Raw genomic sequence first — 44,858 nt, 5'->3', positions numbered from 1 at the left:
CATTCATTTTTGCGGCGATAAGTGAGCAGATTGGTAATCCTAGCCCATCTCCTGTAGTGAGGTCTTTCACTTCCGTGAAAGGCTTGAAGATATTTTCCTGTTGCTCTGCCGGAATACCGATTCCCGTATCCGTCACGATAAACTGATGAGTGTGTGCACCACGTTTCTTGAACTCAAGGCTGATACGTCCTTGTTCGGTGTAGAAGGCTGCATTTTTCAGTAAATAGAGAAGGATACGTTCCAGTTGCTCTTTGTTTGTCTTTACCTGAAGTTTGGGAGCATTAACTGAAGGAGTAACATCTATTTTTATATGCTCCTTAACCTTGTCCATTACATTTTCGCAGAAAGTACCTACGTTGATTTCACCCAATTCATAGAGTTCGGTTAATGAATTCTCTAATGAAGACAGCTCCTGGATATCATCGCTGAATTTCTTTAGAGCAGCGACCTGGCTCTGCATTTGGCTCGCTTCTTGAGGGGCTTTCTGTAAAAGTTCATTCGCAGAAGTAGCTAACGTATTCAAAGTCGGCTCCATCTGTGAAGATATGTTCTGTATGAATTTGGTTTTTAATTCATTATGTTCATTGGCAATCTTCACACTTTTCTTTAATTTGCGGTTGCCGGCGATAAATTTCAGTAATATAGCGGCCAGTATTGCCAGTCCGGCTACGAGGATGACTACAAGAACACACAGGCCTATAATGATGTATTGTTTGGCTGATAGCGTGTCGTCTTTTTCTTGTATAGTCAGTTGGCTTTCGTCATATTTCCTTTTCAGTACATTCAGTTCGTCTTGAGCTGTCAGCGCTTTCACGGAGTCTGTCCAAACGATGTAACTTTCATAGGTGCGTTCCATTAAAGGGGCGTTATTGGCTTTACGGGCAATTCCGATAAGGTTTTTGTAGCAATCACTCACTTTGGCGTAGTCTTTCTTTTCCTTGTATTGATTAATTAGTTTGCGGAAACAGGCATCACCTTGTGTGTTTTGGTTAAATGTATAGTAATAGTTGGCTTTTGTGTACAGTAAAACCTCTGTCAGTGAGTCATTCTTGGCAAGGTTAGCAGTTTCCTCCAGTTTATTCAGCTGTGTTTTTGCCTGAGCTGGATTTTTAAGTGCCGTGTACATCTGCAACCGCTCCTTGTTCACGAGGAAGCGGAGGTCATAAAAGACTTTCTTTTGATTTTGCTCTCCGGCCCATATAAGTTGGTCCATGTCACGACAAAGTTCGAATCCTTCTTTGTAAAAGTTCTCTCTGACGTATAAAGCGTTGGCCTGAACACCACATTCTATTGCCTGTGGATAGTTTTCGCGGGTTGCAAATGCTTCGTATGCCTTTTTGAATAAGTAACGTGCTTTGATGTAATCTTTTTGATTGAGGCTACTTTGTGCTTGTTCTTTTAATTCTGTGGCTCTGTCACGGGGAGTTTGAGCATAAGTCATTATACTCAAACAAAATGTCATTAAAATAGCTATTATCGATTTTCTCATATTAGAATTTATTTATTTGTTACAAATGTAAAACAAATATATGAAAAAAGATAGTGCTGATGATGAAATAATTCTCTTCTGTTTGTATTCATTGTTATTATCCTGCCCAGTTCTCTCTGTCGAGATTCCGATAACTGATAGCCTCTGCCAAATGATTGGGGAGTATTTGTTCTGCTCCTTCCAAATCGGCGATTGTACGGGCAACTTTTAAAATCCGGTCATAGGCTCGGGCAGACAGATTGAGCCGTTCCATAGCATTTTTCAGTAATGCGAGCCCTTTGGCATCCGGTTGAGCATACATTGCAAGCAGTTTGCTGTTCATTTGTGCATTGCAATAAATTCCGGTATATTCGGTGTATCGTTTTTCTTGCATTTGACGGGCTTTTATCACTCGTTGCCTGATGATATTGCTCGATTCTCCCTGTCTTTGATCGGAAATCTTATCAAAGGGTACAGGTACAATCTCTATCTGAATGTCGATGCGATCTAATAATGGACCGGATATCTTATTCAAGTACTTTTGAACCTGTCCGGGGCTGCATACGCATGCTTTTGTCGGATGGTTGTAATATCCACAGGGGCATGGGTTCATGGATGCAATCAGCATCAGATTGGCCGGATAGCTGATAGTACTTTTGATGCGGGAAATACTGATCTGGCGGTCTTCCAATGGTTGACGCAACACTTCCAGCACTCCTCGGTTGAATTCCGGCAATTCGCTATTCTTAAAATACTTGCACCATTGTAGAAACTTTCTTATCTTTGCGAGAGGTAAAGACTATTATCTATGCTATTATATTGCATTATAGATAGTTAGCTAATAGTCTTGATTGCAATAATATTAAATGTAACAGATATGAGAGCTGCATTTTTGATTAGGTGCTCAACTAAGAAGCAAGACTATGAGCGACAGGTAAATGACCTAACTAGACTGGCTAAGAAGTTTGGTTATACGTCAAGTGATAATATGATATTTGGTGAGCATATCACTGGTAAAGATGATGCAAGTAAGAGAGATAGGCAGTCTATTCAACGTCTAAAAGATGCTGCTATTAATAAGGAATTTGATGTCGTTTTAGTGTCGGAAGTTAGCCGAATGAGTCGTGACCCTATGTCGGGTCGGTTATATGTTAGACAGCTTATCAACATGGATATTCCTGTGTATTTTAGGGATATTGATACTTGGACTATAGACCCTGTAACTGGCAAGAAAGTTAGAGATGCTGAAACTATTATAGGTGCTGCCTTTGATGCTGCTTGGAAATACATAAAGAGTATGAAAACACAAATAGCATCTGGTAGACGTGATGAACTGGATAACAATCAAATGAGTATAGGACAGCCCTTCTTTGGTTATAAAAGATATGGTGGTAGAGATAAGGGTAAGAAGAATAGTTGGGTGATAAATGATGATGCCGCTAAAGTTGTGGTAGATGTATTTGAAGAATATGTTAAAGACGGTGCAACACTGAAATCTACAGCTTTGGCTATTACTGCCAAGTATGGTGAACAATTTAATAAGAAATTCAGCATAGGGACTATAGAGCATATTTTAACCTTTGAACCTTATTGTACTGGTATAAAGGTTGTATCTCTTACTGACCCAGATACAGAAGATGTAGATGAGTTTGAAGTCGAGATACCTACTATCATAACTAGGGCTATGTTCGATAAAGCCACCACTAAGAGAGCTACAAATAGAACTGCTAGAACTCCTTATCCAAAACAGGCTACTTATATATTGAGTAAACTTCTTAAATGTCCTATCTGTGAACACTCATTAACTCCACAGAAACGTGGTGGAGATAAGGGGGATAAATATAGATTGATGAATGGGAAGGTAGCTATTAGGTGGTCATGTATGTCGGGTATCAATAATGCTACAGATTGTAGTAGTCGCATTACAATTAGTAATGAGAAATTAGAAGCTATTATTTGGGGCTTAGTTAAACAGGAGCTAATAGGATTTGCCAATTTGAATGATGAAGATAGAGTAGCTAAGGTGGAGGAACTTACCGATAAAATAACCAATTTGGAAATGAATATAGCCAACTTTACATCTCATATATCCAACATGGATAGATTGATAGAAAGAGCTTATAGTGCTTATATGGATGCTCCGGATTCTGTAATGGATATAGCTAAAGATAAGTACTATAAAACCCTAACTAAGTGTGAGAATGAGAGAGCGGAGTGCAAGGATAAGATAGAAGCTTTAAGTGCAGAGAAGTTAAGATTGGAGAATATGAGAACGTTCTTCAACCAACCTACTTTACCAAAGGATGCCATTGAGAAGGCAGAATCAGACCCTATTAAAATGAGGAACTTAGTAATGGAACTAATAGACAAGATATATCCTTATAGGATTACAACCTATGTATCATCAGCTACTAATAGGATAATGAGGAATGGTATAGTTTTATTGGAAGTATATACTATAAATGGAATTTATAACGTACTATATGACGGTAATCAGAGGAATAACAAGGTAGCCTATTATATTAGTGGTGTTTATGCTACATTTCAAAATGGAAGGAATAAGTTTGATGCTTATGATACTGGAGAGTACTTTGTTATCTCTCATGCTACATTGGTGACTGAAACAGAAGATGTAGATATGTTAGTAACCTTTAATGAACTGATAAAGATATGTATGCAGAATGGTTGGGAAATAGATTATACTTACAAGATGTAATATTTCACTGAATATAATTATTAACTAGTAAATGTGGTTGATTATTGAAAATGAGGTTGTGCCAATGTCTTGACACAACCTCACGAAAGATGCTATTGGGCGTTTAATGCAGCTAAAGCTGCTTCTAAAGCTTCTTTAGACATGCCACTCAATAACTGTGCTTGACTTGAATGTTTCAGTTCTGTACAGTTCTTAATCCATTCACTGTAAACTGCTATTCTTGCATCACACCAAGAAACAAGGTCGGAAGCTGTTGCTCCCTCTTTATACCACATTCCATAAGTTCTATGCATTTCTGCACGTTTACGTTCTTCAGCACTCTTTGCATTTGCATTTTCCAAATTTGACATAGTTTTAATTATTAAGTTAATAATACATTTATTACCAGCAAACCTTACTGGATATTCAGATTATAAGCTAGTAAATTAACTATTATCTGGAAATGCGTTACAAATGTAGTATGAAATTTAATAACCTCAAAGGAATAATAAGGATTTCTTGTATGATAATTAATTCTTATATAATAATTGATTTATACGTAATATTGTATCTAGCCTATCAAGTATTATCTAAACAAGTTATTTGAATGGCTAGGTAATAATACTACTAGTCCATACTAATAGAGCTATTAGAAGCAAGTATATAGGAATTTACTAAAGTAAGGTAGGATATATGGTTATACAAAGACTTTATATCCTACGTTTCTCATCATATCCCAGATTATAGAACTTCTTAAACATCTCCCAAATGTAGCCAATAAATCCAATTACGATAAATGGTAGGAAAGGCAGAAGAAGGCTACTCCAACCATAGCCCAAACACAACCCTACAATTACGCCAATGACATATAAGGCTGTTATAATTCCACAACCTATCATTACTCCTCTTCCTCCTGCCATTACGTATTTAATTGGAGCATTAGGAGTGAAGAAGTCTGGTTCTTTATTCTCTGATTGATTATTATTCATATTAGTTTATTTATAGTTACGAGATATTAGTTTAATTCTTATCTTTGTAGTAGAATTTCATAAAAGTTGCTAGTTATGGGTGTTCTATTGGTTACAGGTATTTTGAAGGAGATAACATGTTTACAAGCTGTTGCTGATGATGAAGCGTGTAAATATGGTTACGAGTCGTGGATAGCCTACTGTTATAAAACCAATATATTTACAAGATTCATTACTATATGCCCTTGCTGTAAGAAGTCATTTACTAATGACAACCCTGCTGTTGGTGAGCATGTACTTGCTGAATATGGACGACTAGATACAGAAGGTCGACTTATTTATACCAAGTGTATTACTCCTATCTGTAAGAAGTGTAATGACCGTTTTAAGAACAATCAAGCTTGGAAAGTATTTAAAGTCCGTGGTTATCATTTATGTCGAGTACCTAATAAGCCACCTAAACGGTAAACTTTAACATCAAAGAATATATCTTAATGATTAAATCTAATAGAACAAGAATATAGCTCGATTTCTTGTAAAGTTACTGATTATTAATCTATTAAACCAATGAATCATGTTAAAGTAAGTTACCGTTACATTTCTTGAATATCTCTTCAATCAGCTTCATAGATTCTTCTGACCTCATAGGGTCAGGAATTACTTCTCTAGAGTCTTTAATACGTTGCAATTCCGCCCTGTACTCTAACTTCTGCTTCTTAATATTAAGATAGCTCCATTTTACTCTTTTAATGTTCATAATTTACCTCCATTCTTATATCCTAGTCTACCTAGCTCATTTAATAACTCTCATAAATTCTTCTTATTAATATCAGAAAGCCATTGGACCGTGAGGCATATTTCTAAGCTCCTCTAAGCTATTAACTCCAAACATTCTACATAGTTCCTCTAAAGTGGGTATGTATATATCATCAGTGAAGCTATCTACACAAATACCCAACTCTTCCATGATGTCCATTATCTCACTTACTGTCATTGTTTCCATACATCCAATACTCTGCTGTTATCATATTCATTCATAGTTATTCATCTGCCTGTTCATCTAGCATATCATCATCTAACTCCTCATGTATAAAAGCTAATATTTCACCTGTTATAGCGTTCTTAATATATTTGAATCCGGGTGCAATTTCTTCAACTATCTTCTCACATTCAATAGTGCACCACTCGGGTATTGTTTTATCCTCACTTTCCATTGTCATAATTATTAATAGTAGCCGCAGTAGGAACTCCAACTGCTGTACCAAATCCCATTCATGTTAGTAATTCCACCACTCTTCATATATAGGATATCCTAAGTTGTGGAACTCTGTGTTCTCATCTGGAATAACTTCCGAATACTCATCTAATTTAATATCAGTCCCAATTACTTTAAGTCCCATTATACGTAGATTACCATTAATGTATTCATAATTCTCTACTTTACTAAGTAGATTAAAGAACTCTTCTGATTCAACAATTGCCTTATGTGCTTTCAAAGAACAATATAGAAACGGTAAAGGATTACTACACCATTTATCAACATCTGCCCTAAGAGAAGTGAGAGATTCAGGACATTTGTTGTCCCAGTAATCCAGTAGAATACTTGCTAATATCAATAAATCTTCCCTGTTTATACTTGGAAACTTCTGTAAAACTAAATCAATTTCATTCATATCCATTACGCTCCTTATCTATAATTTCATACATATCTTCAAATGACATTCCAGTTGCAGACATATCATAGCTCTTAATAACTCCTTCATTAGAAATTACTTTCACTTGTAATGTGTCTTTGTCTGACTTATGAGATGTTATGTGGTGAGTACGCTTCTTATCAAATTCTGGAGTAAATATATCTAATTCGTTTCTGAAATGGGAATTATTAATATAATCTACTATGTAGTCATAATCGTTAATGATTTGGCATAGTTCTATAAAGTCTTGGCAACAATAGATAGATTTCTTATAATCTTCAAACATTAACTTAAAGCTATCCACTGTATATTCCTTATTGGCATTATAAAACTTTATTCTTGCTATAACTCCTCCGTCTGATAAATCAGATAATTTAGTTATTCGTCTTTGTGGTCTGCTTATCCACATTTCTTCCATTAAATCCATAAGTCGTCCCTTCTAATAATCTCTATATATAATATCATCAATTTGAGGTAAGCAATTATTGAGATATGCATCTGCCATTTGCAGTAGTACTTCCTCTCGGCTTATAGATACAGCCTTTATTTGACCTGTATTGTATAGATGCAGTAAATGGTCTAACAGTTGCCTATCTACCTTAGATACTTCTGCCAATCCTAATTTATTTATCAATTCTTCAATAGTCATCAATTAATCCTCATATATAATACCGTCAATCTCTGGTAAATATCCATGTATAATACCTTCTGCTTCTTTTATGAGTACCTCTTCATAGCTAAAGTAGATAGACCTACGCATATAACCATGATTGTATCTCTCTACTAAGCTAGTGAGTAGTATTAGTTCAGCTTTAGATATTTCTTTAGGATTTACACCTAACTTTATTATTAAAGTCTCTACTGTCATCATATTAACAATTACTACTAGGTGGTATATAATCATCTGGTACATCATGCGGTTCACGTGGGTCTTCAAACCAAACTCTATCTACCTTGTCCAGTTCTGCACATACTTCCTCTGCTGTCATTTCTCCTGCATTGAATTTGGCAAATAAGTCTCTGGTAAATTCACTGTACTCTCTATTACTCATTTCTATCATAATTCATTCCTCCTATTAATGCTGTACCTACTGCTGTAGGATATATAAAATATCTACCTGTTCATATTAATCCCACTCTGCTATAAGGAAATTCCTTCCCCAGTCTCCACCCCATACCATTTCTTCACCACATTTAGGACAATGCTTTTCATCCCAAACTTCTAACTGATTATTACCACAATGAATACATTTGATATTAAAATCATCCATAAAACTATTATACTTCACATCATAGTGACAATCATTACAATGAATAATTCGCTTCTTGCCTTTTCTTACCATTTTAACTATATCTTTAAAAGTTAAATAGTATTTCATGTGTGGTAATCTCTTATCAATATCTGTCAAATTCTGAAAGTCTATTTCTATTTGATATGGAATTTCAGAAATAACCTGTGATGAATAGTGATTGCACTTTTTAGCTTTCTCTCTTTTGCTATATTCTACCAATTCCTTATTGTTGTAATCCTCACCATAGACTGTTACTAGGTTAACATTATCAAGTTCACTTTCTTCATCAAACTCAGACATACAATCCTCTGTTGCAACCAAAGAACTCTGTATTGTTTGACAAGCCTTACAAATATAGACCTCATAATAATCTCTAAATCCACAACCAAAATGCAGTACTGGTGTTGTGTAGCCGCATTTAGGACATTCATATTGTTTTACTTCTCCCATGTCTCTTGTGTATAATTGTGCTATAAAGATAATGATTATTCTTCAATGATATTATCAGCTATCTTCTTAAATACATCACCTGCCATTAGTCCACCACTTGCAGGTAATCCAGCCTTATTAATAGATACAATGATACTATACTTGGGATTATCAGTAGGGAAGTAACCACAGAACTCTACCGCATACATATCCTTAGTACTATCCTCATTAGTAGATAATGAACTAGTTCCCTGCATACCTGCAACTAGTACCTTATCAGACTTGGCAGGTTGACATAATCCGTTAGTAACATTAAATACTAGAGCTTTCTTCAAACTATCAATACTAGCCCTACTTGCTATTTGTGGATTAATAACTACTACACTGTCCTTGTATAGTTGAGGCTGTATCATCTTCCCATTATTGGCGATAGCATTATAGAAGGTAAGGACTTGAATAGGTGAAATAAGCTGTTCATATCCTATACAGTTCCAAGTGATATTTTTTTCTGTAATCTTGTAAGGTTGCAGACTGGCAATTCCATTGATACTATCTGGCTTACCATAGCTCATATTAGTAAGTAAATCAAAAAAGGTTTGAGGATTATCACCAAAAGCCTTCTCCATTGTCTTATAAATGGCAATATTGGAACTAGCTGCCAATCCTTCTTGTACTGTAAGCTCACCATATCCACCTCTATGCCAATTATGGTCTTTAAGCTCTCTGCCATGAATTTGGTAGATACCATTTCCAGTATCAACCTTATCACTCAACTTCACCTTACCAGTTTCTAAAGCTGCCAATAGCGATATTGGGTGCATCAGACCAGTAGACTGCCATACAGAGAAGTTCTCACATGATTGGTAGTTCGCACTGTCTTTCCTAGTAAGTCCAACCAGAGCTTTTATTTGACCTGATTGAACTTCCATTACTATAACTTGCCCAGATTGGGCATTTATCTCTGATAACTTGCTTTCCAATATGGCAGTAGCATTAGTTTGTAATGTACTATCTATAGTGGAGATAGGTGCTGTTACTTGCTGTCTGGATTGGCAAGAACAAAGTACAACGATTAATATGGTGCACTTTAATAATATCTTTTTCATACGAGCATACCGTGTAAATTTATATACAAATCATAGTAATGGATGCAGGCGAATATTGATTATTCAAGGCACTAACAATAACGGGAATGCCACAAAATACATTCGTACTCTGTATCTCCTTTGCAATCATAGAGATGTGAGGTTCAATTCCCAATAGGTGAATTGCTTTTAGATTATCCTCATAATCAATTAATAAGTGCACATCATAGTACCCTAATTTATAATTGCTTAAAACAAATCCCATTTTATAAAAATTATCAAATTCCTTTTTATCTCTTGGTTTATATTCAACGCCATGCTCCAAACATTTCTGCTTGAAATTGATAATAAATGTTTGTAAACGATTCATACTCTCATTCATTTACGATTATAGTTACTTCAAATCAGTTAATTTTACTAATTCGTCACCAGTATTAAGCCATAAGGCATAAGAAAATCTATTAATAGTTTGGGAAGCACAGAATTGATAATATTCTTGCATTTGTTTCTCATTAAAGAAGTGACAAGCATCCATAATGTGCATAGCGGCATCAATATAGGTGTACATATCCGTATCTATAAGCCTATAATATTGCCTTATATGCTTTTGGCATGAATTAAATATTGCATCCAAAATAGTCATGGCAGTTACATCTCCTTGCTTCTCATTTAAGAAAGTAACTTGCTGACTAATATCTGTTATAAATTCTTGGGTATTGGTATGCGGTATGCCAATTAATATATTTTGTTGTGGCAGAAAGTCTGGATGTCTGAAACGTGATGTTATGACACTGTCTATTACATTTCCCTCTTCCAGATTGATTATTATGTCACTTCCTTTTAAAGTTACCATTAATTTGCGATACATAATTCCATTTATTTATGTTTGTCCTATTTATTCTTTATGTAGGCATATAAGAAGAAACCTGCAATAACAAGTATGACTATTATATGTAATGCCACACTACCGTTACTGTTAAAATCTGCATAGTCTGACATCCTACCTCTGCTTAATAAAATTATCAATGAATACATAATCTTAAATTTTAATAGTTCTGTATGTTAGTTGCTATTCAACCTATCATAGTGAAGGGTATATAATCTAAATAATCCTTGTTAAAAGGTTGAATATAATTCTGTGGATTCATTCTACTATCTGATAATAGAACTGAATAGGTAAATAAGTAGTATGTCTGCTTCTTATAGATATTGATTTATACTTCCCAATTCTCCCCAAGAAAGTGGTTAATCATAGTATTTAAAGTATTAGAGAACCGATAGCATATAATTGACTGCTATAATACTTTATCTTGTCACAAATATAATAATTACTTAGTTTATTTACCCAAAGATTTTAATATAAAAATGCCTAATCTCTGGATTTAGTAAAGATTTTAACAGTCTACATACTGTTTGGGAGGTAGGAGCTAGTTGTAAATATGCCTGTTCCATAGTCGATTAATTGTTATATCTAGTTCCCAATAGATATAGTTCTACATACAAATAGGTGCGGGAACTGCCAATGTATATGTCTCCAAGCATCGCCAAACGCTCCAATCACAAATACACAACAGTAACCCGCACCAGACGATATATGAACTATCATTAGATAGGCATATAGCACTAGTGCGGTGTTGTGCACGTTCCTGTGATTGTATAAATTTTGGCGAATTTAGAGACAAGAACTATGCAAAACACCTTTCGTTAATATGTCCTCCTATTTCTAGGATTGGCACAAAGATAATGAAAGGTATTTTATTCTGCAATTAAATGTATCTGTTAAAATGAGAGTTGAGAGCTATTTCTACTCTGAATATCCATAAAATGAGACAGAACTATTCAGAGTATAAATAAGTAAACTCCGATTCATTCTGTCTCAAATCTCAATTATCAGAAACTAAGACAATCATAAGTATTAAGTAGTTCCTCTTGTCTTAATCCCAAGTATCTTTTAGTAATTGATACACTGGAATGATTGAATAGCTCCATGAGCTTAACAAGTGCAAGCTCTGAATTATCGTTATTCATGTTGTAGACCTGTCTGCCAAAGGTCTTTCTAAGAGAATGGCAACTGAAATTGCCTATATGCAACTTGTATTTCTTTTTAATCTCCTTCAACATGACATTGATTCTCTGAACTGTGTACACTGTCCCCTTCTGACTTATCAATACAGGTGCATTTATGCCAACTGGATTTATATGCTCATAACAATCTCTGATATGCTGCTGTAGCTGCATATTAATCCTAATTGTCCTTTGCTTTCCTGTCTTAATCTCTATAATGGTAAATTCTTCTGCATCTAATATCTGATTCCACCTTAAAGCAAGAATATCAGAAATTCTTAGACCTGTGAAGCAACCCAAAGCGATAAGAAGTGACATCTTATAATTACTATCTCTTGCCAACTTTCTTACTAAGTTCATTGCTTCACTCCATTGCAGATAATCTGCTGTTGTACTTGAATATTTAAGTGACATAACGTTCTGTTTTATAGTGAAACTAATAAAAGTGAATATTAATTTTAAACTGGAATATCTAACTTACTGATTACTAGCTAAACATTCACTAATATAGAAAGTGAATATTATACTACTGGCTAATAATAGAGAAAGAGTACCTATATATAGTATATAGATACCCTTATTAGTACTTCATGTACTACTTCATTGTAATAATCTTGTATATAGTCCAAATAATCATCAAGAAGAATACAACAGGTGAAATTGCACACATAACAAGTAACAAGATAATCCAAGATATAACGATTAATAACGCTTGTAACATAATCTTTTGAGTATTAATAGGTAATGAATAATCAAGGGACACCCTTATTATATGGATGCCCCTTTTAAGTACTCTGTAATACCACTAACTAAGAAACCACTGGTATTTGTCATCACCATGTAAAGCGGAACATATACCCGTTGCAAGTTCTGTAGCATTATAGGCTCTATCCAAGAATGAATCTATATAGCTACTCTTATTTGCACCTGTGAGCAAGTTGTAAAGTTTCCACATAGACAAATCATTTCCTAAGCTGCCAAAGTTCTCGTCATTGATATAAGCCCTAGCCACATTGTTAACCTGTGTATCAGTAAGCAACATTTTAGGTATATCTTTCTGATAGCCTTGCGGTAATGATTGATAAAGTCTCATTCTTCCAAGTAGTTGGCAGAACTGATGCTCTGTCATACTGGTATTGCCTAAAGACTGCATCAAGTGTATGTGTTTGGCTGCATCGTATTTGTGGAACATCTCCAATACCGCTTGGTATAAATCCCTTGTATTGGTAACTTCCAAGCAACTAAGATAACCGTCCGTAGATACACATAGATTTGTGCAAACCTTACAAGTAAAGCCAATAAACACTTTAAAGCGTTCCGCACCTTTCTTTGAATAAAGATTGGTATGGTTATAAGCTCTGACACCACCAATAGTAAGTGTTAGCCTGTTACCGTGTACTGTCTCATAGATTGTAGGAACTTCAATAACAAAAGCGCATCTTTCGTAGTAGATAGTCTTGTCACTTTCTAATAACTGATTGGCTGGCTTATGTATCGCTTCGGGAATCCTACCTTTGATTACATGAGAAACACGAATATCTGGCGATTCAATCTGTTCACCGCTAAAGAATGTATTGGTTGCATCCTGTACCGCTTCAATGAAAGCCACATGAGATAATGTAGCTTCGTTGTCCTTTGCGAATACGGGTATAATACAATCATTCCTTAGATGTTCCAAACTGGCTTCAATCGTATTAGCTTCAATGAATAGAGGTCGTTTCTGCTTAATAACAGGCTCTTCAATTATTACCGCTTCTTCTGCATATTCACCAAAGTTTCTACTAGTTCTCTGTACTGGCATAATCTGTAATGTTGATTCCATAATCTGTAATTTATTAAGTTAATATTAGAAATTCCTCTGTCTGAAAGCTAAGCAAGCCACAATCAGTATTAATAATCCAATAAAGAACTGTGGCATTAAGACTACTGGCACAATTAGAATTATTCCAAACGTCAATAAAATCTTTAAATTCTCCATACGCATAATAATAGATTAGTAAATAGTGTATTTAAGGACAAAATGAGGGCTTAACATGAAGTTCTTTCTTATCACTTTCCTTTGTGCATCTTTATATGTAGACATATACAAATCGTTGATAAGTCCGCACATTTCAGAAGTTCAAAAGGTTTGTGGGCTGAATGGCAATTCATGTAATCCTTTCTTTTTCCTAATGATTTGGTATGGGGTGTTTTAGGGTAACAATAAAGCTTAGCGCACAATATACATCTGATGCGCTCACTGACAAATCAAATATTTCACTCTATCAAAGCATAAAGTCTAAATAAAAAACACTTCCTCAATAAAAGGGGCGGGGTATGATTTTAAGTACCTATATTCTTGGGTGGGGGATATACATAAAAAGCCCCAAACCCGTTTAACGGTCTGGAGCTTTATTGTTTACAAACTAACTACAGAATAATCTCATAAGGTATATCTTCCTTAACAGGTCGCTTTCTTCCTACTGTACCTGCTTGTATTGACTTCATAAAAGCGTGGATATTCCTGACATCTTTAAATCCATTCTCCTTATACTTCTTATAAATCATACATTCTCTGGATAATGGTTTGTTATTGCCTTCGTTGAAGTCTATCATGTGGTCGAACATGGCAATTAGTTTCTTTACTTGCTTATCTTTAGGCTGGTCTATTATTAAGCCTTTGACCTTTAGAATCAGACAGTCACCAATTTCATCCAATAAATCCAAATCCTTTAACTGTCCTATGTACCGACTAATAGTATCATGTCCCATGTGAATACGCTTCTCCAATTTCCTTATGGGTGATAATTTGATAACATGGCTATGCGGCTCTGTTACACTGAATAGCTTTAATATGAATCCTCTTAGCTTCAAATCTAAAGTATTGTAAGTATCGTAGAACTCTCTGCCAATTCTTCTATAATTGCCTGGCTCTACTTGGTTGAATCTGTACATAGTCCAATGTCTGTCCTTCTGTTTGGAATCTATATCACGTATAACAACCTCGCCTGTAGCCCTTAATTTGTCATTGAAGGATAATGTACTCTTACTCTTCTTGTAATTATCCAGTTCTTCCCCTACAAACCCTGCAAGCTGTTTTAATGTAGTATTAGTTTCCAAAGAATCTTTATCTGCTGTCAGTAGCAAGGTATAAGTCCTGTACACATCTGAACAGTTTAGATTCTGAATCAGATTATTACTCATTACTGTGTACTCCTTGAATGGAAGTTTCGTGTCTTTCATAAGGCAAACGCTCAATATGGTTAATCAAGATAATCTGATTGGTCTTTAACAAGAATCTCATTTTAGTGGAACTTAGTCTGTTCACTTTCCTTAGTTCGCTTAGTTTCTCATATAAATTATTATTATAATGCCACATATATTATTGATTTATATATCCTACTTATCCCACCTACTGAAAGTTCGTCAGAACTTTACAGTATGGCTGTATGGAGTGTAGTATCTAGGAGTGTAGACAGGGGGTGAATAAGCACGCTCCAAAAGGGGATTAAGCACACCGCTAAAGGGGGGAATAAGCACACCTTTATAATCTGGTAATATCAATACTTCTGCACATAACTTTGCTGTATTAGTAAGCACATTAGTAGATAGTGATACTAATTAGATGATTAGTTGCAAATACATTCCCTGTCTAGTATGCTCACTTATTAACGGTAAAAGGGAGAACCATTTATACTGTCCTCCCTTCATTAGAAACTATTCATGTATCATTATTCATCTTGATGTAAACGGTGTAAACCTTGTTATCTCTCTGCTTGCGTTTCTTGAAATATCCATTGAGCTTAGCCCATATTCCAATCACTGTTTTGCTGTCCTTTACGTGGTGAGCCAATGCAAGCCTGCGTAGTTCTTCAAAACTAAATTCTTGTTTGGTGTTCATAATTGGAAATTCATAAAATTGTTGATTCAATCATGCTCAAAACATAAAACGATGTGCACTATGCCATTCACGTTATTGGCGACAAGTCTTGGGTTGTAGATTGTCGTATTGGCAATGGATAGTATGAGATGCGGGAACAGCAAGTGCGATGCAAGTGCGTCCAGTTGCTCTGATACATATTCATCTGTCATGTAGTCTGGTAGTATAAAACTGTAGAGGTAAACCTTTACGTCCTTGTACCGCTGCATTTTGAGTTTGATAATCTCTCTCTTGTTTAAAATTGCTACTGGAATGTTTCTTAGGAAGTAGCTTGAACTAACAAATAGAATGTTCATTGCCATAAATTCATAAAATTAGGTACATAAAGAATGAATCTGTGTGCGGTGAGTGTCGTAAATTCAAATAGTGGTTTTCAGATATACTTCAAGTAGGTAATTCAGTAGTTTCAGTGATACCACCCTTATCTCATGTTGGTAGTGCAAAGATACTGCACTTCGGTAAGGCTACATAACAGTTGGGTCGCTTATTTTAAAACTTCGTGTTGGGAGCTTCGTGAAGTGAAGATATGCCCTTGCCTGCTTAACTTAGAAACTGATTCGGAACTCGTAAACGAATCTTGCTCTGATTTACGGTGTGCAGGTGAACAGTGCACGCCTTGCCTTGAATTATTTTTCACTTCTGGGCGTATCAGTCGGCAGTTCAAAGCCCGATGTAAATTATTGTGTCTCTGATATGTCACAGTCTCAAATTCCAAGTGCCGGATAGGTTAGCCCACTCATTTGAAACGAATTAGATTTATGGTGGCAAGTCTGGAAGATAAACGGAGCGGTCATTTCAAGATTGACAAGCCGTAGGGAATGTTAGCGTTGCGTATTCACCTCTCCGCCCTCGTCCGCATGGATAAACACACGTGAGAGTGCTTGCAGCCATGAATCTCCGAAAAATGAGACAGAACCGTTCGGAGTGTAATAAGTCAAACTCTCAACAGTTTTGTCCCACTTGCGTTCACCTTATTGGATATTTACAGTATGACAACAGGCAAATTCTAGTTATAAAGACATTGATAGAATGTATATAGATTACTACAGTCTATTAGTATGCTGTATTACTATAAGATACTGTAGTATTATAAAGTATTATAACTACTATGAATATATACCTAGTTCCATACTATCATTCAAGACCATTATGATATATATCTACAATAACACATTAATTTATAGCATAAATTATATTAGACTTGATTGCTTATTTAAAATATATTTGTACATTTGTGGCGTTTCATTTAGAGATACCATAATGGCTTAATTGCGCTTTATGTTCGTTTACTTGTAAACAACTTATGGACTAATACCGTAAGGAACGGCAAGCCTTTGAGTAGATTTAAAGGTTAATTTATTTACCCTAATTAATTTATCATTATGGAGAATCAGAATGAAGCAACTTGTGTAGTGTTAAGTCGTGAAGAATTATTTGATTTGTATGGCTCTTGGTTTGGTAATACTGCAACACCGGCTGATATGGTTTGTTGGTGTGACAGGCAAATCGAGAAGTACGAGGAATGGATTAAGAACTGCAAGGAACTCAAATTAGAGAACCAGAAGAAGCTTCTTAAAGATATTCCAACAGACATACTACAAGCTATTTTAGATTCTTCTACTAATTAATACTACTAAGTAAACACTTTAGGGTATCCATTTGGATACCCTTTCTAGTTAATAGTAATAGGTTATGCTGTACACAAAAGTCCTTGATGAATATAAGATAGATTATGAAGAATATCTCCGAGAAAGGGAAGTAGACTTCTTCGGAATGAAGGATAGATACCTAAAGTATATACAGACCAAAGGAATAGACCATTTCACTTTTAAACCTATAAAAATTACTACCAACACAGGTCATATATATATTATCAGATATAGCTTTAATGCATACTGGAAGCATAAGTTTATACCATTAATTGCAAGATGTTACCGCCAACCGGAAGGCATATATGTAGTGACCTGTCCTAGCACCATTATTAAAATAGGTAAGAACGGTGCATATATACCACATTTCTTTGATAGATATAGAGATAGGATTCTTAAACGTAAACATGGCAATAAACTAGATGTTATAATGAAATTCTTCGAGAATGAAGCGCGTTTCAGTGTAGGAGCAATGATACGGTATGACAAATATCCCGATAACTACATATTCGTTTTTGATAAATTCATAACACTAGGTAGTCCACTAGAGGATGTTAATATATTTGAGATGAGAACTTTAATCAGCTTAGATATGCTAAAGGAAGTGCAGAAGGATATATGTAATGAACTTGTAGAATCCAATATTAAAGGATTAGAAGAACATATTAAAGATGAGGATAGGAATAAAGATGAACTTCTTCGCACTTTATTAGAGCTACCCAATTATAAAGAAGTATAGCATACATAATCAGAATCAAACATAATCTTGCTATATTATCTCACATAATATAAGACATATATGGGGAACTTAGATTTCGTTGCTATTGATTTGGAAACAGCTACTTCTCATAGAAACTCTATCTGTGAAATTGGTATTGTAAAGAACTCTATAGTAATTGAGAGTAAACTAATACTAGGTTGAAATTGTGAATATTGGAGTTGAGAGGGTGCTCTAGGTCGGAATTTACTTTTCTTCTTCAAAGGAGACAGCAGGAATTGAGATGAGAGGCTGACCGATTGTGAGGCTTTGTTGGGCTTGCATCGGTGCGGAAACTGAATTTTACTGGATTGAATGGTTGTTCTGTCTGATTAAATAGTTGATATATAACAATATACAATGGTTAAATAGCTTTGAGAATAGTTCGTCTAAGAAAAGTACCCCATTATGTGCCAGACTGATTTCTCCGGGTTGTGGAAAACTACCTCCGCCAACCATCGCCACCTGGGAAATTGTGTGGTGAGGGTCGCGGAATGGGCGTTGGGAAATCAATGAGGACCCGCGTTTCAATTGTCCGGTAACTGAATGTATCTTGGTGGTTTCCAGACTTTCCCCCAGTGAAAGAGGAGGAAGAATGGAAGGAAGGCGTTTGGCCATCATCGATTTACCGCTACCCGGAGCACCTACCATTATTAAATTATGTCCTCCGGCTGCTGCAACTTCTAGTGCCCTTTTTACATTCTCTTGCCCTTTAACGTCTGCAAAGTCCAAGTCACAGTTCGTCTGTTGTTGATAGAATTCTTCCCGTGTATTAACAACAGTCGGCTCTAATTCGCGTTCATTATTGAAGAACTCGACGACCTCCTTGATATTACTGACTCCGTATACTTTTAATTGATTGACAACGGCCGCTTCCCGTGCGTTTTGTTGGGGGATGATTAGTCCTTCGAAACCATCTTCGCGCGCTTTGATAGCAATGGGAAGCGCACCTTTGATAGGTTGTATACTTCCGTCCAGACTTAGTTCGCCCATTAACAAATAGCGGGAAAACTTCTCGGAAGAGATTGTTTCGTTAGCTCCTAACAATCCGATGGCAAGAGGCAAGTCATAAGCTGAACCCTCTTTACGGATGTCCGCTGGTGCCATGTTGACCACTATATTGCTAGTGGGCATTTTATAACCATTCACCAGCAATGCGGAGATAATACGTTGATGGCTTTCTTTGACCGCAGAATCCGGAAGGCCGACGAGATAGAACATACAGCCGCGCGAGCTGTTGACTTCGATTGTGATGAGTGTTGCATCAATCCCTTGAACAGCCGCTCCGAATACTTTAATTAACACGTTTGATTATTGATTATTTTTTCTTCTTATTGTCTTGTTTTTCCTTTTCTTCAGCAGCAGTGACTACTTCCTCAATTTTCTTCTTTAATTGTTCTCCTTTGAGGTTTTTCGCGAGAATCTTACCGTCTGCCGACAGAAGAATGTTGCTGGGAACTTGCTTGATGGCGTATTGTTTGGCTACTTCGGAATTTAGTCCGCCAAAATCACAGACTTGCTCCCAATTGAGCGTATCACGTTTTATAGCATCTTGCCATTCTTGTTTATCTATATCAAGGGAGATACCGAGCATGGCTATATGTTTGTTCTTCTTATATTTCTGATAGATCTCTTTTAACTCGGTATTGCTTTGGTGATTGGAAATGCTATCTCCCCATGAAGCCCAAAAGTTGATTAACAGGTTCTTTTTCTTGAAATCTTCTGATGACCGGGTAATTTTCTCTCCTTTTATATTAGATAGACTGAAAAAGGGGGCATATTTGCCTGTCTCTGTTTTCTCTGACAGAGAGATGGCTTCGTTGAGCTGTTCAATATACAGCTTGTCTTGCAATATTCCTGTCATGATTTCAATTAGCTTCTTTATTTTGTTGAAATCGGGCGAATCTTTCTGAACAAAGTATTTATCCAACAAGTAGAGGCTGACAAAAGAAGAATGATGCTTCATGATGAATTCTTCTGCTTTTTGCTCTAAATCTTTCTCGGATGGGGTAGGCAGGCTATTTAGTTCTTTCTGAAAGTTTGTAAACTCTTCATTATATATATTACCATTGATATCCAGATATTCCGGGTGATTGACATCTCCTTTTATTTTGATTTGATTTCCTTTGTCAAGGAAGATTGGATATTCTGTCTGATTGTCAATAAGTAAAAAGGCAGAAGTAATGGTGTCTATTGAAGCTGTATAAGAGAATTTATCGTTCTTCGCGAAAATGGTATCTATCCGGTCGAATGATTCGTCCATTCCATACAGATAAAGCGTATCTGTGCCCAGACCTTTGATTTCCCCGGTTATGCTAACCTTCTTTGAAGATTTACCACAACTGCATAGACAAATGATTATGAGGATTAAAATGCTACTCTTTTTCATTGCTTTGATTTCTTTTCTGCGAAAGTACGGTTTTTACAGATAAAAAAAAAGAATTGCCCGTCATTTATAATGACAGGCAATTCTTAATATTTAAAATAGAGTGTAATTCTCTTATTTAATGATGTTCATGAAATCTGCATTTGTGAAGAATTTAGCAAATTCCAAGTCAGTAGCTGCTTTCTTAGCTAATGAAGAATCTTTAGCAACTGCGCTCTTCAAGCTGCTTGTTACCATAGAAGAATTATTAGTTCTAGCACCTAAAACTGCCATCAGGTAGTCAGTGTAAGCATCAGGTCTTTCTACGTTAGCCAACGTGTTTTTAGCTTTGTTATAGTCCTTAGCAAGGATTTGAGCCAAAGCAGCACTGTTAGTCTTAGAGTCACCGAATGAGTTTACTGCTCTTTCATATTGACCTTGAGCGATGTACAGGTTACCCATAGATTCGCCAAGTTCTTTTGTGCCGGCAGCTTTACCGAAGTATGCTTCTGCAGCAGCTTTGTCACCCTTCATCAAAGAGATCAAACCTAAGTTCATGTTAACTTCAGGAGTAGCATTAACGCTGGCAGCTTTCTTGAAGTAAGATTCTGCTTTGTCAATGTTACCGGCTTGGTAAGCTAATTTACCTAAGTTGTTATAACCACGGTAATCGTTCGGGAACTGTTTGGTAGCTTGAGTGTAGATAACTTCTTGCTTAGCAGGATCGCTAGTCAGTGTAGCAGCATACAGCAATTCTTCTACGTTCAGTTCAGAAGGATTAGAAGAAGCCAACTTAGCGATTTCTTCGTCAGACTTACCGATGATTTCATAGTTCAAAGTCAAACGAGAACGACGCAATTGAGGAAGAATAGTGTTAGCCAATTCTTTGTATACAGCAGAGATGTTCTTGATTTCGCTTTCTCTTTGAGCAGGATCTTGGTACATTGCAATAACGCGGAGAATCAACTCTTTGTCTTGGATGTTAGATTTAGAAACCAGTTCTTGGAAACCTTCCCAGTCCTGTGCAGTATATTTAGCATCGATTGGAGCATCGATTTTTGCTTTCTTCAGGTCTTTGCTCAACATCTTAGTTGTGTTGCCTTCACGGTTTTCAGCAAGAGTAGTATTCAAGCTTACACCACCATCAGGAGAAGCGTATGCAGAAACTTCGATGTTGCTGATCTTCTTGTTAGCAGCTTCGTTAACGTTAGCTACTTCTTTGTTGAATTCTTTAGCAGTCTTCAATTCGCTGGAACGAATGTTAGCTTGTTGGATCAAGAACATGATGTTGGCATCGTGTTTTTCTTTGATGATACGTTGGAAAGCGTCTTCGCCCAATGCAGGGTTAGCGTTACCTAATGTATTGTTTACTAATTCAGAAGTAGAGATTACACCATCAGCTATTTTCACAGCAGGAATAGTCACCACTTTCTTTCCGATAGTAGCTTTGAATTCCAGATACAATTCTGACTTAGCCATTTCAGGAACATAGTCAAAAGAAGTTTTCATCGTGTAGCTACCGCCCATCTTGTAAGAGATAGTCTGGTCGTTACCTTCCACTTTTTCACCTTGGAAAGTAGCTGGTTGGCCTTTAGCTTCGCCGCCATTCCATTTCAAAACCGGAGTAACTTCTACAACCGCTTTTTTGTTGAAATACTTTTCAGGAAATTTACCATTGATGGTCGCAGGAACTTTACCACCTACTGCCTCCAGCACTTGCGGAGTAACAGTGAAGTAATCAGCTGACAATTCACCCATTTTTTTGCTGCAAGAAGAGAATAATGCAACAACCATTGCCATGAGTAAAGGCAAGTACAACTTCTTAGTCATTTTAGGTATAAATTAAATGTTTGTAATTGAAATATCGTCTATTTGCCAACCTCCTTCTGCTCACACAGAAAAAGTAACGCAAAGATATTAATTCTTAATATAATTATATAGATAAGGGGGCGATTTTATCATAATTTAATGAAATAACTCCTCTTTTTCTTTCCTATACTTGATATTTCGTGGGTGATGCTCGATAATCTCACTACGAAGCATATTGCGGTCGATGTGGGTATAGATTTCCGTTGTCGCAATGGATTCATGTCCGAGCATACATTGAATGGCTCTCAAATTGGCTCCACCTTCCAGTAAATGAGTGGCAAAGGAGTGCCGGAAGGTGTGCGGACTGATGTTTTTGGTAATACCCGCTTTTTGTGCTAATTCTTTTATCATATGAAAGATCATAATCCGGGAAAGACCTTTGCCTCTCCGCTGACTGACGAAAACGAAATCCTCATGCCCTTTTTTCACTTCAATCTGGTTACGGTCTGTGATGTAAAGCTTTATTTCATTAATAGCCCGGGGGGAGATTGGTACGAGTCGTTGTTTGCTTCCTTTTCCTTCTACTTTGATAAAGCCTTCATCAAAATAGAGGTCGGATAGTTTAAGGGTGATAAGTTCTGATACCCGAAGTCCGCAGCTGTATAGTGTTTCTAAAATAGCTCTGTTTCGCTGTCCTTCAGCTTTGCTGCGGTCGACGGCGGAGATAATCCGGTCAATTTCCTCCACAGTCAGTACTTCGGGAAGTTTGAAACCTATTTTAGGGCCTTCTAATAGTTCACTGGGATCTGCTTCCAGATAGTTTTCGAGGATGAGGAAACGGAAAAATGATTTGATTCCTGATAAGATGCGGGCTTGTGAACGGGGATGAATGCCGATGTCATGTAATCCGGCCGCAAAACGTTGAAGATCGGACAGGCATACGTCCAATACGTAAATCCCTTCCAATGTCAGAAAGCTCATCAGTTTGTCCAGATCCGTCAGATAGGCATCCAGAGTATTAAGAGATAAGGACTTTTCCAGTTTGAGATACTGCTGATACTTCCTGATTATCAGCTCTTGTTGTTCCTTCTTATGCTTTTTTTCGTTGATTTCCATTTCTTTTTTCTACCTTTGCACATTCTTTCAGATACAAAGGTATAAAAAAACAGGATTGCGCGATGAAGATACAAATTATTAATGGCCCGAATATTAATCTGTTGGGTAAGCGTGAACCTTCCATTTACGGAAGCGTTACATTTGAAGATTACTTGGCTGATCTTCGCAAAAGATACGTTGACGTGGAGATCGACTATTTTCAATCGAACATCGAGGGAGAAATGATAGACTGCATACAGCAGGTGGGATTTGATGTGGATGGTATAATCTTGAATGCAGGTGCGTATACACATACTTCCATAGCTTTGCAGGATGCTATTCGTTCTGTGACATCTCCGGTGATTGAGGTGCATATTTCCAATGTGCATAGTCGCGAGTCTTTTCGGCACGTATCGATGATTGCTTGTGCTTGTAAAGGAGTGATTTGTGGCTTTGGGCTAAATTCGTACCGTTTGGCTTTGGAGGCTTTATTGGATAGATAATAAATAAGGTAATAATATATAATAGGTAGAAAGACTATGTTATTGAAACAGACTAAGATTGTGGCTTCCATCTCGGATAGACGTTGTGATGTGGATTTTATAAAACAGTTGTTTGAAGCTGGGATGAATGTAGTGCGTATGAATACAGCGCACGCTAGCCGTGAAGGTTTTGAAGCTTTGATTGCAAATGTACGTGCTGTGTCCAACCGTATTGCGATTTTGATGGATACAAAAGGTCCGGAAGTTCGTACGACGGCTAATGCAGAGCCGATTCCATATAAAATAGGAGAGAAAGTAAAGATTGTAGGTAATCCGGATTTGGAAACAACTCGTGAGTGTATTGCTGTTTCATATCCGAACTTTGTGTCTGACCTGAATATCGGCGGTACGATTCTGATTGATGATGGCGATTTGGAACTGGAAGTTATTGATAAGACGAATGGTTATTTGCTGTGTGAAGTTAAGAACGATGCTACTTTGGGAAGCCGTAAAAGCGTAAATGTCCCGGGTGTTCGCATCAATCTTCCTTCATTAACGGAAAAAGACCGTAACAATATTCTTTATGCTATCGAAAAGGATATTGATTTTATCGCTCACTCTTTTGTGCGCAACCGTCAGGATGTACTTGACATACGTGAAATTCTGGATGCACATAATAGTGATATTAAGATTATTGCTAAGATTGAGAATCAGGAAGGGGTGGATAATATCGATGAAATCCTGGAAGTGGCAGATGGCGTAATGGTTGCCCGTGGTGACTTGGGTATCGAAGTGCCTCAAGAACGTATTCCGGGAATCCAGCGTGTATTGATTCGCAAGTGTATTCTGGCAAAGAAGCCGGTAATCGTTGCTACTCAAATGCTCCATACAATGATAAATAATCCTCGTCCGACTCGTGCGGAAGTGACTGATATTGCCAATGCAATCTACTATCGTACAGATGCTTTGATGTTGAGCGGAGAAACCGCTTATGGTAAGTATCCGGTAGAGGCGGTGAAAACGATGACTAAAATTGCGGCTCAGGCAGAAAAAGATAAACTGGAAGAAAATGATATCCGTATTCCGTTAGATGAGAATAGTAATGATGTTACGGCGTTCCTTGCTAAACAAGCAGTAAAAGCTACTTCTAAGTTAAAAATACGTGCTATTATTACTGATAGTTATAGCGGACGCACTGCTCGTAATCTGGCTGCTTTCCGTGGAAAGTATCCAGTGCTGGCTATCTGCTATAAAGAAAAGACAATGCGTCATTTGGCTTTGTCTTATGGTGTGGAAGCTATCTATATGCCGGAATTGGCTAACGGACAGCAATATTACTTTGCGGCATTGCGTCGTCTGTTGAAAGAAGGTCGTTTGCAGCCTTCCGATATGGTCGGTTATTTAAGTAGTGGTAAGGCAGGAACAAAGACCTCATTCCTCGAAATCAATGTAGTGGAAGATGCTTTGAAGCATGCAGAGGAGACTGTATTACCTAACAACAACCGTTATCTTTAATTTTTAAAGAGGTAAGTTTTATGCAGGAAACCGAATCGATAGACGAATATATTTTGCAGCATATTGATCCCGAGAGCGATTACTTGAAATCGCTCTATCGGGATACGCATGTAAAGCTCCTTCGTCCTCGTATGGCTTCCGGGCATTTGCAGGGACGGATGCTGAAGATGTTTGTAGAAATGATTCAGCCTCGTCAGATATTGGAAATCGGAACGTATAGCGGCTACTCCGCCCTTTGTTTGGCGGAAGGTCTGCCGGAAGGTGGACTGTTGCATACGTTTGAGATCAATGATGAACAAGAGGACTTTACCCGTCCATGGCTGGAGAAATCACCGTTTGCTGATAAAATTCGTTTTTATATAGGTGATGCTTTAGAACTTGTTCCGCGTTTAGGTGTTACTTTTGATATGGCTTTTATTGATGGTGATAAACGTAAGTATATTGAATACTACGAGATGACATTGGCGTATCTTTCCGAAGGCGGATATATCATTGCTGATAATACTTTGTGGGACGGGCATGTGCTTGAACAGCCTCGCAATACGGACGCTCAAACAATTGGTATTAAAGCCTTTAATGATTTGGTAGCACAAGATGTGCGAGTGGAAAAAGTAATACTTCCTTTGCGTGACGGATTAACGATCATAAGGAAGAAAATAGTAAGTAGTAAATCGTAAAACAGTAAATAACTTTATGGAAACAACCAGACAGAATAAGATATCTCGCCTGTTGCAGAAAGAGCTAAGTGAGATATTCCTGCTTCAAACAAAGTCCATGCCGGGTACATTGGTCTCTGTTAGCGCAGTTCGTATCAGTCCTGATATGAGTATTGCCCGTGTCTACCTTAGTGTTTTTCCTTCAGAGAAAGCAGAAGAGATGGTGAAGAATATCAATAACAATATGAAATCCATTCGTTATGAGCTTGGGACTCGTGTACGTCACCAGCTACGTATCATTCCTGAACTGAAATTCTTCGTGGATGATTCATTGGATTATATTGAGAAAATAGATTCATTGCTGAAGTGAAATAATTCATTGCAGAGGTGAACTTCCCTTTTTATATAGCCAGGCGTTATCTTTTTTCAAAGAAAAAGCATAATGCTATTAATATCATATCCGGCATTTCCGTATGTGGAGTGGCTCTTGCTACGCTTGCTTTGGTTTGCACTCTTTCTGTTTTTAATGGTTTTCAGGATATGGTGGCCAGCTTTTTTACGGCTTTTGATCCGCAGTTGAAAATTACGGTCCGTGAAGGAAAGGTTTTTGATGCACAAGATGAACGGATTCGTGCCGTTTGTGCGCTTCCTGAAGTGGAGGTGTTTACAGAGACGCTCGAAGAGAATGCAATGGTGCAATACAAGGACCGTCAGGCTATGGTTGTACTAAAAGGGGTGGAGGATAATTTTGAAGAACTGACGGCCATAGACAGCATACTTTATGGCGCGGGAGAATTCGTTCTTCATGATTCGATCGTGAATTATGGCGTCATGGGAGTGGAATTGGTTGCGACTTTGGGAACTGGTTTGGAGTTTGTCGATCCTCTTCAGATATATCTTCCCAAACGAAATGCCAAAGTGAATATGGCAAATCCCGGCGCTTCTTTTAACCGCGATTATCTGTATTCTCCAGGTGTCGTATTTGTGGTGAATCAGCAAGAATATGATGGAAAATATATTTTGACTTCTCTTGATTTTCTTCGTCAGCTTCTGGATTATACAACAGAAGTCTCTGCGATGGAATTGAAATTGAAACCTAATGTAAATACTTCATCGGTACAATCTAAAATAGAAAACATACTAGGTGATGATTTTGTTGTTCAGAATCGTTATCAGCAACAGGCAGATATTTTCCGTATTATGGAGATAGAGAAACTAATCTCTTATTTGTTCCTCACTTTTATTTTAATGATAGCCTGTTTTAATGTGATAGGCTCTCTTTCTATGTTGATCTTGGATAAGAAGGATGATGTAGTAACTTTGCGGAGTCTTGGAGCTAGTGATAAACTCATCTCCCGAATATTCCTCTTTGAAGGACGTCTCATTTCTCTTTCTGGCGCTATTTCCGGTATTGTCCTGGGCTTAATCCTATGTTTTATACAACAGAAATTCGGTATAATTTCATTGGGGGGCGGTGGTGGTACTTTTGTTGTAGATGCCTATCCTGTCAGCGTTCACGCTTGGGATGTCGTATTAATCTTTATCACAGTTTTAGCCGTTGGTTTTCTCTCCGTATGGTATCCTGTACGTTATCTAAGTAAGAGACTTTTATAGCTAAATGGTAATGTTTTTATTATAGCCATTTTTCTATAATTGATAACTTTTAATTCCTTTTTATGGTGTTTTATTTTCGTAATTGATACGATACTGCTATATTTGGCTCAATTTTGTTAATTGGAAATAATCTATAAATACTTCTGTGAAACTTGAGAATAATGAAATATGTAGAATAGTAGACGGCGATGAAATTGCTTTCAATCGTTTTATGGAGCATTATTCTTCGCGTTTATATCACTATACATTTGCGCTACTTGGCCAGAAGGAGTCAGCTGAAGAGATTGTGAGTGATGTTTTTTTTGAAGTTTGGAAAAATAGAAAAAGTCTGGCTGAAATTGGCAATATGAATGCTTGGATCCAGACAATCACCTATCGAAAAGCGATTTCTTTTTTGCGGAAGGAAACTGGAAAGTATGAATTGTCATTTGATGATATCGAAGATTTTATTTTTGAGCCGGTTCAATCTCCAGCCGAGGAGATGATTAGTAAGGAAGAAATGGCTAAAATTAATGACGCCATTCAACAACTTCCTCCCAAGTGTAAACATGTCTTTTTCTTAGCAAAAATAGACGGGCTTCCTTATAAAGATATTGCAGATATGTTGAACATATCAGTGAAGACTATCAATAACCATATTGCTTTTGCGTTAGATGAAATTGCTAAAAGATTGAATATGAAATCTCGCAAGAGCTAAGTTTTTTACTCTCCTGCTTATTAATGCCTTATTTTTTCACATAGCTAACTCCACTTTTATTCTTTTTACCCGAAAAATGAAAAAAAATCATTTTTGACTGGGAGATTTTTTTTTTAGTTGCGTCTTTATCTATAGAACAACATTAAAATAGGATTATGAGCTTGAAAGAATACCATCGTCTCGCAGATTTATTTAGTAAATTGAATTCTCAAGAAAATATTGAGGATGATTTTACTTCTATGCCTGATGCTGAGAAGTTGAAATTCTTTTGGGAAAATTGTGTGCAGGAAAAGATTGATTCATCTTCTATCATAGAGAAGACTCAACGAAAGATGCGAAAAGATGCTATGAAGCGCAGAAAGAAATATTTCTTAGTTGCTTCAGCTTCTATTGCTGCTTCCTTTTTGATTTGCATTTCAACTATTTATTTTTTTAATCAGAATGGAAGTGTTAATTTAGACTTCCAGGCTATTGCTGAAGAAATGGATAGCCAATCTGTTGAGGAAGTGACTCTTATTACTTCCAAGGAACAGCTTAATTTGGATGAAGATGTTTTCATTAAGTATTCGAAAGAGGGGAAAGTTGCTGTCAATTCACAAGTGATAAAAGAGAAAGAAGAGAAAACCAAAGAGGAACAAGAATATAATCAGTTGCTTGTTCCTGCGGGGAAAAGGGCTAGAGTAGAATTGTCTGATGGGACTCGGCTGGTCGTTAATTCCCAGTCAAAAGTGATTTATCCTCGTTGTTTTAAAGGAGACATTCGTAAAATCTATGCCCAAGGAGAAGTTTTCCTGGAAGTTGCGCATGATAAGAAACATCCTTTTATAGTGGAGTCTGATGATTTTAAACTGCAAGTGTTAGGAACGAAGTTCAATATCTCGAATTATAAAGGAGGAACAACTAATATTGTATTGGTGGAAGGTGCGGTAGAAGTTACTGATAAGAATGAAAAGAAAGCACGTTTGAATCCTAATGATCTGTTGAATATAGCAAATGGTACAATTGCTTATCAGAAGCAAGTTGATGTAGCAGAGTATATTAGTTGGGTAGAGGGGATCATGTTATTGAATGGTAATGATTTGTCGCAGATCATTCAAAGACTAAGCATCTACTATGGTATATCTATTCAATGTGAGCCAATTATTGGTAAAGAAAAAGTGTATGGGAAATTAGATTTGAAAGATGATATAGACGAGGTGATTGAATGTATTCAGCAAACCCTGCCATTCACGATCGAAAAAAGTGATACTAGTATATATTTAAATAAATAATTTTTTTAATTAATCTTTTAATATGTTTGCCTATGAAGAACAGACTGCCATTATGACAAAAAAAATCGGATAAATATTGCCGTATTTACCCGATAGTAATTCCCTAGTTAAATCAATAAATCCAAAATTGTTAACCTAAAAAGAAATTTTTATGGTAAAGAAAACTATTTTTTTACACTTAAAGAAAAGACTTAAGCTTTTTTGCATTATAAACGTCTTTTTTATGATTCCATTCTCTTCATTCGGTACTAATTCTATTAGTTGGAATTCCGAAGAAGATTTATTCTCAGTACAGTATGAGAATGTTACAGTTAAAGATATTTTAGATTATATCGAAAAACATAGTAAGTATATTTTTATTTACTCTGCTAATGTTCAGAAAAATCTGAATAACAAAGTCTCCATTTCAGTTTCCAATAAGAAAATAGATGCTGTATTAAAAGAGTTGTTCTCAGAGACAGGACTGAATTATAAGATGTCGGGAAGACAAATTACTATTTCGGTGCCAGAAGCTCCTAAAGTACAGCAAACTATACAACAAAAGGGTATTAAGGTAACAGGTAACGTTTCAGATGAAAAAGGTGAGCCTTTGATTGGTGTAACAATCATTTTGAAAAATGATTCCACAGTGCATGCATTGACAGACATGAATGGTAATTATAGTATTATTGTTCCTGAAAGAAAATCTGTGCTTTCTTTCCGTTATATTGGTTTTATTCCTAAAGAAGAGGTTGTTAATAACCGAAAGGTTGTTAATGTACAAATGGTAGAAGATGTTGGTCAATTAGATGAGGTTGTAGTGGTTGCCTATGGCGCACAAAAGAAAGAGTCTGTTGTTGGTTCTATCACAACGATTGAACCTGCAAAGTTAAAGGTTTCTACTACTCGTTCAATAAGTAATAATCTGGCTGGTACAGTTGCCGGTGTATTAGCTGTGCAACGTTCTGGTGAACCGGGATATGATAATTCTTCTTTCTGGATTCGTGGTATTAGTACATTCCAGGATGCCGGACAAAACCCATTGGTTTTGATTGATGGTATAGAACGCGATTTGAATAATATTGATCCTGAAGAGATAGAATCTTTTTCTGTGTTGAAAGATGCTGCTGCAAGTGCTGTTTATGGAGTGCGGGGAGCTAATGGTGTTATTTTAATTAATACAAAACGCGGACAAGTTGGTAAACCTCGTGTGACTGTAAAGGCTGAATTTGCAGCTACACAGCCAGTTAAACTTCCCGAGTATTTGGGTGCGGCAGATTATATGCAGGTTTTGGATGATATCTTGATGGATACAGGACAACAGCCTAAATATACAGATCGTATTGCAAAAACTCGTGCAGGTTATGATCCTGATTTATATCCGGACGTGAATTGGATGGATGCAATTGCAAATGATTATGCTTCGAATCAGCGTGTAACAGTAGATATTTCTGGTGGTACGGAGACATTACGTTATTCTTTTGTTGCTGCTGCGTATAATGAACGTGGTATTTTGAAACGTGATAAAAGCTATGATTGGGATCCTACTATTAAATTGCAACGTTATAACGTTCGTTCTAATGTGGATTTGAAATTAAGTCCTACTACGCAATTACGTTTTAATATTGGTGGATATTTGCAAGATAGAAATTCTACAACGAAAGATATATCTCAAATTTTCCAGAAAGCGTTCGTTGCTGTACCTCATGCTTTCCCTGCACAGTATTCCAGTGGACAGATACCGACAACAGAGGAGCCAAACGTTTGGGCATGGGCTACTCAAAGTGGATATAAAAGAAGAAGTGACAGTAAGATTGAAACACTGTTTTCTGTAGAACAAGATTTGAAATTCTTACTTCCGGGATTGAAAGTAAAAGGTACATTCTCATTTGACAGGTTTTCTTCAGGTACTGTTTCTCGTGGAAAGACACCGGATTATTATGTACCTGCTACAGGACGTGATGATGAAGGTAATTTGATTATAGCATCAAAATCCAATGGTACTAATTTCCTGGATTACTCAAAAAGCGGTGACTATGGAAATAAGAGCGTATATATGGAAGCAACTTTGTCTTATGACCGTACATTCGCAGAGAAACATTCCGTTGCTGCAATGTTATTGTTTAATCGTCGTAATTATGATGATGGAAGCAAGTTGCCTTACCGTAATCAGGGATTGGCAGGACGTGCATCTTATACCTATTCGGGTAAATATGTAGGTGAATTTAATTTTGGCTATAATGGCTCTGAAAATTTTGCCAAAGGCAAGCGTTATGGCTTTTTCCCTTCAGGAGCAATTGGCTGGATTGTATCGGAAGAGGCATTTATGCAACCATTGCGTAAGGTCATATCTAAATTGAAATTGCGTGCGTCTTATGGTCAGGTAGGTAATGCTAATTTAGGTGGACGCCGTTTTGCGTACCTTTCTACAATTACCGATGACTATGATACATTAAACATGTATAAATGGGGATTGGATAGTAGTTATGGTTTAACTGGTATGGCGGAAGGTGAGTTTGCTGTACAAGATTTGACGTGGGAGATTGTTAATAAGATGAATTTGGGGGTTGAGCTAGGTTTCCTGAATGGTATGATTGATTTGCAATTAGATTATTTCGACGAACGCCGTAAAGATATATTTATGCCACGTGAGTCTGTTCCGATGACGGCTGGATTTATGAAGCAGCCTTGGAAGAATTTTGGAAAAGTGACTAATCAGGGTGTAGAAGTTTCCTTAAATGTTAATAAACAGTTTGGCAAAGACTTATTTGTCAGCTTAATGGGAACATTTACCTATGCTCATAATGAAATAACAGAAAAGGATGAACCTAGTGCAGTAGTTGGTACTAACCGTGCTGAAACAGGACATCCGGTAGGGCAATTAACTGGCTATATAGCAGAAGGTTTGTTTACAGAAGACGATTTTGAAGACGTAAGTACAGGTAAACTGAAAGAAGGAATTCCGACTCAAAGTTTTGTAAGCAAACTCCGCCCGGGAGATATCAGATACAGGGATGTCAATGGTGATGGTAAAGTGGACGTATTTGATAAATCGCCAATCGGAGGAACAAAAGATCCGGAGATAGTATATGGCTTTGGACTGAATATGAAATATAAGGATCTAGATTTTGGAGCTCTCTTTCAAGGAATAGGTCGTAGTTGGAATATTTTAGGATCAAGCATTATTCCGGGTGCCAATAGAGGAGTGACAGGCAATATGTTTACTAATGCAAATGATCGTTGGACTGTAGACAACCCAAGTCAGAACGTATTTTATCCGCGATTGGATGACGGTATAAATAGTAATAATAACCAACCATCTACATGGTGGCTGCGGAATATGAGTTTTTTACGTTTAAAAAACATTGAACTTGGTTATTCCTTACCAAAGAATTTGTGGAGAAATACTACAGTTATATCAGGCATTCGTCTTTTCGTGAGAGGAACAAATCTTTTAACATTCTCAAAATTTGATTTGTGGGATCCGGAAGTCGAAAATACTACAGGGGCTGCGTACCCAATTATGAAATCGTTATCTGCAGGTTTTGAAATTAAATTCTAATAATAGCGCATATGAAAAATAGCATATTAAAATTTATAGTACTAAGTATTATTACGACATTTACTTTTTCTTCTTGTTCTGATTATCTGGATAAGCAACCGGATGACCAGTTGGATTTAGAATCAGTATTTGAGAATAAAAAGAATATGGAACGTTGGCTGGCATATATTTATCGCGGCCTGCCCGAATATTATACTTATGATGGTCCCGATGCCATAGCTGATGAACTGATTCCTTCAGTTGGTTGGGAAGCGCAAGGATTTAAAGCCATTCAATATCAAAAAGGTAACTGGACAGCAGACAATCCCGGGGTAATTGCTTATTGGAATACTTATCCCAAATATATTCGTTCTGCTTATTTGTTTATAAAACATGCTCACCCATTGGAGGCTGTACCGGCTGAAGAAGTAGACTTTATGAAAGCTGAATGCCGTTTCTTTATAGCTTATTATAATTCTATGATGGCTATAGCTTATGGTTCAGTTCCTATTATTCGCGAGGCTAGTGAAAGTACTTCGGCTGATGATCTGATGTTGAAACAAGAGCCGTTTTATAATGTAATTGATTGGGCAGATCAAGAAATGCTGGAAGCTTCAAAACAATTGCCTGCCACTCAAACTGAAGATAAGAAATATGGCCGTGTGACTTCTGTTGGATGTTTGGCAATGCGTGCTCGTATGTTATTATTTGCTGCTAGCGACTTGGTGAATGGTAATCCTGCATTGGCGAATATAAAAAACATTGATGGAACCCCTATCTTTAATTCTGCACATGATCCGGAACGATGGAAAAGAGCAGTAGATGCTTGTAAACTGGTTATCGATGAGGCGGAAGCCGCTGGCTATCATTTGCATTATGAATATTTGGATAACGGTGATATTGATCCTTTTCTTTCTTATCAGAATGCAGTGATGAAGAGATGGAACGAAGCTAACAGAGAATTACTGTTTGTTCGCACAATGGATTCCGGTGGATGGTATGATAAAAACTGTATTCCACGTGGTTTGGGTATTAATGGAGTGGGAGCGATCGGAATAACCCAATCTTTGGTTGATGCTTTTTTCATGAGAAACGGTCAAAGACCTATTATAGGTTATAATTCGGATGGTTCTCCTAAAGTTAACCCTGATGCTAATTATTCAGAGACAGGCTTTAGTACGCAAAAAGAGACTTATTCTACAAAGTGGCAGTATGGGTCTTCAGAAGGAGATCGTAATAAAGATGAAAATGTAGTTGTAGATGCCAATACTTATAAAATGTATTGTGACCGCGAACCTCGTTTTTATATTTCAGTACTGCATAACGAACAATGGCATATTGGTGGTAAGAGAAATACAGATTTCTATATGGATGGTAAAGACGGTGGTCCTTCTCATGACGCTCCGTGGAGCGGCTATCTGGTACGTAAGAGAGTAGACCCATCTGCAAATCCCAAAGAAGGCAGTGGAGATTATAAAAATCGTCATGGTGCACTATGTCGTTTGGCAGAGATCTATTTAAGTTATGCTGAGGCGTTGAATGAATATAGCATTGAGAAGGGGACTTATACTGCTAATCAAAATGAGATTTTGAAATATGTCAATTTGATTCGTGAGCGTGCGGGTATTCCCGAATATAGTGTTTCAGCTGAAGAAGGCAAGATAACAGCCCCATCAGATCCTGTAGAAATGCGCGAGTTAATTCGTCAAGAAAGGCGTGTGGAATTGAATTGTGAATCTGGACTTCGTTTTAATGATCTGCGTCGCTGGAAATTAGCCGAGAAAGTATTGGATGGTGATTTTTATGGCATGAATGCTTATATTAAAGTATCCGATGCGGACTATAGAAATAAATATTATACTCGTACAGTATATCAGACACGTAAATTTATAAGCTATTGGTGGCCTATTCCACAGGACGATATTGATAAGAATTGGAATTTGGTACAAACTCCTGACTGGACCGTCGGAAACCAATAAATAGTTATAATATTAATATATTGAATATAGATATGAAAAACGGATATATATTTAAGAAGAACCTTTTACGGTTCTTCTTCCTGACACTTGCTTCGTGTTTCATAGTAGCATGCAATGATGATGACGATGCTACTAATTCGCTCGACAATCGTACAAGTTTAGTTCTTACTCCTTCTGATTATGAAATAGAACTCAAGGAAGATACCCCGGATGAGGTTGCATTGACGTTAAACTGGACGGAAGCTGACCCAATAGGCTCTGACTATTATATTTCCTATCTTTATAAAATGGATCTGGAAAATAACAGTTTTGGAACAAACACAATGATAAGGGAGTATATTGATGATGATTTTTCTAAAAGTTATACTCATAAAGAATTGCAGAGTTTATTGGTGTCAAAGTGGAAGCAGCAGCCTGGTGATTTAGTAAAGTTACAAGCCCGTATTATCGGTTCTGTAGAAGGACCTAAGTTTGTAAAACCGGAAGTTTCTACAGTTACTATAAAAGTAAAGATGTATTCTGAAAAGACTTTTGTAGCAGACCATCTTTATATGTCAGGCACAGCTGTTGATGGTGAAGATCTTGAAATCTTGCCAATGGAAAGTCAGCCGAAGCGTTATGTTTCCATTTGTGACTTGAAGGCAGGTAATCTTCACTTCCCGATTGTTTGGAAAGATGAAAATAAGATTAATGCCATCTCACCAGTTGCTGCAGAACAACAGATAACTGATGGAGCAATGGAAGCTAAAATTAAGGGGATAGATAATGCTGGATATTGGGTGATTCCTGAAGATGGGCAGTATCGTGTAGTGGTAGATTTTGAAACACGTACCGTTACTATAGGTTTGGCTAGTAATTTTATAGAAGCTGATAAAATCTATATTGCCGGAACTTGTGTTAGCGCAGATGTAGAGATGACTCGCACGATAGAAGATGAAAATCAATATGCGTTCCATGCAGAACTGCAACCAGGTACTATTTATTTCCCGATCTTGTTTAATGGACAGAAAGATATGGCTATTGCTCCGGAAGAATCAGGCGATTTTACAGATGGTACAGCAATGAATATCTCGACAATGAGTCCGGAAGTAGCTGCGCTTGGTTATCATTGGAATATTAAGATTGCGGGTGTCTATCGTATTGTGATTAACATAAATACTAAAAAAGTTACGATTTACTCCCCCGAAACAGATCCTAAACCAATGGTTGTTTCGTGGACATGGAACAATAATACGGTGACTACCACTATCGAAAGAGTCTTTATTTGGGGACCATACGATGGATGGGCTAAAGATGGCACTGGTGATACAGGATTCACTATGGCTCATTCTATGACACCTAGTTTGGCAAATCCTTATTTGTTTATATACAAAGGAGCGGAGTTACCCAGAAAGAACTCCATTAAAGACAAAGATGGAAATGCACATCCGGGTGGATTGAACTTTAAAGTCGGACCGCAAAGTGCAGGTTGCTATACCTTTGGCTCAACAGCAGATGCCATCAGAGGATCTTATGACGGTTGCCTTGATATTGCAGAGAGTGACTACAATCAGAAACAGACTGTAGTCGGAGGGCAATCTCACAACCGCTATGCCTTCTTTAGTGTACCTGTAGGAGTTAATTACATAGAATTAGATATTAAAGAACTGACAGTCTTCTTTGATAAGAGATAATCAAGCAGGATAAAATTAAGAGTGCTATATCAATCTCGTGATTTTTATATGAATAAAGAGAACAATGATATAGCACTCTTTAAAAAAAACAATTAGTAGTATGGTTATAAGAAAGATTAGTTATTATAGAGTAATTGTGTCTCTTTGTCTGTTTATGTTCCTTTTATCTCCTGTTTTCGGAGACGAGATTTCAGCCGTTTCATTTGATAAGGAACTACCGGAGAATAACATAGTTACGATTCAGCCTGATTCTTTGCGTATTCTTCATAACCCGCTTACAGGATGGGTGCTCTATGCAAGTATGGGAGTGGATGCTGCGGATTTTTGGGCACAGTATGACCATATGTATATTCCTGAACTGGGACACAATGTTAGTGTGACAGATTATGCTCATACGCTTTATATTCGCGCTAGTTGGACAGATTTTAATCCACAGGAAGATGTATATGGTTGGAAAATAGATTCTAATTTAAGAGCATATATTGAAGGAGCTTATCAGCGGAATATGCGTTTGGCATTTCGTGTTGTAGTTGACAGTCGTGATAAGAGAACAGAATTTACTCCTCAATTTGTAAAAGATGCCGGTGCAAAAGGATTTATGAATAAAGGTAAATGGTCACCTTATTCTGACGATTCAGTTTTTCAGAAGTACTATACTAAATTTGTGAAGGCCCTGGCTAAAGATTTCAACGATCCTTCGAAAGTTGAATTTATAGATGGATTCGGACTTGGGAAATGGGGAGAATATCATACAATGATTTATTCAACAGGTGATGATACTCCAAAGAAAGCAGTTTTTGATTGGGTGACAGATATATATTCTCAAGCTTTTGATAAAGTTCCAGTAGTAATTAACTACCATAGATGGATTGGTGCGGGAAAAGATTGGGTAGATGATGAACATTTTGCTGCTGACAGTGAAGAAATGTTGGAAGAAGCAATCAAGAAAGGATATTCATTGCGTCATGATGCATTTGGCATGACAACCTATTATGGCAGTTGGGAGCGTAGGTTCGCAAAAAAATATCGTAATATCTGCCCCATTATTATGGAAGGTGGCTGGATTGTCAAATCACATAGTTATTGGCAGGATCCTAGAGGATATCGCAAGGATTCACACGAGGACGTAAGACGCGGTGAGTTTGATGACAGCAAAGAGGCACATGTCAATATGATGGATTTCCGTTTTGGCGATACAGAGTCTTGGTTTAAAGATGCTTTTGATTTAGTACGCCGATTCCTTCGGGAAGGCGGGTATAGGCTCTACCCCAGTGAGATCTCTTTACCGTTAGAAGTCTCTAAAAAAACAACTCCGACTATTAAACATTGCTGGAACAATATGGGATGGGGGTACTGTCCTACTAATATTCCGCAATGGAATCAAAAATATAAAGTAGCTTTCGCTTTGCTCGATTCTGAAACGAATGAGGTGCGATATACATTTGTGGATACGAATACAGATTTATCCAAGTGGATAAAAGGAAGTCCCGCTGAATATGTATTTGAGCCGGATATGTCCAAAGTTGAAACGGGTACTTATGTTTGGGCTGTGGGCCTGGTTGACCGGAGTAATAAAGATCTCATAGGGCTGGACATTGCCGCCAAAGGGGATATATTGGATTCGGGCTGGTTAAAATTGTCGAAAGTAAGCATAAAAAAATAAGAGCTATAGGTATGAAGATTAATTTTCAAAATATGTGCAGTTTGAGAAAAATAAGTTGTGGGCTTATTTTTTCTATGGCTATATCATTAGTCGCTTGCGGCAGTGATAATGATGAAGAAGGAGGTGGTAATGGTGATGATGGTTTGGTAGAAGATACTTCTATTCCTGGAAACAGCATTGTCACGGTAAAGCAGAATCGAAATATCATTTTGCATAATCCTCTTTCCGGATGGGTATTATATGCGGGTATTGGTGATGGTTTATCTTCCACATTCTGGCAGGATTATGATAATTTTCCGTCATCGGAAGGCACTGTAAAGGTCTCTGATTATGCAAATACCTTATACCTTCGTGGTGCCTGGGCTGATTTTAATCCTGAAGAAGGAAAATATGCATGGAACTCCGATTGTGATACCCCTTCGGCTAAGCGACTGAAGATGTTGATAGAGGGAGCTAAGCAAAGAAATATGAAATTGGCCTTTACTTTTGTGGTGGATAGCCGTGATAAGCACTATAATTTTACTCCGAATTTTGTAAAAGAGGCTGGCGCGAAAGGATATGAAACACAAACAGGTTCAGTAAAAGTATGGTCTCCCTATCCGGATGATCCTATTTTCCAGAAATATTATGAGAAATTTATCAGGGCTTTGGCTAAGGATTTTAATGATCCCGACAAAGTACAGTTTGTAAGTGGTTCAGGATTTGGAAAATGGGGAGAGTATCATAGTGTATGGTACTATCAGGTGCGTGAGTTGGGAAAACCGGAGCTGCCGACTCGTGAGGCTGTTTTCGATTGGGTGACAGATTTATATTCTCAAGTATTTGATAAAGTTCCTGTGTTTGTAAATTATCATCGTTGGATAGGTACAAGTAAAGAATGGGATGGCAATAACTATGATAAAGATACTGAAAGATTAATAGGAAAAGCAGTAGCTAAAGGATATTCATTACGTCACGATGCGTTTGGTATGAAAACTTATTATTCTACTTGGGAACGCAATTTTATAGCCAAGTGGAAGTATCTCGTTCCTGTAGTAATGGAAGGTGGCTGGGTGAAAAATTCTCATGGAAACTCGATTCAGGGAGATGGATATGCCAATTATGCAGAAGTACGTCAGGGTGAGTTTGATGAGGCTAAAACAGCCTGCGTCAATATGATGGATTTACGCTATAATTCAGACTTTCGCAATGGAGAAACTTATTCATGGTTTAATGAAGCTTTCCAATTAGTTAAACAATTCTGTACAGAAGGAAGCTACCGTTTATTTCCGGACAGAATTTCTTTGCCTACAACTATCTCTAATGGTAAACAGATTGAAATAGCGCACCGTTGGAATAATTTTGGTTGGGGATATTGTCCGACGAATATTCCCCAGTGGAAGAATAAATATAAAGTGGCTTTTGCTTTATTGGACATCAAGAATGATAAACCGAAGTATGTATTTGTTGATGGAGAACCGGAAGCTTGTGATTGGGTGAAAGGTACGGCTAAATCATATACGTTTACAACCCGGGTTGAAGGCGTGGAGGCAGGTAAATACATGTGGGCTGTTGGTATTGTTGACACGGCAAAGCAGAATGAGATTGGAATTCACCTTGCTGTGAAGAACAATGTAACATCTGCCGGATGGTTGAAATTATTTGAAGTTACCGCTCGGTAAGTCATAGTCAATTGCTACGAGATACATTAATTGTTGGAAATGAATGTATTGGCAGGTCATAGTTCTCCGGTTCGTTGGGCATATATCTCCAATGAACTGATTGTAAGTATCTGGTACTTAGCTAAATGATAAGTGCATGGAATGGCTGGAATAAGTATCTGCTTACGTATTGCCTGATATACATCTGAAAACTAGAAATAATAATTAACTGACGAAAACATTGATGAGAAAAAAAGTTTTGATTTTGGGATTGTGCCTATTGGGAGTCACACATTCTCTTTCGTCAAAAGATAAAAAGAGTATTCCTTTGTATAAGGATGCCAAAGCTCCAATTGAAAAACGTATTGATGATTTAATATCGCGTATGACATTGGAGGAAAAGGTTTTGCAGCTAAACCAATATACATTGGGACGAAATAACAATGTGAATAATGTTGGCGAAGAAGTGAAAAAAGTACCGTCAGAGATTGGTTCTTTGATTTACTTTGATATAAATCCAGAGTTGCGTAATAGTATGCAGAAAAAAGCGATGGAAGAATCTCGTTTGGGCATTCCCATCATTTTTGGCTACGATGCTATTCATGGTTTTCGCACCATATATCCTATTTCGTTGGGGCAGGCCTGTTCATGGAATCCGGGATTGGTAGAACAGGCATGTGCGGTATCTGCACAAGAAGCCCGCATGTCTGGGGTTGATTGGACTTTTTCTCCCATGATCGACGTGGCACGTGATCCTCGATGGGGACGTGTAGCCGAAGGATATGGTGAAGATCCTTATACAAATGGAGTGTTTGCCGCTGCTTCGGTGCGTGGGTATCAGGGAGATGATATGTCAGCAGAGAACCGTATGGCTGCTTGTCTGAAACACTATGTAGGTTATGGTGCTTCGGAGGCTGGGCGAGATTATGTTTATACCGAAATTTCAGCTCAAACTCTTTGGGATACTTATCTACTGCCCTATGAGATGGGAGTGAAAGCTGGTGCGCCCACTTTGATGAGTTCTTTCAATGACATCAGTGGAGTACCCGGGTCAGCTAATCCTTATATCATGACCGAGATATTAAAGAAACGTTGGAAACATGACGGGTTCATTGTGTCTGACTGGGGGGCTGTGGAACAGTTAAAGAATCAGGGATTAGCCGCTACAAAGAAAGATGCTGCTCGGTATGCTTTTAATGCGGGGCTTGAAATGGATATGATGTCTCATGCCTACGATCGTCATCTGAAAGAGCTTGTAGAGGAAGGTAAGGTAACAATGGCACAAGTTGACGAATCAGTTCGTCGGGTATTGCGTGTAAAATTCCGTCTGGGTTTGTTCGAACGTCCTTATACTCCGGTTACTAATGAGAAGGATCGTTTTTTCCGTCCGCAAAGTATGGCTGTGGCCGCTCAACTGGCAGCAGAATCAATGGTGTTGTTGAAAAATGACAATCAGATATTACCACTTACAAACAAAAAAAAGAATTGCCGTAGTAGGTCCAATGGCAAAAAATGGTTGGGACTTATTGGGTTCCTGGTGCGGACATGGAAAAGATACGGATGTGGAAATGCTCTATGATGGGTTGACTGCCGAGTTTGGAGGAGATGCCGAATTACGTTATGCAATGGGATGCAAACCGCAGGGCAATGACCGTTCAGGTTTTGCTGGCGCATTGGACGTTGCTCGTTGGTCTGATGTAGTCATTGTTTGTTTGGGCGAGATGCTTACCTGGAGTGGTGAGAATGCCTCCCGTTCTACGATTGCTTTGCCACAGATTCAGGAAGAATTGGTGAAAGAGCTAAAGGAGGCTGGTAAACCTGTTATATTGGTACTTTCTAATGGACGTCCCTTGGAGTTAAATCGCATGGAACCTCTTTGTGATGCTATATTGGAGATATGGCAACCGGGAATAAATGGTGCACGTTCAATGGCAGGTATTTTATCAGGACGTATCAACCCTTCCGGTAAACTAGCCATGACGTTCCCTTATTCCACAGGACAAATTCCTATTTATTATAATCGCCGCAAGAGCGGACGCGGACATCAGGGATTTTATAAAGATATAACAAGCGATCCGTTATATCCGTTCGGGCATGGATTAAGTTATACCGAATTTAAGTATGGCACTGTTACCCCTTCTGCTACTAAAGTGAAGCGCGGCGATAAACTGTCGGCAGAAGTGACTGTCACCAACACCGGTTCTCGCGACGGAGCAGAGACTGTTCATTGGTTTATCTCCGATCCTTATTGCTCTATCACCCGTCCGGTGAAAGAACTGAAACACTTTGAGAAACAACTTATCAAAGCCGGCGAAACGAAGACTTTCCGTTTCGACATCGACCTGGAACGTGATTTCGGTTTTGTCAATGAGGATGGTAAACGCTTCCTTGAAGCCGGCGAATATCATATTCTGGTACAAGGACAGACCGTTAAAATAGAACTGATAGACTAAAAATGTAAAGAACAAAAGTGTGTGAAGAGCTGATAGCTAAGTTGGTTTTTTACACATATTATATTAACACAGAATCACCATGAAAAAGAAAATAGGAGGCATAGGTTTATGTATGCTATGGAGCATATTAACCTGTGCACAAACAATCACTCCCCAAGCCGAACAACGTGCGAAGGACATTGTATCAAAAATGACTTTGCAAGAGAAAATAGAGTATATCTCCGGATATACCAGTTTTTCTCTGCGTGCCATTCCCCGTTTGGGAATACCTGAAATCAAGTTGGCTGACGGGCCGCAGGGAATTCGTAATCATGCTCCCAAGAGCACTTTATATCCTTCCGGAATACTTTCCGCTTCTACTTGGAACCGGGAATTACTTTATAAGTTAGGGCAAGGCTTGGGACAGGATGCCAAGGCAAGAGGAGTTAATATCCTGTTGGGTCCGGGCGTGAATATCTATCGTGCTCCGTTGTGCGGCCGTAACTTTGAATACTTCGGTGAAGACCCTTACTTGACAGGTGAAACGGCGAAACAATATATCCTGGGAGTACAATCGGAAGGAGTCATTGCTACAATCAAACACTTTGCTGGCAACAACCAGGAATGGAGCCGCCACCATGCCAGCTCTGACATAGACGAGCGTACTTTGCAGGAAATCTATTTCCCGGCTTTCCGGAAAGCAGTACAGGAAGCCAATGTCGGCGCCGTAATGAACAGCTACAATCTGTTGAACGGTGTCCATGCCACCGAACATAAATGGCTGAATATTGATGTCTTGCGCAATCTTTGGGGCTTCAAAGGTATTCTGATGTCTGACTGGACTTCCGTATATTCCGCCGTAGGCGCTGCTAACGCCGGACTTGACCTCGAAATGCCGAAAGGACGTTTTATGAATTTGGAGAATCTGTTGCCTGCTATCAAAGCGGGCACAGTGACAGAAGAAACCATCAACCTGAAAGTACAACACATCCTGCAAACTCTGATTGCTTATGGTATGCTGGATAAGGAACAGAAAGACAGCAACATAGCAGAGGATAATCCTTTCTCCCGCCAGACAGCTTTAGAGCTGGCGCGCGAGGGTGTAGTCCTGTTGAAGAATGAAGGAAACTTGCTCCCGCTGAAAGGGAAGACAGCCGTGATGGGGCCTAATGCAAATTTGATTCCTACCGGTGGTGGCAGTGGGTTTGTCACTCCTTTTTCTACCGTCTCAGTAGCTCAAGGCTTGAAAGAATTGAAGAAAAATAATCTGTTACTATTGACGGATGATGTGATTTATGAAGATATTGTCCATGAGTTTTATACTGATGCTAATCGTCAGATGAAAGGCTTCAAGGCTGAATACTTTAAAAACAAGACCCTTTCGGGACAGCCTGAAGTAATACGCACGGAATCCTCTGTTGATTATGACTGGGGATATGGGGCACCTTTGGACGGCTTTCCGACAGATGGATTCTCTGTCCGTTGGACAGCCTGCTACATGCCACAAACTGACGGTCAGTTGAAACTTCATATCGGTGGTGATGACGGTTATCGTCTGTTTGTGAATGACAAGCATATTACGGGAGATTGGGGAAATCATTCCTACTCTAGCCGTGAAGTTGAACTGCCGGTTGAGGGTGGTAAGGAATACCGTTTCCGGATTGAATTCTTTGATAATATTTCTTCGGCCATCATTCGTTTTAATGCTTATAGCCTTAATGAGGCGAAACTTCGTCAAGGATTGGCAAAGGTGGATAATGTTGTGTTCTGCACAGGTTTCAATAGTAATACCGAAGGCGAAGGCTTTGACCGTCCGTTTGCCTTGCTTCGCTATCAGGAACTGTTTATCAAGAAGATTGCGTCCATGCATCCCAATGTTGTGGTTGTACTGAACGCCGGTGGCGGTGTGGATTTCACCAACTGGTATGATGCCGCAAAAGCGATTCTTATGGCCTGGTATCCGGGACAGGAAGGCGGCCAGGCAATTGCTGAAATCCTGACCGGTAAGATTTCTCCAAGTGGAAAGCTACCGATTTCTATCGAGCGGAAATGGGACGATAATCCGGTGCACGGTAGTTATTACGAGAACTTAAAGGCGGAGATTAAGCGTGTAGACTATTCCGAAGGTGTCTTTGTCGGTTATCGTGGATACGACCGTTCGGGAAAAGAACCTTTCTATCCGTTTGGCTACGGTTTGTCCTATACTACTTTCGCTTATAGTAATATGGCTGCAGAGAAAACGGGTGAGCATCAGGTTACCGTTAGCTTTGATATAGAGAATACAGGTAAGATGGATGCTTCGGAGGTGGCACAGGTGTATGTGCATGATATACAGTCTTCTGTTCCCCGTCCGTTGAAAGAACTGAAAGGATATGAAAAGGTATTCTTGAAGAAAGGGGAGAAGAAGCGGGTTTCTGTTGTGCTGGA

Annotated in this window: 36 protein-coding genes and 3 pseudogenes (1 of these 39 running past the window's edge); 17 read left to right on the top strand and 22 right to left on the bottom strand. The window is 37.9% G+C overall.

Going from position 1 to position 44,858, the window contains the following annotated elements:
* Both BXY_RS09910 and BXY_RS09905 read right to left on the bottom strand, forming a co-directional pair.
* Nucleotides 1-1,462 (bottom strand): sensor histidine kinase (locus tag BXY_RS09910; protein WP_394809836.1); only part of this gene is annotated, 1,462 nt, incomplete at its 3' end.
* 124 nt (nucleotides 1,463-1,586) lie between these two features.
* Nucleotides 1,587-2,207: pseudogene (locus BXY_RS09905) on the bottom strand (ATP-binding protein); the annotation flags it as partial.
* Between the two features lie 138 nt (nucleotides 2,208-2,345).
* On the opposite strand from BXY_RS09905, the gene BXY_RS09900 reads away from it, so the two are divergent.
* Nucleotides 2,346-4,184: a recombinase family protein gene (locus BXY_RS09900; protein ID WP_015531805.1), complete on the top strand. Its 1,839-nt coding sequence runs from the start codon at nucleotides 2,346-2,348 to the stop codon at nucleotides 4,182-4,184.
* 92 nt (nucleotides 4,185-4,276) lie between these two features.
* Here BXY_RS09900 and BXY_RS09895 read toward each other — a convergent pair whose 3' ends face one another.
* The 16 genes from BXY_RS09895 to BXY_RS09820 form a co-directional block, all read right to left on the bottom strand.
* A complete protein-coding gene (locus tag BXY_RS09895) occupies nucleotides 4,277-4,534 on the bottom strand; it encodes a hypothetical protein (RefSeq protein ID WP_015531804.1) in 258 nt (85 codons plus the stop codon).
* Between the two features lie 339 nt (nucleotides 4,535-4,873).
* Complete coding sequence (locus BXY_RS09890) at nucleotides 4,874-5,152, bottom strand: hypothetical protein (RefSeq protein ID WP_015531803.1); 279 nt, start codon at nucleotides 5,150-5,152, stop codon at nucleotides 4,874-4,876.
* Nucleotides 5,153-6,171: 1,019 nt separating this feature from the next.
* On the bottom strand, nucleotides 6,172-6,351 hold the full coding sequence (locus tag BXY_RS09885) for a hypothetical protein (RefSeq protein WP_015531799.1): 180 nt from the start codon (nucleotides 6,349-6,351) through the stop codon (nucleotides 6,172-6,174).
* 57 nt (nucleotides 6,352-6,408) lie between these two features.
* The gene (locus BXY_RS09880; protein WP_004323038.1) at nucleotides 6,409-6,804 is read right to left on the bottom strand and encodes a hypothetical protein; all 396 of its coding nucleotides are present in this window, start codon (nucleotides 6,802-6,804) and stop codon (nucleotides 6,409-6,411) included.
* Complete coding sequence (locus tag BXY_RS09875) at nucleotides 6,797-7,252, bottom strand: hypothetical protein (protein ID WP_015531797.1); 456 nt, start codon at nucleotides 7,250-7,252, stop codon at nucleotides 6,797-6,799. The genes BXY_RS09880 and BXY_RS09875 overlap by 8 nt, the downstream gene beginning before the upstream one ends.
* A 12-nt stretch (nucleotides 7,253-7,264) precedes the next feature.
* Nucleotides 7,265-7,474 carry a hypothetical protein gene (locus BXY_RS09870; protein ID WP_015531796.1) on the bottom strand — a complete coding sequence of 70 codons (210 nt, stop codon included), beginning with the start codon at nucleotides 7,472-7,474 and terminating at the stop codon, nucleotides 7,265-7,267.
* 3 nt (nucleotides 7,475-7,477) lie between these two features.
* On the bottom strand, nucleotides 7,478-7,696 hold the full coding sequence (locus BXY_RS09865; RefSeq protein WP_015531795.1) for a hypothetical protein: 219 nt from the start codon (nucleotides 7,694-7,696) through the stop codon (nucleotides 7,478-7,480).
* 1 nt (nucleotide 7,697) lies between these two features.
* Nucleotides 7,698-7,886 (bottom strand): hypothetical protein, encoded by a 189-nt coding sequence (locus BXY_RS09860; RefSeq protein ID WP_015531794.1) that lies wholly within the window; start codon nucleotides 7,884-7,886, stop codon nucleotides 7,698-7,700.
* 66 nt (nucleotides 7,887-7,952) lie between these two features.
* Complete coding sequence (locus BXY_RS09855; protein ID WP_015531793.1) at nucleotides 7,953-8,567, bottom strand: hypothetical protein; 615 nt, start codon at nucleotides 8,565-8,567, stop codon at nucleotides 7,953-7,955.
* Between the two features lie 35 nt (nucleotides 8,568-8,602).
* Entirely contained in the window at nucleotides 8,603-9,652 is a 1,050-nt protein-coding gene (locus BXY_RS09850) for a penicillin-binding transpeptidase domain-containing protein (protein ID WP_015531792.1), read from the bottom strand.
* A gap of 19 nt (nucleotides 9,653-9,671) precedes the next feature.
* A complete protein-coding gene (locus BXY_RS09845; RefSeq protein WP_004323044.1) occupies nucleotides 9,672-10,001 on the bottom strand; it encodes a hypothetical protein in 330 nt (109 codons plus the stop codon).
* Nucleotides 10,002-10,025: 24 nt separating this feature from the next.
* The gene (locus tag BXY_RS09840) at nucleotides 10,026-10,499 is read right to left on the bottom strand and encodes a hypothetical protein (RefSeq protein ID WP_004296542.1); all 474 of its coding nucleotides are present in this window, start codon (nucleotides 10,497-10,499) and stop codon (nucleotides 10,026-10,028) included.
* 1,022 nt (nucleotides 10,500-11,521) lie between these two features.
* Entirely contained in the window at nucleotides 11,522-12,109 is a 588-nt protein-coding gene (locus tag BXY_RS09835; RefSeq protein WP_015531791.1) for a tyrosine-type recombinase/integrase, read from the bottom strand.
* Nucleotides 12,110-12,500: 391 nt separating this feature from the next.
* The gene (locus BXY_RS09830) at nucleotides 12,501-13,517 is read right to left on the bottom strand and encodes a DUF3871 family protein (RefSeq protein WP_015531790.1); all 1,017 of its coding nucleotides are present in this window, start codon (nucleotides 13,515-13,517) and stop codon (nucleotides 12,501-12,503) included.
* A 587-nt stretch (nucleotides 13,518-14,104) separates the two neighbouring features.
* Nucleotides 14,105-14,917 carry a hypothetical protein gene (locus BXY_RS09825; RefSeq protein ID WP_015531789.1) on the bottom strand — a complete coding sequence of 271 codons (813 nt, stop codon included), beginning with the start codon at nucleotides 14,915-14,917 and terminating at the stop codon, nucleotides 14,105-14,107.
* Nucleotides 14,918-15,395: 478 nt separating this feature from the next.
* Nucleotides 15,396-15,575, bottom strand: a complete 180-nt coding sequence (locus BXY_RS09820) for a hypothetical protein (RefSeq protein ID WP_055172758.1) — start codon at nucleotides 15,573-15,575, stop codon at nucleotides 15,396-15,398.
* A 1,421-nt stretch (nucleotides 15,576-16,996) separates the two neighbouring features.
* Between BXY_RS09820 and BXY_RS09815 the strand changes: the two genes are divergently transcribed.
* Complete coding sequence (locus BXY_RS09815) at nucleotides 16,997-17,242, top strand: hypothetical protein (protein WP_004296531.1); 246 nt, start codon at nucleotides 16,997-16,999, stop codon at nucleotides 17,240-17,242.
* Between the two features lie 64 nt (nucleotides 17,243-17,306).
* Complete coding sequence (locus BXY_RS09810; protein ID WP_004296530.1) at nucleotides 17,307-18,002, top strand: hypothetical protein; 696 nt, start codon at nucleotides 17,307-17,309, stop codon at nucleotides 18,000-18,002.
* A 399-nt stretch (nucleotides 18,003-18,401) separates the two neighbouring features.
* Here BXY_RS09810 and BXY_RS09805 read toward each other — a convergent pair.
* The 4 genes and pseudogenes from BXY_RS09805 to xerD all read right to left on the bottom strand — a co-directional run.
* Nucleotides 18,402-19,325: pseudogene (locus BXY_RS09805) on the bottom strand (YifB family Mg chelatase-like AAA ATPase); the annotation flags it as partial.
* A 13-nt stretch (nucleotides 19,326-19,338) separates the two neighbouring features.
* Nucleotides 19,339-20,409, bottom strand: a complete 1,071-nt coding sequence (locus BXY_RS09800; RefSeq protein ID WP_004317149.1) for a TlpA disulfide reductase family protein — start codon at nucleotides 20,407-20,409, stop codon at nucleotides 19,339-19,341.
* A gap of 111 nt (nucleotides 20,410-20,520) precedes the next feature.
* Nucleotides 20,521-22,215 carry a tetratricopeptide repeat protein gene (locus BXY_RS09795; protein WP_004323056.1) on the bottom strand — a complete coding sequence of 565 codons (1,695 nt, stop codon included), beginning with the start codon at nucleotides 22,213-22,215 and terminating at the stop codon, nucleotides 20,521-20,523.
* A 135-nt stretch (nucleotides 22,216-22,350) separates the two neighbouring features.
* A complete protein-coding gene (gene xerD / locus BXY_RS09790; RefSeq protein ID WP_004317151.1) occupies nucleotides 22,351-23,310 on the bottom strand; it encodes a site-specific tyrosine recombinase XerD in 960 nt (319 codons plus the stop codon).
* A gap of 62 nt (nucleotides 23,311-23,372) precedes the next feature.
* Between xerD and aroQ the strand changes: the two genes are divergently transcribed.
* From aroQ to BXY_RS09720, 14 genes and pseudogenes are all read left to right on the top strand, one after another.
* A complete protein-coding gene (gene aroQ / locus BXY_RS09785) occupies nucleotides 23,373-23,792 on the top strand; it encodes a type II 3-dehydroquinate dehydratase (protein WP_004311171.1) in 420 nt (139 codons plus the stop codon).
* Between the two features lie 36 nt (nucleotides 23,793-23,828).
* Nucleotides 23,829-25,286 (top strand): pyruvate kinase, encoded by a 1,458-nt coding sequence (gene pyk, locus BXY_RS09780; RefSeq protein ID WP_015531787.1) that lies wholly within the window; start codon nucleotides 23,829-23,831, stop codon nucleotides 25,284-25,286.
* 20 nt (nucleotides 25,287-25,306) lie between these two features.
* Nucleotides 25,307-25,963, top strand: coding sequence for an O-methyltransferase (locus tag BXY_RS09775; protein WP_004311173.1), 657 nt, complete (start codon nucleotides 25,307-25,309; stop codon nucleotides 25,961-25,963).
* A 16-nt stretch (nucleotides 25,964-25,979) separates the two neighbouring features.
* On the top strand, nucleotides 25,980-26,312 hold the full coding sequence (gene rbfA / locus BXY_RS09770) for a 30S ribosome-binding factor RbfA (RefSeq protein WP_004296522.1): 333 nt from the start codon (nucleotides 25,980-25,982) through the stop codon (nucleotides 26,310-26,312).
* Between the two features lie 17 nt (nucleotides 26,313-26,329).
* Nucleotides 26,330-27,556 (top strand): FtsX-like permease family protein, encoded by a 1,227-nt coding sequence (locus BXY_RS09765; RefSeq protein ID WP_008642437.1) that lies wholly within the window; start codon nucleotides 26,330-26,332, stop codon nucleotides 27,554-27,556.
* 145 nt (nucleotides 27,557-27,701) lie between these two features.
* Nucleotides 27,702-28,253: an RNA polymerase sigma factor gene (locus BXY_RS09760; RefSeq protein ID WP_008642439.1), complete on the top strand. Its 552-nt coding sequence runs from the start codon at nucleotides 27,702-27,704 to the stop codon at nucleotides 28,251-28,253.
* A 155-nt stretch (nucleotides 28,254-28,408) separates the two neighbouring features.
* Entirely contained in the window at nucleotides 28,409-29,524 is a 1,116-nt protein-coding gene (locus BXY_RS09755; protein ID WP_008642442.1) for a FecR family protein, read from the top strand.
* Nucleotides 29,525-29,675: 151 nt separating this feature from the next.
* Nucleotides 29,676-33,065 carry a TonB-dependent receptor gene (locus BXY_RS09750; RefSeq protein WP_008642443.1) on the top strand — a complete coding sequence of 1,130 codons (3,390 nt, stop codon included), beginning with the start codon at nucleotides 29,676-29,678 and terminating at the stop codon, nucleotides 33,063-33,065.
* A gap of 11 nt (nucleotides 33,066-33,076) precedes the next feature.
* Entirely contained in the window at nucleotides 33,077-35,023 is a 1,947-nt protein-coding gene (locus BXY_RS09745) for a RagB/SusD family nutrient uptake outer membrane protein (RefSeq protein ID WP_015531785.1), read from the top strand.
* A 32-nt stretch (nucleotides 35,024-35,055) separates the two neighbouring features.
* Nucleotides 35,056-36,696, top strand: a complete 1,641-nt coding sequence (locus BXY_RS09740; RefSeq protein ID WP_015531784.1) for a SusE domain-containing protein — start codon at nucleotides 35,056-35,058, stop codon at nucleotides 36,694-36,696.
* Nucleotides 36,697-36,796: 100 nt separating this feature from the next.
* Complete coding sequence (locus tag BXY_RS09735; RefSeq protein WP_032850974.1) at nucleotides 36,797-38,359, top strand: hypothetical protein; 1,563 nt, start codon at nucleotides 36,797-36,799, stop codon at nucleotides 38,357-38,359.
* An 11-nt stretch (nucleotides 38,360-38,370) separates the two neighbouring features.
* Nucleotides 38,371-40,020, top strand: coding sequence for a hypothetical protein (locus BXY_RS09730; protein ID WP_004317162.1), 1,650 nt, complete (start codon nucleotides 38,371-38,373; stop codon nucleotides 40,018-40,020).
* Nucleotides 40,021-40,243: 223 nt separating this feature from the next.
* Nucleotides 40,244-42,452, top strand: a pseudogene (locus BXY_RS09725) (glycoside hydrolase family 3 N-terminal domain-containing protein).
* Nucleotides 42,453-42,531: 79 nt separating this feature from the next.
* Nucleotides 42,532-44,858, top strand: partial view of a beta-glucosidase gene (locus BXY_RS09720; RefSeq protein WP_015531778.1) — the 5' portion only. Its footprint extends 124 nt past the window's final position; the window shows 2,327 of its 2,451 coding nt (coding positions 1-2,327); it begins with the start codon at nucleotides 42,532-42,534; the stop codon falls past the right edge of the window.

It is taken from the genome of Bacteroides xylanisolvens XB1A (genome assembly GCF_000210075.1).
In the GTDB taxonomy this organism is placed as follows: domain Bacteria; phylum Bacteroidota; class Bacteroidia; order Bacteroidales; family Bacteroidaceae; genus Bacteroides; species Bacteroides xylanisolvens.
This window is presented reverse-complemented; position numbering and strand designations above follow the sequence as displayed.

Coding starts and splice junctions, on each gene's coding strand:
- BXY_RS09900 (WP_015531805.1), top strand. CDS start 2,346: ATGAGAGCTGCATTTTTGATTAGGTGCTCAACTAAGAAGCAAGACTAT.
- BXY_RS09895 (WP_015531804.1), bottom strand. CDS start 4,534: ATGTCAAATTTGGAAAATGCAAATGCAAAGAGTGCTGAAGAACGTAAA.
- BXY_RS09890 (WP_015531803.1), bottom strand. CDS start 5,152: ATGAATAATAATCAATCAGAGAATAAAGAACCAGACTTCTTCACTCCT.
- BXY_RS09885 (WP_015531799.1), bottom strand. CDS start 6,351: ATGACAATGGAAAGTGAGGATAAAACAATACCCGAGTGGTGCACTATT.
- BXY_RS09880 (WP_004323038.1), bottom strand. CDS start 6,804: ATGAATGAAATTGATTTAGTTTTACAGAAGTTTCCAAGTATAAACAGG.
- BXY_RS09875 (WP_015531797.1), bottom strand. CDS start 7,252: ATGGATTTAATGGAAGAAATGTGGATAAGCAGACCACAAAGACGAATA.
- BXY_RS09870 (WP_015531796.1), bottom strand. CDS start 7,474: ATGACTATTGAAGAATTGATAAATAAATTAGGATTGGCAGAAGTATCT.
- BXY_RS09865 (WP_015531795.1), bottom strand. CDS start 7,696: ATGATGACAGTAGAGACTTTAATAATAAAGTTAGGTGTAAATCCTAAA.
- BXY_RS09860 (WP_015531794.1), bottom strand. CDS start 7,886: ATGATAGAAATGAGTAATAGAGAGTACAGTGAATTTACCAGAGACTTA.
- BXY_RS09855 (WP_015531793.1), bottom strand. CDS start 8,567: ATGGGAGAAGTAAAACAATATGAATGTCCTAAATGCGGCTACACAACA.
- BXY_RS09850 (WP_015531792.1), bottom strand. CDS start 9,652: ATGAAAAAGATATTATTAAAGTGCACCATATTAATCGTTGTACTTTGT.
- BXY_RS09845 (WP_004323044.1), bottom strand. CDS start 10,001: ATGAATCGTTTACAAACATTTATTATCAATTTCAAGCAGAAATGTTTG.
- BXY_RS09840 (WP_004296542.1), bottom strand. CDS start 10,499: ATGTATCGCAAATTAATGGTAACTTTAAAAGGAAGTGACATAATAATC.
- BXY_RS09835 (WP_015531791.1), bottom strand. CDS start 12,109: ATGTCACTTAAATATTCAAGTACAACAGCAGATTATCTGCAATGGAGT.
- BXY_RS09830 (WP_015531790.1), bottom strand. CDS start 13,517: ATGGAATCAACATTACAGATTATGCCAGTACAGAGAACTAGTAGAAAC.
- BXY_RS09825 (WP_015531789.1), bottom strand. CDS start 14,917: ATGAAAGACACGAAACTTCCATTCAAGGAGTACACAGTAATGAGTAAT.
- BXY_RS09820 (WP_055172758.1), bottom strand. CDS start 15,575: ATGAACACCAAACAAGAATTTAGTTTTGAAGAACTACGCAGGCTTGCA.
- BXY_RS09815 (WP_004296531.1), top strand. CDS start 16,997: ATGGAGAATCAGAATGAAGCAACTTGTGTAGTGTTAAGTCGTGAAGAA.
- BXY_RS09810 (WP_004296530.1), top strand. CDS start 17,307: ATGCTGTACACAAAAGTCCTTGATGAATATAAGATAGATTATGAAGAA.
- BXY_RS09800 (WP_004317149.1), bottom strand. CDS start 20,409: ATGAAAAAGAGTAGCATTTTAATCCTCATAATCATTTGTCTATGCAGT.
- BXY_RS09795 (WP_004323056.1), bottom strand. CDS start 22,215: ATGACTAAGAAGTTGTACTTGCCTTTACTCATGGCAATGGTTGTTGCA.
- xerD (WP_004317151.1), bottom strand. CDS start 23,310: ATGGAAATCAACGAAAAAAAGCATAAGAAGGAACAACAAGAGCTGATA.
- aroQ (WP_004311171.1), top strand. CDS start 23,373: ATGAAGATACAAATTATTAATGGCCCGAATATTAATCTGTTGGGTAAG.
- pyk (WP_015531787.1), top strand. CDS start 23,829: ATGTTATTGAAACAGACTAAGATTGTGGCTTCCATCTCGGATAGACGT.
- BXY_RS09775 (WP_004311173.1), top strand. CDS start 25,307: ATGCAGGAAACCGAATCGATAGACGAATATATTTTGCAGCATATTGAT.
- rbfA (WP_004296522.1), top strand. CDS start 25,980: ATGGAAACAACCAGACAGAATAAGATATCTCGCCTGTTGCAGAAAGAG.
- BXY_RS09755 (WP_008642442.1), top strand. CDS start 28,409: ATGAGCTTGAAAGAATACCATCGTCTCGCAGATTTATTTAGTAAATTG.
- BXY_RS09750 (WP_008642443.1), top strand. CDS start 29,676: ATGGTAAAGAAAACTATTTTTTTACACTTAAAGAAAAGACTTAAGCTT.
- BXY_RS09745 (WP_015531785.1), top strand. CDS start 33,077: ATGAAAAATAGCATATTAAAATTTATAGTACTAAGTATTATTACGACA.
- BXY_RS09740 (WP_015531784.1), top strand. CDS start 35,056: ATGAAAAACGGATATATATTTAAGAAGAACCTTTTACGGTTCTTCTTC.
- BXY_RS09735 (WP_032850974.1), top strand. CDS start 36,797: ATGGTTATAAGAAAGATTAGTTATTATAGAGTAATTGTGTCTCTTTGT.
- BXY_RS09730 (WP_004317162.1), top strand. CDS start 38,371: ATGAAGATTAATTTTCAAAATATGTGCAGTTTGAGAAAAATAAGTTGT.